Source organism: Candidatus Hydrothermales bacterium, from assembly GCA_039630235.1.
Lineage (GTDB): Bacteria > Hydrothermota > Hydrothermia > Hydrothermales > JAJRUZ01 > JBCNVI01.
Map to the genome: position 1 here is coordinate 1 of JBCNVI010000008.1, position 57,671 is coordinate 57,671.

Annotated in this window: 50 protein-coding genes and 1 tRNA gene (1 of these 51 running past the window's edge); 15 read left to right on the plus strand and 36 right to left on the minus strand. The window is 32.5% G+C overall.

Features of this window, described 5'->3' with window-relative positions:
* The 19 genes from ABDH49_07435 to ABDH49_07525 all read right to left on the minus strand — a co-directional run.
* Positions 1–1,242 (minus strand): hypothetical protein (locus tag ABDH49_07435; protein ID MEN3046791.1); only part of this gene is annotated, 1,242 nt, incomplete at its 3' end.
* A 21-nt stretch (positions 1,243–1,263) separates the two neighbouring features.
* Positions 1,264–2,115, minus strand: coding sequence for a T9SS type A sorting domain-containing protein (locus ABDH49_07440; GenBank protein ID MEN3046792.1), 852 nt, complete (start codon positions 2,113–2,115; stop codon positions 1,264–1,266).
* Positions 2,116–2,148: 33 nt separating this feature from the next.
* A complete protein-coding gene (locus tag ABDH49_07445) occupies positions 2,149–2,307 on the minus strand; it encodes a hypothetical protein (GenBank protein ID MEN3046793.1) in 159 nt (52 codons plus the stop codon).
* A gap of 73 nt (positions 2,308–2,380) precedes the next feature.
* Positions 2,381–4,318, minus strand: coding sequence for a hypothetical protein (locus ABDH49_07450; GenBank protein MEN3046794.1), 1,938 nt, complete (start codon positions 4,316–4,318; stop codon positions 2,381–2,383).
* A 21-nt stretch (positions 4,319–4,339) separates the two neighbouring features.
* Positions 4,340–5,191 (minus strand): T9SS type A sorting domain-containing protein, encoded by an 852-nt coding sequence (locus tag ABDH49_07455; protein ID MEN3046795.1) that lies wholly within the window; start codon positions 5,189–5,191, stop codon positions 4,340–4,342.
* 64 nt (positions 5,192–5,255) lie between these two features.
* Positions 5,256–7,409 (minus strand): glycosyl hydrolase family 18 protein, encoded by a 2,154-nt coding sequence (locus ABDH49_07460; GenBank protein MEN3046796.1) that lies wholly within the window; start codon positions 7,407–7,409, stop codon positions 5,256–5,258.
* A gap of 4 nt (positions 7,410–7,413) precedes the next feature.
* Positions 7,414–8,664 (minus strand): NADH-quinone oxidoreductase subunit NuoF, encoded by a 1,251-nt coding sequence (gene nuoF, locus ABDH49_07465; protein MEN3046797.1) that lies wholly within the window; start codon positions 8,662–8,664, stop codon positions 7,414–7,416.
* A complete protein-coding gene (locus tag ABDH49_07470; GenBank protein ID MEN3046798.1) occupies positions 8,651–9,103 on the minus strand; it encodes an NAD(P)H-dependent oxidoreductase subunit E in 453 nt (150 codons plus the stop codon). The genes nuoF and ABDH49_07470 overlap by 14 nt, the downstream gene beginning before the upstream one ends.
* On the minus strand, positions 9,081–10,193 hold the full coding sequence (locus tag ABDH49_07475) for a PilT/PilU family type 4a pilus ATPase (GenBank protein MEN3046799.1): 1,113 nt from the start codon (positions 10,191–10,193) through the stop codon (positions 9,081–9,083). Before ABDH49_07475 ends, ABDH49_07470 begins: the two co-directional genes overlap by 23 nt.
* Before the next feature lies 1 nt (position 10,194).
* Complete coding sequence (gene accB, locus ABDH49_07480) at positions 10,195–10,686, minus strand: acetyl-CoA carboxylase biotin carboxyl carrier protein (protein MEN3046800.1); 492 nt, start codon at positions 10,684–10,686, stop codon at positions 10,195–10,197.
* Positions 10,683–11,231, minus strand: coding sequence for an elongation factor P (gene efp, locus ABDH49_07485; protein MEN3046801.1), 549 nt, complete (start codon positions 11,229–11,231; stop codon positions 10,683–10,685). Before efp ends, accB begins: the two co-directional genes overlap by 4 nt.
* 58 nt (positions 11,232–11,289) lie before the next feature.
* Positions 11,290–12,396 (minus strand): aminopeptidase P family protein, encoded by a 1,107-nt coding sequence (locus ABDH49_07490; protein MEN3046802.1) that lies wholly within the window; start codon positions 12,394–12,396, stop codon positions 11,290–11,292.
* Complete coding sequence (locus tag ABDH49_07495) at positions 12,335–13,777, minus strand: tetratricopeptide repeat protein (GenBank protein ID MEN3046803.1); 1,443 nt, start codon at positions 13,775–13,777, stop codon at positions 12,335–12,337. Before ABDH49_07495 ends, ABDH49_07490 begins: the two co-directional genes overlap by 62 nt.
* Before the next feature lie 36 nt (positions 13,778–13,813).
* On the minus strand, positions 13,814–15,604 hold the full coding sequence (locus ABDH49_07500; protein ID MEN3046804.1) for an NADH-quinone oxidoreductase subunit L: 1,791 nt from the start codon (positions 15,602–15,604) through the stop codon (positions 13,814–13,816).
* Entirely contained in the window at positions 15,594–15,866 is a 273-nt protein-coding gene (locus tag ABDH49_07505) for an NADH-quinone oxidoreductase subunit K (protein ID MEN3046805.1), read from the minus strand. Before ABDH49_07505 ends, ABDH49_07500 begins: the two co-directional genes overlap by 11 nt.
* Positions 15,856–16,305 carry an NADH-quinone oxidoreductase subunit J gene (locus tag ABDH49_07510; protein MEN3046806.1) on the minus strand — a complete coding sequence of 150 codons (450 nt, stop codon included), beginning with the start codon at positions 16,303–16,305 and terminating at the stop codon, positions 15,856–15,858. The genes ABDH49_07505 and ABDH49_07510 overlap by 11 nt, the downstream gene beginning before the upstream one ends.
* Entirely contained in the window at positions 16,302–16,805 is a 504-nt protein-coding gene (gene nuoI, locus ABDH49_07515; GenBank protein MEN3046807.1) for an NADH-quinone oxidoreductase subunit NuoI, read from the minus strand. Before nuoI ends, ABDH49_07510 begins: the two co-directional genes overlap by 4 nt.
* Positions 16,806–16,880: 75 nt before the next feature.
* The gene (locus ABDH49_07520; GenBank protein ID MEN3046808.1) at positions 16,881–20,600 is read right to left on the minus strand and encodes a C25 family cysteine peptidase; all 3,720 of its coding nucleotides are present in this window, start codon (positions 20,598–20,600) and stop codon (positions 16,881–16,883) included.
* Positions 20,597–20,770, minus strand: a complete 174-nt coding sequence (locus ABDH49_07525; protein ID MEN3046809.1) for a Trm112 family protein — start codon at positions 20,768–20,770, stop codon at positions 20,597–20,599. Before ABDH49_07525 ends, ABDH49_07520 begins: the two co-directional genes overlap by 4 nt.
* 198 nt (positions 20,771–20,968) lie before the next feature.
* On the opposite strand from ABDH49_07525, the gene ABDH49_07530 reads away from it, so the two are divergent.
* The 6 genes from ABDH49_07530 to ABDH49_07555 are packed head-to-tail and all read left to right on the plus strand — an operon-like array spanning position 20,969 to position 28,252.
* Positions 20,969–21,619, plus strand: a complete 651-nt coding sequence (locus ABDH49_07530) for a hypothetical protein (protein MEN3046810.1) — start codon at positions 20,969–20,971, stop codon at positions 21,617–21,619.
* Positions 21,597–22,385: a zinc ribbon domain-containing protein gene (locus ABDH49_07535; protein MEN3046811.1), complete on the plus strand. Its 789-nt coding sequence runs from the start codon at positions 21,597–21,599 to the stop codon at positions 22,383–22,385. The genes ABDH49_07530 and ABDH49_07535 overlap by 23 nt, the downstream gene beginning before the upstream one ends.
* A gap of 9 nt (positions 22,386–22,394) precedes the next feature.
* Positions 22,395–24,038, plus strand: coding sequence for a tetratricopeptide repeat protein (locus tag ABDH49_07540; GenBank protein MEN3046812.1), 1,644 nt, complete (start codon positions 22,395–22,397; stop codon positions 24,036–24,038).
* Positions 24,035–25,036 (plus strand): dephospho-CoA kinase, encoded by a 1,002-nt coding sequence (gene coaE, locus ABDH49_07545; GenBank protein MEN3046813.1) that lies wholly within the window; start codon positions 24,035–24,037, stop codon positions 25,034–25,036. Before ABDH49_07540 ends, coaE begins: the two co-directional genes overlap by 4 nt.
* On the plus strand, positions 25,033–26,274 hold the full coding sequence (locus ABDH49_07550; protein MEN3046814.1) for a SpoIID/LytB domain-containing protein: 1,242 nt from the start codon (positions 25,033–25,035) through the stop codon (positions 26,272–26,274). The genes coaE and ABDH49_07550 overlap by 4 nt, the downstream gene beginning before the upstream one ends.
* Complete coding sequence (locus ABDH49_07555) at positions 26,219–28,252, plus strand: diguanylate cyclase (protein ID MEN3046815.1); 2,034 nt, start codon at positions 26,219–26,221, stop codon at positions 28,250–28,252. The genes ABDH49_07550 and ABDH49_07555 overlap by 56 nt, the downstream gene beginning before the upstream one ends.
* 6 nt (positions 28,253–28,258) lie before the next feature.
* Here ABDH49_07555 and accC read toward each other — a convergent pair whose 3' ends face one another.
* Genes accC through ABDH49_07585 form a run of 6 tightly spaced genes read right to left on the minus strand, consistent with a single transcriptional unit; the run spans position 28,259 to position 36,225 of the window.
* Positions 28,259–29,605: an acetyl-CoA carboxylase biotin carboxylase subunit gene (gene accC / locus ABDH49_07560; protein ID MEN3046816.1), complete on the minus strand. Its 1,347-nt coding sequence runs from the start codon at positions 29,603–29,605 to the stop codon at positions 28,259–28,261.
* Positions 29,602–32,121: a S8 family peptidase gene (locus ABDH49_07565; GenBank protein MEN3046817.1), complete on the minus strand. Its 2,520-nt coding sequence runs from the start codon at positions 32,119–32,121 to the stop codon at positions 29,602–29,604. The genes accC and ABDH49_07565 overlap by 4 nt, the downstream gene beginning before the upstream one ends.
* Positions 32,122–32,124: 3 nt before the next feature.
* Positions 32,125–33,228 (minus strand): hypothetical protein, encoded by a 1,104-nt coding sequence (locus ABDH49_07570; GenBank protein ID MEN3046818.1) that lies wholly within the window; start codon positions 33,226–33,228, stop codon positions 32,125–32,127.
* Positions 33,225–34,217 carry a hypothetical protein gene (locus ABDH49_07575; GenBank protein ID MEN3046819.1) on the minus strand — a complete coding sequence of 331 codons (993 nt, stop codon included), beginning with the start codon at positions 34,215–34,217 and terminating at the stop codon, positions 33,225–33,227. Before ABDH49_07575 ends, ABDH49_07570 begins: the two co-directional genes overlap by 4 nt.
* On the minus strand, positions 34,214–35,653 hold the full coding sequence (locus tag ABDH49_07580) for a SpoIIE family protein phosphatase (protein ID MEN3046820.1): 1,440 nt from the start codon (positions 35,651–35,653) through the stop codon (positions 34,214–34,216). Before ABDH49_07580 ends, ABDH49_07575 begins: the two co-directional genes overlap by 4 nt.
* The gene (locus ABDH49_07585) at positions 35,650–36,225 is read right to left on the minus strand and encodes an STAS domain-containing protein (GenBank protein MEN3046821.1); all 576 of its coding nucleotides are present in this window, start codon (positions 36,223–36,225) and stop codon (positions 35,650–35,652) included. Before ABDH49_07585 ends, ABDH49_07580 begins: the two co-directional genes overlap by 4 nt.
* Positions 36,226–36,275: 50 nt before the next feature.
* Here ABDH49_07585 and ABDH49_07590 point away from each other — a divergent pair, with 50 nt between their 5' ends.
* Complete coding sequence (locus tag ABDH49_07590; GenBank protein ID MEN3046822.1) at positions 36,276–36,827, plus strand: NTPase; 552 nt, start codon at positions 36,276–36,278, stop codon at positions 36,825–36,827.
* Here the strand turns inward: ABDH49_07590 and ABDH49_07595 are convergent.
* The 7 genes from ABDH49_07595 to ABDH49_07625 all read right to left on the minus strand — a co-directional run bounded on the left by ABDH49_07595 (position 36,809) and on the right by ABDH49_07625 (position 43,037).
* A tRNA-Pro gene (locus ABDH49_07595) sits at positions 36,809–36,883 on the minus strand. The two genes, ABDH49_07590 and ABDH49_07595, sit on opposite strands and share 19 nt — an antisense overlap.
* A gap of 3 nt (positions 36,884–36,886) precedes the next feature.
* Positions 36,887–37,645: a CoA-transferase gene (locus tag ABDH49_07600; protein MEN3046823.1), complete on the minus strand. Its 759-nt coding sequence runs from the start codon at positions 37,643–37,645 to the stop codon at positions 36,887–36,889.
* Between the two features lie 2 nt (positions 37,646–37,647).
* Positions 37,648–38,619 carry a CoA-transferase gene (locus ABDH49_07605; protein MEN3046824.1) on the minus strand — a complete coding sequence of 324 codons (972 nt, stop codon included), beginning with the start codon at positions 38,617–38,619 and terminating at the stop codon, positions 37,648–37,650.
* A gap of 30 nt (positions 38,620–38,649) precedes the next feature.
* Positions 38,650–39,576, minus strand: a complete 927-nt coding sequence (locus tag ABDH49_07610) for a 3-methyl-2-oxobutanoate dehydrogenase subunit beta (protein ID MEN3046825.1) — start codon at positions 39,574–39,576, stop codon at positions 38,650–38,652.
* Between the two features lie 15 nt (positions 39,577–39,591).
* Positions 39,592–40,785: a pyruvate ferredoxin oxidoreductase gene (gene porA / locus ABDH49_07615; GenBank protein MEN3046826.1), complete on the minus strand. Its 1,194-nt coding sequence runs from the start codon at positions 40,783–40,785 to the stop codon at positions 39,592–39,594.
* Between the two features lie 17 nt (positions 40,786–40,802).
* Positions 40,803–42,467, minus strand: a complete 1,665-nt coding sequence (locus ABDH49_07620) for an NAD(P)-binding protein (GenBank protein MEN3046827.1) — start codon at positions 42,465–42,467, stop codon at positions 40,803–40,805.
* A 12-nt stretch (positions 42,468–42,479) separates the two neighbouring features.
* Positions 42,480–43,037 (minus strand): 2-oxoacid:acceptor oxidoreductase family protein, encoded by a 558-nt coding sequence (locus ABDH49_07625; GenBank protein MEN3046828.1) that lies wholly within the window; start codon positions 43,035–43,037, stop codon positions 42,480–42,482.
* A 240-nt stretch (positions 43,038–43,277) separates the two neighbouring features.
* On the opposite strand from ABDH49_07625, the gene secD reads away from it, so the two are divergent.
* The 8 genes from secD to ABDH49_07665 are packed head-to-tail and all read left to right on the plus strand — an operon-like array spanning position 43,278 to position 53,936.
* A complete protein-coding gene (secD, locus tag ABDH49_07630; GenBank protein ID MEN3046829.1) occupies positions 43,278–44,780 on the plus strand; it encodes a protein translocase subunit SecD in 1,503 nt (500 codons plus the stop codon).
* 12 nt (positions 44,781–44,792) lie between these two features.
* Positions 44,793–45,674, plus strand: a complete 882-nt coding sequence (gene secF, locus ABDH49_07635; protein MEN3046830.1) for a protein translocase subunit SecF — start codon at positions 44,793–44,795, stop codon at positions 45,672–45,674.
* Between the two features lie 2 nt (positions 45,675–45,676).
* A complete protein-coding gene (locus ABDH49_07640; GenBank protein ID MEN3046831.1) occupies positions 45,677–49,000 on the plus strand; it encodes a hypothetical protein in 3,324 nt (1,107 codons plus the stop codon).
* Between the two features lie 8 nt (positions 49,001–49,008).
* Positions 49,009–50,067 (plus strand): tetratricopeptide repeat protein, encoded by a 1,059-nt coding sequence (locus tag ABDH49_07645; protein MEN3046832.1) that lies wholly within the window; start codon positions 49,009–49,011, stop codon positions 50,065–50,067.
* 6 nt (positions 50,068–50,073) lie between these two features.
* On the plus strand, positions 50,074–50,559 hold the full coding sequence (locus ABDH49_07650; GenBank protein MEN3046833.1) for a chemotaxis protein CheD: 486 nt from the start codon (positions 50,074–50,076) through the stop codon (positions 50,557–50,559).
* The gene (locus ABDH49_07655) at positions 50,546–51,571 is read left to right on the plus strand and encodes a chemotaxis response regulator protein-glutamate methylesterase (GenBank protein MEN3046834.1); all 1,026 of its coding nucleotides are present in this window, start codon (positions 50,546–50,548) and stop codon (positions 51,569–51,571) included. Before ABDH49_07650 ends, ABDH49_07655 begins: the two co-directional genes overlap by 14 nt.
* Positions 51,568–52,428: a DUF58 domain-containing protein gene (locus ABDH49_07660; protein MEN3046835.1), complete on the plus strand. Its 861-nt coding sequence runs from the start codon at positions 51,568–51,570 to the stop codon at positions 52,426–52,428. Before ABDH49_07655 ends, ABDH49_07660 begins: the two co-directional genes overlap by 4 nt.
* Positions 52,425–53,936: a BatA domain-containing protein gene (locus ABDH49_07665; GenBank protein ID MEN3046836.1), complete on the plus strand. Its 1,512-nt coding sequence runs from the start codon at positions 52,425–52,427 to the stop codon at positions 53,934–53,936. The genes ABDH49_07660 and ABDH49_07665 overlap by 4 nt, the downstream gene beginning before the upstream one ends.
* Positions 53,937–53,939: 3 nt before the next feature.
* Here ABDH49_07665 and ABDH49_07670 read toward each other — a convergent pair whose 3' ends face one another.
* The 4 genes in view from ABDH49_07670 to ABDH49_07685 are tightly spaced (at most 22 nt apart) and all read right to left on the minus strand, a layout consistent with a single transcriptional unit that may run on beyond the window.
* Complete coding sequence (locus tag ABDH49_07670; protein ID MEN3046837.1) at positions 53,940–55,268, minus strand: acetyl ornithine aminotransferase family protein; 1,329 nt, start codon at positions 55,266–55,268, stop codon at positions 53,940–53,942.
* 22 nt (positions 55,269–55,290) lie between these two features.
* Complete coding sequence (ricT, locus tag ABDH49_07675) at positions 55,291–56,070, minus strand: regulatory iron-sulfur-containing complex subunit RicT (GenBank protein MEN3046838.1); 780 nt, start codon at positions 56,068–56,070, stop codon at positions 55,291–55,293.
* The gene (gcvT, locus tag ABDH49_07680; protein ID MEN3046839.1) at positions 56,067–57,179 is read right to left on the minus strand and encodes a glycine cleavage system aminomethyltransferase GcvT; all 1,113 of its coding nucleotides are present in this window, start codon (positions 57,177–57,179) and stop codon (positions 56,067–56,069) included. Before gcvT ends, ricT begins: the two co-directional genes overlap by 4 nt.
* A protein-coding gene (locus ABDH49_07685; GenBank protein ID MEN3046840.1) for a hypothetical protein crosses the window boundary here: on the minus strand, positions 57,161–57,671 show its 3' portion. It continues 95 nt past the right edge of the window; the window shows 511 of its 606 coding nt (coding positions 96–606); its start codon lies off the right edge, out of view; the stop codon is at positions 57,161–57,163. The genes gcvT and ABDH49_07685 overlap by 19 nt, the downstream gene beginning before the upstream one ends.

Consider the following 57,671-nt stretch of genomic DNA (forward strand, 5'->3'; position numbering starts at 1 on the left):
GATTCCGTACCCAGTTCCAGCTGCAGAAGAGGGAGAATACCCATAGACTCCAAAACAATATCCAGCGTCACCTGCTCCATAGACTGCTGCACTTATAGCACTTCCTGCGGTACCCGCTTTATTTGTACTTCCACACACACCTGCTCCTGATACATAATAAGCAGTAGTGAAATTATTACCGATCCCTACAACACCAACAGCATCAGTAGCCGCACCAAATCCTAAAACGCCGCCACCAATACCTGCTAAATTCGTAACACCCATTACTCCTTGACCCCACCAATTGGGAATAGTTGTATAGGCATTACCAAGGCCAAGGACACCACGTCCCTGAGCACCTGCTGCTGTGTTCTGTCCTATTCCAAACATGCCAAAATATCTACCATTTCCTGATAAACCAGCATCTTGATTAAGGGGGGGTAAATAAGGTGATGCATTCCAGGAGACAGCAAAACCACCTACAATAGAAGTTGATGTAGTAGGTGTACCGCTATTGACAAACCAGCCACCTCCTTCGTCTCCGGCACTTGTCTCTCCATATACTCCTGATGTTGTTGTTCCACCAAAACCACCTACACCACCACCCGCAGGATTACCAGAATTACCATACACTCCCCAAGCACTAGTCCCTATATATCCCCACATTGGTGTAGTTGTTCCTCCTGATACATATCTTCCAAATACGCCGTAAGTTTGAGCACCCAACTGACCAAATGAACCATCTAAAAATCTTGCACCAATAGTAACATAATCAGCATTTGTCTGGACTGCTACAATTTTTGCGTTTGTTGCATCTTCATAAATCCTTACCTCACCAGCACTCTGATCTCGAGGATATAAATAAGAACCTGCATCAAGCCACTCACAATCTCCTACACCTGCATCATCCTGCGGAACAAAGGCAGAACCTGTCCACTTCAAAACCTGTCCCACCGAAGGTGCAGCATTAACCTGTATGGGCCAACTGTTTATATACAAAAGACCCTGTACCCTTGTATTACCCACTATATCAAGCTTATAAGCAGGCGTACTTGTACCTATACCCACATTGTAAGAAGGTAAAGGCGAAACTGATGTCCATAAATTAACCCCATCCTCAGCCCATCCCCTTCTACCCTCTATAAACACCTTCTGCAAACCCTCCCTCTCACCAGCATCTCCAGGACCCGAGACACTCAGTTGGGCCTGAAATAAAAGCCCAACCAAAACAAAAACACCTAACCTTACTAAATTTAACACCATAAATTAACCTCCTTTTGCTTTCTATTCCACAACAGAAAACTTCCTCATAAAAATTTTTTCCCCCGCCCTATACCTTATAAAATAAACTCCTGAACCTACTTTAGTACCCTTTTCATCCAAAAGATCCCACTCAATACTATAAACACCAGGCTTTAAAACTTTGCTCAATAACCTTTTTATAACCCTACCACTCACATCGAGAACCTCAATTTCAACGTTTGTCTCTTTGCCAACCCCAAATTTAATCCTTGCAAAACCCTTAACTGGATTTGGATAAACACCGTAAAAGAAAAATCTTCCACTTGGCCTTACCTCTCCCTTAAACTTATCAGAAGGGGGCTTTGACTCATAATAACCTAAAAGTGCATTAAAAACAGCTATCAAATAAACATAACCACTCGCATCAGGACCTGAAGTTATAAAACCCGAGAGAGCCTTCTGTGTATTATCAAAATTCTTAAAACTTATACCACTTAACTTAGACCTAATTAAGGGTATAGTATCTTTAAAATTACCAAATCTATCCCTCAAAACAACCTTCGAAGTATAATAACCCTGAGGATTGGGGCCAGAAACAAGAAAACCTGTAAATGTATTTCCAGATGTCCTCCTTGCATTGGATGAAGCAAGACCATGAATCTTAAAACGTAAAATATCACCAGATGTCTGCGTTAAATCCGAGAGAGTTGCATAACACCTCAAAGTCACCCACTCCCCAATCTGCAAGGTCTTAAAAGAATCTATCCTCAACAAAGATGCCGGAAGAAAATCCTGAACCTCAATCCCCCTTAACTTCGCCCTAAAAATAGTATCCTGTATCACCTGCCCCAAAAGTAAATTAAACAAAAAGATTAATATAAAACCCCACTTCATTTTAACTCTCCTTTTTTAAATTATATTATAAAATTAAAAAAAGTCTATTTCAATATACGTCCTAATAATTAAAACAGGAGTAATTCTTCCAGTTACATCTTCAGCAACCCCTACCTTTTCATCTGAAACATAAACAGGAATCTCAATACAAACACCTAAAACAAAAGTATCTCTTACCTTCTTGATCTCCACACAAAAAAACACAAACTCCTTTCTCTAACTCTCGATTTTGTTAACTCTTAGAAGAAATAATCTTACATAACCTTTATCTTGTTTTTATCTCCCTTTCAAGTATCTCAAGTTGAGTCATTAACTTTTTAATTTCCCTCTTTAATTCTACTACTTTCAATTCAGGTAACTCCTTGGCCTTTTCATCTAATTTCTTTCTATCTGGAGTTGCAACATGTTCAATAGTTTTAAGAGGCTCTGGCGCATCAGGAAACCTCAAATTTTCATAACCCTTCCACTTTCCAACAACCATATAGGAAAAAGAAGCGTTAGACTTTCCACCATTAAGCTCTATAACCTCAAACCTATCTCTCATAGTCCTAACATAAACACCGTTACAATCCTCTCTTAGTTGAACAAAAACCTTTATATCATAATCTTTATCTACTGTAATACAATCAAGAAAGAGGGGATCTAAGTATATGGTTGCTCTTCCGTTCTCAAGTCTACCCTCCCCAAAATCAATTATAAAAGCCTCTGGGGACTCAGGAGCAAAAAGTGTCTTTTTACCCCTCCTTGTCTCCATTATAGTAGAAACTGTACCTGCGCCTACTATTTTAAAATTAGTTCCTCCTGCAGTGGTATGAGCTACGTAAGCATACACACCGGCAGCGTTTTCAAAATATCCACCAGCTCTAGCCACTGCGGATGTAGTAGTTGATCGTCCATAAACTCCAAACTGCGAACCTGTGAAGGCACCACCTGAACCTACTGTCAAAGTCCAGAAGGTAGTAAGAGCATTACCAAGCCCTATAACACCTGTTCCAGAAGAATGAGCGTGTTGACCTAAAGCTCCTGCACCATAGGAGGTTGAACTTGAAACATATCCATAAACACCATAGTTAGTTCCTGATCCACCTGTTGCTGAACCATAAACACCGTAATAAGTTTGATTACCAGTTGGATTAACAATCCCTCTCACTCCTACAAAACCTCCTACAAAATAACCTCCAAATCCATTATAATCTGCTGGAACAGAGCGACCATAAACGCCTACCCCGTCACCTGTTCCAGTATAAAAACCACCAACTCCTGCACCGCTTAAATTGTCACTCTCACCGTAGGCTCCATAATAAGATGAACCAAGTATACCCCATCTATTTGTATTAACTCCATTGTAGTTGCTACCAACAACACCATAGGCATCAGAAACACCTATCACACCATCACCTTGACCTGATCCGACAACTAAATTAACATTACTACCTAACCCAACAACTCCTGTACCTGAAGCATGGAGATTAACTCCAAAAACTCCATAATCAGCTGAAGTGTTAGTCTGTCCATATACTCCTGACGTAACAGTACCACCATCTCCAAAAACTCCTGCACCGGTAACATCATTTGAAATACCCCTAACTCCACTATTTGGAGCACCTAAATAACCATATATTGAAGCATTATATTGCCCATAGACACCATAGGAGGATAAACCCAATTCACCAAAAGGACCCAAGCTGTGAGAACCTCTTATAGCTGCATAAATAGCACTTGTCTGTAAAGCAGATATCTTTGCACTTGTTGCATCTTCATAAATCCTCACCTCACCAGCACTCTGATCTCGAGGATATAAATAAGAACCTGCATCAAGCCACTCACAATCTCCTACTCCTGCATCATCCTGCGGAACAAAGGCAGAACCTGTCCACTTCAAAACCTGTCCCACCGAAGGCTCAGCATTAACCTGTATGGGCCAACTGTTTATATACAAAAGACCCTGCACCCTTGTATTCCCAACTATATCAAGCTTATGAGTAGGTGTACTTGTACCAATACCCACATTATAAAGAGGCAAAGGTGAAACCGCTGTCCATAAATTAACCCCGTCTTCATCCCATCCTCTTTCACCTTCTGCAAACACCTTCTGCAAACCCTCCCTTTCATCAACACCTCCAGGACCTGATACACTCACTTGGGCTTGAAATAAAAGCCCAACCAAAACAAAAACACACATCCTCATTAAATTTAACACCATAACTTAACCTCCTTTTGTTTTCTAATCCATAATAGAAAACTTCCTCACAAAAATTCTTTCCCCTGCCCTGTACCTTACAAAATAAACACCTGAACCTACTTTAGTACCCTTTTCATCCAAAAGATTCCACCCAACACTATAAACACCAGGCTTTAAAACCTTGTTCAATAACCTTTTTATAACCCTACCATTCACATCGAGAACCTCAATTTCAACATTTGTCTCTTTGCCAACCCCAAATTTAATCCTTGCAAAACCCTTAACTGGATTTGGATAAACACCGTAAAAGAAAAATCTTCCACTTGGCCTTACCTCTCCCTTAAACTTATCAGAAGGAGGTTTTGATTCATGAGAACTTAAAGCTACATCACAAACAGCTATCAAGTAAACATAGCCATTTGCATCAGGACCTGAAGTTATAAAACCCGATAAAGCCTTATGTGTATTATCAAAACTTTTAAAACCTGCACCAACTAACCTTGACCTAATTAAAGGTATAGTATCCGCAAAATTACCGAGTCTATCCCTCAAAACAATTTTCGAAGTATAATAACCCTGAGGATTAGGTCCAGACACAAGAAAACCGGTAAACATAGTTCCAGATGTACTCCTTGCATTGGATGAACCAATACCACGAATTTTAAAACTTAAAATATCACCAGATGTTTGCGTCAAGTCTAAAAGAGTTGCATAACACCTTAAAGTCAACCACTCTCCAAGCCTCAAAGTCTTAAACGAATCTATCCTCAACAAAGGTGCCGGAAGAAAATCTTGAACCTTAACCCCCTTTAACTTTGTCCTAAAAATAGTATCCTGAATCACCTGCCCCAAAAGGGGCATAAATGAAAAAATTAATATAAAAATCCACCTCATTTTAACTCTCCTTTTTTAAATTATAAAATTAAAAAAAAAGTCTAATTCAAAAATTTTAAAAAATTTAAAATTTTATCACTTTAAGCCTTTTTCCGTTATCCATCCTGATAATTAAAACAGGAGCCCTATTACGGTTTATATCTAAAACTCTTCTTCCAGTCACATCAAAAACTTCAAATCTTTTACCCAAAGTAACTTTAAAATCTTTAATAATATTAGATGAAAATTTAAATTCACCTCCAGCAACCTCTGCTTTTTCATCTGAAACATAAACAGGAGCTTCAACGTAAACATTTAAAACAAAAGTATCTCCAAACTCTTTAATCTTCCTTTCAAAATAAAAACTCTCTGTTACAAACGAAGAAGTGCTTACCTGGGGTGCCCTTAGCTTTACCCTTAAAATAAAGTTTTGAAAAGGCAAAGCATTGTGATCTGAAAATAGTTTTGCTCTCCTTTTGTCTATAAATGTTTGAGGATTATAAAAATAAGAGGAATCCCTTACTGACTTTAAAACAAAAAAGCTATCAAAGGAAACATATCCACTATTTGAAGAAATTATTCTAAGAGTAAAAGTATCTTGAGCAAGAACAACAGGAGGGTAACTTAAACCTAGCACCCTTATAAAAGGCTCATTTGAATCTTCGGGACTTTGAATTATTCTAACATAATTTGAGTGAATCCAACCTTTTTGATATCCTCCAACTTCACCTATAAAAATTCTTAACCAATTTCCAGAAGAAGAATCAGTTACAAAATTTTGTCCCCTTGCAATCTGAGTTATTATAGTATGTGAAGTAGAGGGACCAGTCCTAACATTCAAAAGAGAAGCATTCACTCTTACTACTTTCTCACCAGTTGATCCACAAAGGCACTTTAGATTAATACCATCACCCCCAAAAATATAACCATAATAATTTCCTGTAGCGGCAGGAAAATAAATTTTATAGAAACCATCTTTGTACAAAAAGGAAACAAATTTAGTGTTATAAGTTGCAATAGAAATTACTTTTGAACTAAAATCAGGATTTGCGTAAATGTTAAGTGCCCCAGGCTCATAAACTTTTACTACAAAATGCCTCTTAGGAGTTTCGAACCAAAGATTACTTCTTATAACATTCCATAAATCATCTTCCTCTCTATCATACCCCAAGGCCCAACACCCTAACCCAGAAATACCAGAATCAATAGCAGTCTTAATTTTTAGATCAATAGAAACAGAATCATCATACCAAGTCTGATACCAACCATCACCAGAAAGGTAGTATTTATACCATGGTGTTAAAGAATTTATATCCCATAATCTTCCATAAGTTGAAGCGTTCTGTTTAGCATAGTAAAAGATGATTGCATCACCGTTTCCCCTTGTGGGTGAACCAATCTCGCCAGATTGAGTTGGCCACCTGTAACCATAGTAGGGCATCCCAAGTATAATCTTATCTGGATTAGCTCCATACTGTTTATAACTTTTTATAGATTTAGAAACACAGTAAGGTCCCCACTGTTGAGAGGGAACAAGCGGTGAAACAGGTCCTGCCACATTTGAGCCGCTGTAATGAAAATCATAGGCCATTACAAAAAGACCATCTGAATAATTGGAAAGATAAGATAAATCGTATCCAGGATACCACTCCGGAACAGCAGGAGTAGCTATAAAAAGTTCTTTCCTTCCCTGTGGATGATTGACTAAAGTATAGTAAAGACTTCTAATAAATTTTGAAAAACTATCTCTTACACTGGAAGTCACAAATTCAAAATCAATATTTACTCCGTCTATACTATAATTTGTAACAAAATCTCTGATTTTATTTATGGCATTGTTTCTTGCGTTTTTATTATTTAAAAATTGAGATACATTTGATGATCCAAAAATAACAAAGGTCATATGAACCCTAACGCCTCTTGAGTGGGCGTAATTTATTATTTTGCTAAAGCGAGAAAGATTAGGAACTGACCCCAAATCTCCGGTTGCAGGATCAATACTTGTAGCAAAATAGGAAATATGAGTAATAAGCTCCATCTGAAAGTACTGATAAAGTAAAGTATCGACCCAATAGGGAAGATACCCGTAAAAAGTATGCGTAATCCCGCTCAATCTTTCCTCAATTGGAGAAAACTTAGCATTCACTAAAATTTCATTAAAATCTGCCTGTTTTAGATTTTTGTAATATTCATACTCATGGATACTTAAAAACGAAATAATTAATATTAAGACTTTCATACTTTTATTTTAATATATCTTCAAATTTTTTGAGAAACGCCTCAGAGACTAAAGCACAAGATTCTCCAAGGGGACATGCACAAAGTCCCTTAATTTTACTATTTAATGAACTTATCATTTCGACTCCATCTCTTACCAAAATCTCCTTATTTTTTATTTTCTCCAGAATCCCATATATAGCCCAAGTACCCTCTCTACAGGGGGTACACTTTCCACAAGACTCATCTTTAAAAAAATGCACTATACTCTCCAAAATTTTTAAAAGTTCACCCTTTTTATCCTCTTTATAACCAAACACAATCACTGCACCTGAACCTGTCATTGTACCTTTTTCAGCTAAAGACTCAAAGTCATAAGATATATCAAGCTCATCATAAGTAAGAGGAGGAGCAGATACACCACCAGGAATAACTCCTAATAAGTGATACCCCTCCTTTACTCCATTGCCAAAATCGTTAATAATTTCCTTTAATGTTACTTTTCCATGTTCAACTTCATAAACCCCTTTTTTCTTAACAATTCCACTTAAGGCTATTAACCTTGTACCTGTGCTCTTTGGTATCCCTATTTTTGCGTAATTTTCTCCACCCATCTCAACTATTATTGGTATATTTGCAAGAGTCTCTACATTATTTACTACTGTCGGATAGCCAAAAAGACCAAAAGTTGCAGGATAGGGCGGCTTAAGTCTTGGAAAACCCTTTTTACCCTCCATAGATTCTAAAAGAGCAGTCTCTTCACCACATATGTAAGCGCCTGCCCCCATAAAAATCTTTATTCTATGGGAAAAATCACTTTTTAGTATCTTCTCTCCTAAAAAACCCTTTTCTTGAACCTCACCTATTGCTTTTTCTAATCTATTAAGTAGCCACTTATATTCTTTTCTTAAGTATATGTAGGAGACTTCAGCTCCAATAGCATAAGAGGCAATTATCATGCCCTCAATTAGAAGATAAGGTGCGTAAAGAAGAATGTCCCTATCTTTGAAAGTGCCAGGTTCACCTTCATCTGCGTTGCAAATTAAAAATTTTTTTATTGATCTATCCCGTGGAACAAATGACCACTTTAGTCCTGTATAAAATCCAGCTCCTCCTCTACCTCTCAGCCCACTTTTTTTAACCTCCTCTATAATCTCCTCCGGTGAGATATGGTCTGAAAGAATTTTCCTTAATGATGAAAACCCTCCCTTTTCAATGTAATCATCAATATTATCTGAATATTTTTTTTTAATAAGAAGAAATTCAGACTTTTTCATTAAGTTCCTTTATCTTTTTAACATCTAAATTTTTTACAGGATTAAAATCAAAAAGACCGGCGGGTGCAAAATCACAAAGTCCGATACATTCGCACTCCCTAAAATCAAAATTTAATCTGTCTCTGTTATCTTTCAAATACTCAATTATTTCATCTGCTCCCTCAAGTAAACAGGAAATGCCTCTACATACGTAAAGTATCCTTTTTTCACTTTTATCTAATGTTAGAAAATGATAAAAAGTGAGAGTTTCATAGATTCGGTTTTCATTTATTTTTAATATTTCTGCAATCTCTTTTATCCTCTCTTTTTTTATATAACCCTCTGTATCTTGAATCATATTCAAAACAGGGATGAGAGAAAGTGCTGTATTACCATTGTAATACTCGATAATTTCTAAGATCTTTGATCTTATATTATCACTCGAGCTTAAACTCTTCATCCCAAACTTCTGCAGTTGTTTTTATACCTTTTAGCTTTAATTTAAATTCCTCAGGATTTGTGACATTTTCAAGGGCATCTTCAAAAGTAATAAGTTTTTCTTTATAAAGTTTTAGGATAGATTGATCAAAGGTTTGCATCTTATACTCGTAGTATCCTTCTTCAATTGCTTGAGGTATTTCTAAAGTTCTAGTTTCATCTATTATAAGTTCTTTAATTCTCGGAGTATTTATGAGGATTTCAACAGCTGGAACCCTTCCTTTACCATCTGCTCTTGGTATTAATCTTTGAGAAATCACAGCAACAAGGGTTGAAGCAAGCATTATCCTTATATGTTGATGTTGATGAGGAGGATAAAAAGATATAATCCTATTTATAGTTTCGGTTGCATTCAAAGTATGAAGTGTAGACATTACAAGATGACCTGTATCTGCAGCCTTTATTGCAGTATCCATAGTAGCTTTATCTCTTATCTCCCCAATGAGAATAACATCAGGATCTTGCCTTAATACATACTTAAGTGCAGAAGCAAAAGAAAAAGTATCACTACCTACCTCCCTTTGCGAAATAATTGATTTTTCATCCTTAAATAAAAATTCAATCGGATCCTCTATTGTTATTATATGCCTTGATCTATTTAAATTTATATAATTTACCATAGCCGCAAGAGTAGTAGACTTACCACTACCTGTTGTTCCTGTGACAAGTATTAGGCCTCTGGGACTCATACATATTTCCTTTAAAACTGGAGGCAAATTAAGCTCCTCAAAAGTTTTTATGTTAGTTGGTATTGCCCTCATTACGATCGAAATACTTCCTCTTTGAATGAAACAGTTAACTCTAAACCTACCTAAACCTGGTACACCTATGGCAAAATCAATTTCCTTTCTTGAAATAAATCTTTTTTGTTGTTCCTCAGTCATTAATACCTTTGCTATTTCGGTCAAATCCTTAGGAGTTAGAGGTTCTGTGTTTAACCTGACAAGCTTTCCATGTATCCTGTAAATTGGGGGCAAACCTGCCTTTAAATGTAAGTCAGATGCCTCCTCCTCAATCATTTTTTTCAATAAAAATTTTAAATCTACAGCCATTTTAAACTAATTCTATCTTAAATAACTTTTGACCATATTCAACTGGTTCACCGTTTTTCACTAATATTTCTCTCACAATTCCTTCAACGTCTGATTCTATTTCGTTCATTATTTTCATAGCCTCAATAATACATAAAACTTGACCTGGTCTTACTTTTGATCCCACCTCAACATAGGGTTCAGCGTCAGGAGCAGGTGCCCTATAAAATGTACCAACAAGAGGTGCAACTACATAATAAAACTTATCTTCTTTCTCCTCCGGTTCTTTTTTTACTTCCTCTACTTTCTTTATTTCCTCTATTTTTCTGACTTCTCTTTCAATAGTCACACCCTCCTCTTGTAACCTTTCTATCCTGTGTTTACTAGGTGCCTCCCTTTCTTTTTTTATCAAATGAATCTTAAAAAAGGGTTTTTTTATCTCTATTTCTGTTAAACCGCTTTTTTCCATCAATTCAATCAATCTTTCAATTTTTTTTATATCCTTATCTTTCATGCTCTTTCGATATATTCTCCAGTTCTTGTATCTACTTTAATTTTTTCTCCCTCTTTTATATAAAGCGGAACCTTAACAACAAGACCTGTTTCTAACTTTGCAGGTTTTGAACCACCAGAAGCAGTGTCACCCCTTACTCCAGGATCAGTCTCAACAACCTCTAAAACAACAGCTGTTGGCAAAACTATTCCAACAGCCTTTTCATCTATAAACTGCACCTTAACATCCTGTCCCTCCTTTAAATATAAAAGATAATCCTTTATTTTCTCTTTAGATAAAATTATTTCTTCACATTTCTCAGAATCATAAAAAATATAATTTTCCCCGTCTGTATAGGAGAAAGTTGCCTCTCTTTCTCTTAATTCTACTTCTTCAAAGTGATCAGATTCTCTTAATGTTTTCTCGAGAACTTGACCAGTTTCTATATTCTTTAGCTTAGTCTTTATGTAAGCATGACCTCTACCAAGCATTACATGCTGAAAATCTATCACTTCATAAAATTTTCCTTCTAACTTTATCACCATTCCACGCCTTAAATCTGGCATTTTTAATCACTTCTTAAAATATTATTTTAGGGTTTGAACCTTTTAAGATTTTAATATTTTAAATTTTTAATAGCTTCTTTGTAAACTTTGTTAAGACGTTTACTTTTCCCATTTTATCTATGTAGACTAAATCCTCAATTCTAACTCCACCCTTTTTTTCTAAATAGATCCCAGGTTCTATTGTGAACACAAATCCCCTTTCGATAACCTCATTTCCTCTCTGAGATACAGAGGGCTTCTCATGAATTTCAATACCGACACCATGACCGAGTCCATGGCCAAACTTTTCTCCGAACCCTTTCCTTGTAATATAATCCCTTGCTAAGCTATCCACATCTTTAGCTTTCATACCTATTTTTATTTTATCTTCAACCATCAAAACTGAATCTAATACAACTTTATAAATTTCTTTAAACCAGTCAGGTGGATTTTCACCAACCCAAAAGGTTCTTGTCATATCTGAACAGTAGCCTTTATAAATACTTCCTATATCTATAAGAAGGGGGACTCCCTTTTTTATTACCACGTTTCTAGGTTTTGCGTGAGGTAAAGCCGAGTTTGAACCAGATGCTACAATTGGAGGAAAGGCAAGTCCCAGTCCCTTCTTTTTTATCATATATTCAATTTCAATTGCTAAATCTTTCTCTTTTGTTTTGCCAGGTCTTAAAATATCAAGAGCCCTCCTTAAAACTTTTTCACAAAACCTTTGAGCCTTTATAATTTTTTTCACCTCATCCTCAGTTTTATATAACCTCAAATTTAAAACTGGTGATTCAATTACCTTAACCTTAATTTTTTTCTTTTTGAAACTGTTATATAGATCAAAAGTAAATGATTCCCTCTCACAGAGCACACTTTTTTTTCTCTCATCTAAAAGCTCATATATTTCATCAAATTTTTTTATAATAACAATTTCAAAATCCTTACTTACTTCCTTTTTAGACTGTAATTTGTAGCGAAAATCAGTTATGAAATAATTTTTTCTTTCTGTCAAAAGAACATAACCTGATGAACCTGTAAAACCAGTTAAATAAAAGACATTTGGCAAACTGTTAATAAAAAGAGCATCTGCCTCATTTAATTCTATTACTCTCTTTAGATATTTAACTCGATCTTTTGAGAAAATTAATCCACTCGATAAAACTTCTAAAGTTTTTTTCTTCAACTTTTTCATCCTCAACAGTCTCCTTTGTTGTTTGCTCTTTAACAGTTTCTTCCACTTTTGCTTCTTCAAAATCTTCAAAGAGCCTCTTAATCTCCTCCGGAATCTCTATAGCTTCCCTTTTTTTCTCCATCTCTTCAATTTCTTCTTTTTTCTCAATTTCTTCTATTTTGATATCAACTTTTTCCTCTCTCTCAGTTAGTTCAGCAAAATCAATTTTTTCAGTAGACTTCTCAATAAAAATCTCCTCTATACTTTCAGAGGGTCTCTCAGGTTCCTTTAAAATTTCGCCTAAAGATAGGGGCTCTCTTTCTTCTATGATTAACTCTTCTTCCTTTTTTTCTTCCTCAATTTTTATGTCCTCTTCAATTTTTATGTCCTCCATAAACTGTGAAGGATGGCCACTCAGTTTAACCTCTTTCTCTTCAAGAATCTCTTTTATATCCCTAACTTCATCAGACTTTACTATATCTTCAAAATCCTCCTTTAAAGAAGTAACTTCTTCTCCTGCAATCCTATCTTCACTAAAAGCGCTTTCTGAAAATATCTTATCCTCTATTTCACCAAACAAACCTTCTTCTAGTAAAGTACTTTCAGTTTTTTTCTCTTCAAACTCTCCTAAAAACTCATTTTCATAGGAAATATCACTATCAATTAAGCTTTCTTCTTCAATCTTTATTTCAGGTTCCTCTTTCTTTAAATCAGTAAGACTTACATATCTCTCTTCGCTTTCTTTATTGAGCTCGCTCTCTACAAACTTAAACTTTTCAAACTTTATTTCTTCTTCCTTTTCACCCTCTATTTCTCTCAAAATTTCTTTTGCCTCTTCCAAGATCTCAGACGATTCAACTTGAATTGAAGCTAACTCTTTATCTTCAAGCAAATCTAAAAGTGGCTCATCAAAAGACGAAAGAAATTCAGGAGTTTTTTGTTCTATTTCAATTAACTTTTCCTCTTCTAACTTTAACTTACTTATCTTCTCTTCCAATTCTCTTATTTTATCTTCAACTTCTGAAGTTAGTGGATCAAGATCATAAAGCCTTTTATAAGCCCAGAGAGCTTCTTCTTCCTTACCTAATTTTTCACAGGTTTCAGCTAAAAGCCTTAATCCAACTATGTGGTTTTCATCCAATTCAACAAGCTTTTTTAAGCTTTCTCTTGCCAACTCTAATTCGTTTCTCTCAAGATGGATTTTTGCTCTTATGTAGTAAGCAACAGGATAATTAGGATTAAATTTTAAGCCCTCCTCAAGAACCCTTAGAGCTTCATCGTACATTTTTCTTTTCCTATAGGCATCAGCTAAATTTGCAAAGGTCTTAGATTGCTTTCCCTCCCTCTCCCACTTTTGATAAAGTTCTTCAATCTCCCTAAATTCTCCTTTCATACTTAAATTTTAAATTTTAGAGAAAAAAAAGTCAACCTATAAAGCATAATATAAAACGAGGAAAAAAAGTAGAATTAAAAGAGTAATGTAAAAAGAGGGTTTTCTAACAAAAAACTTATACATAAGTTTTCCTTTTAAATAGGTAAGTTTAGCTAAACCCTCTACTAAAATGATGTCAATAAAACCACGATCAAAAAGCTTAGATATGTAGTTAGAAATTAAAACAAAAAAATTGTAAAGAGCTCTGGAAACAAAAAAGTCATAATAAAAACCTGATTTTAATAAACTTGCTAATTTTTTAAACCTTTCAGGACTATATTGGATTTTATTTAAATATATCTGAAATGAAAAATAACCACCTAAAACTGATAAAAATAAAGGCAAAAATTGATAGATGATTGGATTTTTAATGTGAATTTCACTTTCTAAAACGCTAAAATAAAATTTTTCAAATATGGGGAGTCCTGTCAAAATTACGAAAAAAGACAAAAGAAAGAGGGATATGTTCATGAGTGAATCAATTTTTCCGTATTCTTTCTTTTCTTCTTCTCCTTCAAAGGTTAGGGCGTATCCCCTCATTATATAAAAAGAAGTTATAAATGCACCAAGACAAGCTAGTAAAAATAAATAAAAATTACTAAAGGAGGCATTTATCAAAAGTTCTTTACTTATAAAACCACCAGTCAAGGGAAAACCAATCAAAGCCAATGCCCCTAGTAAAAAACTATAGGAAGTAAAAGGATGAACCTTTCTTATTCCTCTTGTTTCATATATATCTATTTTTTTGTGTATAAGATGCATAACATTGCCTGAGGATAAAAATAAAAGCGCCTTAAAGAAAGCATGAGTTAAAAGATGAAGGAAGGCAAGATATTTAAAACCTATTCCTATACCAAAAAACATATAACCAATCTGTGATATGGTAGAGTAAGCTAATATTTTTTTAAGATCTCTTTCAAAGCAAGCTATAAGTCCAGATAAGAGAAAACTTACTACAGAAATAAAAATTATTATGTTCAAAATGTCTGGATAAAGAGTAAATAAGGGAAATATTCTTATAAAAAGCCATACACCGGCTGTTACCATGGTAGCTGCATGAATTAAAGCTGAAACAGGAGTAGGACCTTCCATTGCATCAGGTAGCCATATATAAAAGGGAAACTGAGCCGATTTACCGCAAGCCGCTATAATCGCGAAAAATAAAAGATAGGGTAAGAGGGGATGCCTTGTTGCCCCCTCTAAAGGCGCTATATCAAAGGTGTTAAAAATTTTATAATAAATCAAAAGAAAGAGTATAAAGCCAAAATCAGCAAGTCTTGTAATTAAAAAAGCTTTAGTTCCTGCTCTTGCTGCATCAAGTCTCCAAGATTCATAGGAAATTAATAGGTAAGAACAGACACCAACACCCTCCCAACCTATAAACATTAAGAGAAAATTTCCTGAATAAACAATAACTAACATGAAAAATACAAAAAGATTTAAAAAGGCAAAATACCTGTAAGGTGATTCATCTTTTTCCATATAACTAGAAGAGTATAGATGAATAATAGATGAGACAAGAGTTACCATAAGTCCCATTAGAAAACTTATTCTGTCAAGAGTTAAAGAAAAGTAAACTTCAATATCCGAAAAGATTATGAAGGGAATATATATAAACTCCTTCTTATCTATATCAGTTAGAAAAAAATGAGATAAAAAGGAGAGAAAAACAAAGAAAGTAGCCAAAAGACCTGCTTTTTTTGAGTCCCTTATTCCTAAAACTGCTTGAATTACTGAGCCAATGAGGGGAAGAAGTATTATAGCTAAAAGCACTAAACTAGATATCATAGTTGTCACTTTCTCTTTCTTTTGTTAATATTAAAAGGATAGAAAGACCAATGACTGTCTCTGCCGCAACTACAGCAAGCACATAAATGAAAAAATTAGAATATTCAAATCCCTTTTCTTTTATATTCATTGCAAATAAAATTAAAAGAGAATTAAAGGCAATTTCCATAGCAATTAAAAAATAAACAAAACTCCTCTTAAGTAGAATTATTAGTAGAGAAATAAAAAAGGTGAGAATTACTGAGAAAATCTCAATGTTCATCTTTAATTAAAATATAAGAACCAATAATTGCGATGAGAAGCAAAATTGAAACAAGCTCAAAACCTATAAAATCTTTTATGATAATTTCACTAAACTTTTTATCATCAAAGTAAGTTTCACTCTTTCCAAAAAGTGAGGAAAGTCTTAAAGAAAAAAATACTAAAAGATAGGTTAGAAGAACATAAAGAACAATCTTTGCCTTACTCTCTTTAAATTCTTCTTTTATTCTTAAGAGGGGTAAAAGAAATACGAAAATGACAAGAATCGAACCAAGATAAAGTAAAAGCACTAAAAGTCCAAAAAAGTTAAGTTTTAAGTAAAAGTATAAAAGAGAGGTGACGAAAATATTGAGAAAAAAGAAGAAAAGTAAATGGGTGTACTTTCTTGAAATTAGTATAAAGAAAGCTGTAATTGGTAACAATAAGAATATGATCTTCATACAAAGGGGGTTTCTTCTTTAGGTAACACAACGGGTGTTCCCTTTGGATCTCCCTTTCTTTCAAAGGAAAGCCAAGCACGTTTTGAGAGAGTCTGAGCAGGGTCAAGTAATCTATCTTTTGTTAAAACTATTTCTCTTCTTGAGTAGCCAGCAAGTTCAAAAAATTTATCCATAACAAGAGCCTCAGTAGGACAAGCTTCAACACAGAAACCACAGAGTATACACCTTCCATAATCTATCTCGTATACTTTAGCGTATCTTTCAGAGTGAGAAACAGGATTTTCTGGATCGTTTTCAGCAGCTTCAATATAAATTGCGTCTGTGGGGCAAGCGCCTGCACAGAGCATACAACCTATACATCTTTCAAGACCATTTTCCCACCTTTGAAGTCTATGAACCCACCTTGCCCTATAAGGAAGAGTCTTTCTTTTTTCAGGATAGGTGATAGTAACTTTCCTTTTAAAAAAATACTTCAAAGTCAAAAAAAGAGCTTTTAACATCCCTTATTATAAGAAAAAAAAGTGTCTCTTTTCATAGTTCTCTCCATCTAAATGGCCTTTTCTCTGCAAGAGATTCTACCTATATATAATTAACTTACCCCTTTCCTTTACTTTTTCACCAGTTCTTAAATCTCTTCCCTCTATAATAAAAAAATATAGACCGTTGGAAATTCTTTTGTCTATTTTCCATTTAATGGAATTGAATCCTTCATTAAAGAAAATCTCAGGAGTCTCAAAAATTTTAATACCTCTCATAGTAAAAATTTTAACTTTAAAAAGACCAGCTTTATTACTTTTAAAACCTATAAATAAAAAATCTGAGGCAGGATTTGGATAAGGTAATACATCTCTAATTTTTAAATAAAGCGTATCCTCCTCTTCTATAAATATATTTTTTATAAAAAAGGCTCTGTTATGAAAAAGATCGTAAGCTGAAACGCTTAAAAAATTTTTTCCAGGAGAAATATTTTTTACTTTATAATTAATGAATCCTTCATTGAAACTATTAGGCTTATAGTAAAAATAATCGTTAAGAGGCTCTCTTAAAGAACCTATCTGAAGCAATATTGTATCAGTTGCAATATTGATTCCGTTTTCATCCTTTAAAGAAATAAATAAATTAAAGTCTTTAGGTAACGTATCATTTTCCTTTAACTCTCTTCCATTTACCGAAACATATATTTGGGGAGGATTAAAATCAACTGTTTCGTTTTTTGAAAATAAAGCAGGAATTGAATCTTTGAAACAAATTTCTACTTTCGTAGTTTGATTTAAAACACTTATCCTTAAAAATTTTGATTTTGAAAAGGGAATCTTAAAATTAAAAGTTGCCCTTAAGTCTTTTACATTTGATAATCCCTTAAATAGGATATCACCTTTTCTAAAAAGTGGGTATAAATAGCTCCGAACACGCAGTGTTTCAACTTTAGCAGAACCCTCTATTTTCATTAAAGCTATGTCAGAATTTTGAGTAAATTTTACTTTTACAGAGTCAAGGGTTGAAAAGAATTTGTATAAAGAGTCGGAAAAGTATGAATAATAAAGTGTGTCTGGAATATATAGAAAACTATCTATTTTTATGGGAGTGAAGTAAAACGTTGAAGGATCACCAAGAAAAACATAGTCTAAATTGCCAAGAATAGCTGGGTACAAAGCTGAGCCAAAACTTTTTAACTTGTTATAAAAAAGATTTTTTAGAAAGTTATCAATAACATATTCGTTTTCACTAGGAAAGGTAAGGTAAGTAGAACCTAAGGCACCTATTCCGTTTTTAATTAGCCACTTTTCTCCAATAGCTCCAGCAGGTCTATCAAAATTTACAGTTTTACATGAACCAAGGAGAATAAAAGATGGCTTTTTGTTATAATAAAAAAGATCAATATCGTCAATTTTTACAAGTTCTTCATGTGCCAACTGATTTGGGTTTCCGTGAATGAAAAAAAATATAAAGCCTATCCCCCTTTCAACATATTTTAAAAGATCTTTGGTTGCAGCAGGTTTCCTATCGTAAACATAGGGATAATCTATCATATAAAGGGTGTTCTTATCTAAATAATTGGGTAAACCTTTTAAAACTCTTGTAACTTGAGAGGTATGATTTATTCCATCAAAGCGACCCCCTGATCCTGTTGTATCATCTGCAACTCCTAAAATACTAACTTTAAAGGTATTATCCTTTCCCCTTGATTCGTAATGAATTATTCTATCTATGAATTCGTAAATTTCAGAAAGATTTTTTGCAGGGATTCTTCCGATTATCATGTCAGGATCAAAGGCACCACCGTCAAATTCAACAAAGAAGTTATCATAGGTAAAGGGAGGATTATTTATATCTACACCATAGCCCCACTCATAGGGCGGCACTAAATTCATCTCTCCCTTGCCTTCATAATTTTTATAGTCATAAGTTCCTTTACCTGCGAGAAGAACGTATATTGGACGTGGATTATAGTTTAAAAAAGAAAATTTTAAATAATTTCTCAAAGCTACAGGATCTCTGACTCCAAAGCCAAACTCATCAAATATATCCTCTATGTTTACATAATGAATCAGCGGATCTTCTATTTTTAAAGTGTCAAAATAGAAGTTATTCTTTCTATGAATTATAAAATTAGAAAAAACATCTTTAAACTGCTTAGGCCCAATTATAAGCATATGAGCACCAGTTATCTTTCTTAATTCTTTTTTAGAGATTCTTTCGATCTCTGGACGGATCAGATTCTCTGAATACATAATCATAAAGGTGTCATTTTCTAATCCTCCATTAAATACAATAGAGTCTTCACTATGGAAAAAGTTTACCAAATTAAAATATGATGAGGTATTTAAGATCTTAAAGAGTTTACCTTTTCTCCTAAAGTTTCCCTTTACAACTACATTTTTAGCTTTTAAGGGATCTAGATAAAAAGAAAAAGTATCACTAAAATTGATAAGTTTTGAATTATAAATAACTTCAAAAAAATCGACATTTATAAAACCTTGCACCTTTATTTTAAAAACTGGATAAAAACTTAGGGGGTATTTAAGTTTTATCATTTCTTCGTAAGGGAAACTTAAGGAGGAGTAATTTTTACTGTAAATCAGGTTTTTATTCATGAAAATACTTAGGGAATAATTTGGTTGACCTAAATCTTCTCTTTCTCTAACTATGAAATTAAGGTTAATTAATGCAGTTTCTTGTAGTGGGTTTTTAAAATTTAAAAGATCAAAAACAAAAGAGTCGTTTTTAACTACTTCTCCTACCCATCTTAGACCTGCCTTTGCAAGATTAACTATGTTTTTTTCATGCCTTGTTATCTTTATACCTTCGTTTGACCTATTGTCAGAATTAGGGGCTCCACTAACTGAATTGACAAATAAACCAGTATCTCCTCCAAAAGAAATAAAAAAAAGTGAATAATCGGTATAGGGATTAAAGTAAAAGTAGGGTCCTTTACCCTCAATTCTATACCCCGTAGCCGTGAAGGCAGGAAAAACTAAACTATCACCTTGATCAAAAGTGTTTATTTTTCCTCTATCTATAAGCAAAAGAGGCACCTTTTGGGGAACAACCTCATAGGAATCTGGCGAAGAATGTAAAGCTTTTAATCTTCTAAAAAGAGCAATTTTTTTAATATCAAACTGGGAGGGATCTATATTTAAAACTCTTTTTATATCCTCGTAGGTTAAAAGATATAGCCCATTTTTAGGTACAGTAATTTTTATCCAAAAAGCTCTATCATCAAAGAAGAAATTCTTTTTAAAATCTGAGGGGAAAAACTCTCTTTCTGTATTTTTTATTAAATTCCTTTGATAAAAAGAAGAGAAAATTTTATCTTCCTGAATTTCCTTAAAATTTAAATTTCTAAAGCTTTTTTCTTTTAGAGTTATCTCAACTTCTTTTATGACTTGGATTCCTTTCTCGTTTATTTGGACTGGGAAGAAAATAAGAGAAAGAATTGGCTTAAGTCTTAAAAAAGAAGACCCTTTATTAATTAATAAATTATTAGGAAAAGGTTTGCTGAAATCCCTTTTAGTGTCGAAGTAGGAAAGTCCGTCATCTTTTACTTCGGGTACTCTTTCAACATCAAAGTTTCCCTTAATAGTTTCACTTTTTAAAATTTTATAGCCAACCTCATAATCAAAATTAGGATCAATTTCAACAGGAATAAAAAAGGAGGGTAAATCAGGAAGACCTTTTTCAAATTTAAAAACTCTCTGTCCGCTAAATCTTATTAAATTATTAAGAGTTTCAGCCTTTACACTAAATTTGTAAGTAAATTTTATCTCTAGGAAGAGTAAAAAAATAAGAATCATTCTTCAAAGGGAATAGCTTCTTCAATAACAAGAATGGGAATATCATCTTCAATTTTATACTTTAACTTACAGTTAAAGCACAAAAGTACATTCTCTTTTTCTTTATAGACAAGATCTCCCTTACACTTAGGACAAGCTATAATATCTAACAACTCTTTATCTAAAGCCATATAAAACCTCCTTTTTATATTTCTTGCCTAAAGATATTAAATTGTAAGAAAATTTAAAAATGCAATACAATAAGTATTATGTTTTATCTATCTGATTATCAGGTTTTTTTTAAAAACATTGCAGAATTTAAGAAGGAGAGGTTTTTCTTTTTTACTTATGATGAATTTTTTCTTGTTCTAAGGGCGATTGAGTTGTTAATGAAAATAAATAGTATCACTCAAAAAAGAGCTTTTATCGGAAAAGAGTTTAACATGAAGGAGGTTATACAAGAAGAAAAAAGTATATCCTTTTTCAAAAGAGAAAGATATATAAATATTATTTATAGTTCAGAAGATACAAAATTAAGAAAAGAATATTTTGAATCAGATATAAGGGATCTCTTTGTATTTACATTTAGTGATAAAAGGGCCTTTGAAAAAAATAAGGTTTTCAAAGAATTAGAAAAGGGAGTTTATGTTCATTTTCCAAAAGTTGAGCATGCTATTGCCCTTAAATGGTTTTCAAGGGAATTAAAACAAAGAGGTATAAATATAAATGAAACAGCTCTTCAAAGTATAGTTCTAGATAGTGAAGCTAGACTTACAAAGCTAAATAATTATGTGAAACTTTTTGAACTTGGAACACCTATTGAAAACTTTCTACCTGGGACTGAAAAGGATTTAAGAGAATTAGATTATCAATCTATTATCAATATAGTAGTTTCGCTTGTCAGAAAAAAGTTAATTTCCCCAGAAATATTGTGGAAAGTTTATGATCCTTTGCTTTATAATAGAAGAATAAACTATGACTATGAATTAGAAATGAAGCAAATTTTAAGGAGGATTTATGAAAAAAGAAATAAATATTGATGAAATAAAGAATCTTGAGGCTAAACGGAAGGAGTTTCAAGAAAAACTACTTAAGCTTAAAGAAAAGGAAAAAGAAACAAAGCCTCATATTTTTAGAAAGGTCTTCTCAGAATATCAAGAAAAATTGAGGAAAGTAGAAGAGGAATTAGAAAAAAGAAAAGATATACTTAAAGAATACTTAGAAGATCTTTATAATAAAAGAAAAGAAATTGAAAAGGAAAAAATAAAGATAGAAGATGAAATTGAAGAGATCAAACTTAGATATTCTATTGGAGAGTATGACGATACGACTTACAAGAAAATAATGGATAGTAAGAATGTTGAACTTAAAAGGATAAAAGAAAAATTTAACCAGATAGACAAAGAAATTAATGAACTACGCTTTCTGACCGAAAAGGCTGAACCTAAAAAAGTTACTGAAAAAGAATACGAAACTTTAGAGGAATTAAAGGAAGAGAAATTTGAAGAACTTACTGAAGTTGTTGAAATAGGAGAAAAGGGTCGTGAAACAAAAGCTAAATCCAGCGCTGAAATAGAAGAAGAGCTTATAGAAATAGAGGGTCTTTTAGAGGAAGTTACTGAAGTAGGTGAGGAAAAAAGCTTGGAAGAGGTAAGCTTTAATGAAAAGCTTCTTGAGGATTTAGGGAAAGAAAGTAAAGCAGTGGAGAGAGGTGAGGTTATCTGTAAGAAATGTGGTCATAAAAATTCTCCTGATTCTTGGTTTTGTGAAAACTGTGGTGCAGAATTAATAATTGAACTAGAGTAAACTCTAATAATGAAATTTTTCTTACTCTTTTTTCTTTTTTATTTTGCATGTTTTTTTTATAGTAAAGATAAAGAAAACACAATTTTTCTTTACATATTGTATTATAAGACCAGTGAAGAAGGGAATTTTAATAAGGCAAAGGAATATCTTGAAAAACTTTTAGAAATTAAAAAAGAAAGGGAATTATATATAGAGTATATTTTTCTGCTTTATAAAATGAAAGAGTATAGTAAATTGAAAAGAGTTTTTTTGGATTTTCAGAAAAAATTTAGTGTTGACTCAACAGTTGTATACCCCTTTTTATCAGCCTGTGTATTTACCGGTGATTATAAAAATTTTAAAAAGTTTGAAAAAATTTTTAGAGATAAATTCAAAAAAGATAAAAGTCTTTTGTATTTAACTTTTAGTTTGTATCAATCTATTGGTGAATATAACGAGGCACTCTCAATTTTAGATGAGCTTATTAAAATTGATTCTAACAATCTAGCAAGATATCTTTTAGATAAAGCAAGGACTTTGTCACTTAAAAAAGAATTTAAAAGGGCTCTTGAAATCATAGAAATACTTGAAAAAAAGGAAACAATCCCAGAGGTTTTGTTAGAAAAGGCAATTTGCTACGAAGGATTAAATAATACTAAAGAAGCTTTAAAAGTCTATAGAAAACTTATAGATTATCCTGGAATTGAAAGCAAGAATTTATTAAAAAGGATTATAAATTTGGCTATTTCTAATGGAGACTATGAGTTAACAGACTCACTCTTAAAAGATAGAATCGAAGATTATTTTTATGACATTGATCTCATCGAACAGTACGGGTTTATAAAATATATTAAAAATGAGCTTAAAGAAAGTGTTAAGTTTTTTTCACTCGCTTTAACATATAATCCAAATAGTGATTTAGCACACTATTATTTATCAAGAATATTTTATAAAGAAAAGCATATGGAAAAGGCTTTTTATCATATAAAAAAAGCAATAGAAATAAATCCAAAAAGCTCTGAATACTATATTTATTATGCTTTTTTGCTTATTACTGAAGGAAAATTAGATGAAGCTCAAAGTGTGCTAAGGGAAATAAAAGATAAAAATACACCTTCTTACTTTTATTTAAGTGGATTTCTCGAGAGAAAAAAAGGGAAATTAAAAAGGGCAATATATCTTTATGAGAAGGCTTTAAAACTAGATTCACTTGATGCAAATAAGTGGTTTGAGGCTGGTGCTATATACGCAGATTTGAATGAAATAAAAAAGGCATCAAGAGCTTTTAAAAAATCAGTTCAACTTGATACAACCTTCTCGGAGGCCTATAATTACTGGGGTTATATGCTTGCAGAAAGGGGTTTAAAACTTGATACAGCAAAAATCCTTATAGAAAAGGCGCTAAAATATGAACCAGAAAATGGGTATTATCTTGACTCTATGGGCTGGGTATACTACATGATGGGTAAATACGATACTGCTTATATATATTTAAAAAAGGCAGCAGAATATGTACCTAATGATCCTGTTATAATCGAACATCTGGGTGATGTCTATTTTAAGTTAAACCAAATAGAAAAAGCACTAACTTATTGGCAAAAAGCCTTAAAACTTTCACCGAATAACAAAAATCTGAAGAAAAAAATTAAAAAGTATAAAGGAAAAAGGGGGTGAAAGTAATAATAGGTGTTACCGGTAACATCTCTTCAGGTAAGAGTGAGTTCTGTAAGATACTAGAAAAAAATGGAGCCTTTTGGATAGATGCTGACAAAATTGGACATAAAATAATTGATGAAAAAAAAGAAGAAATTAAAAAAATATTTGGGGCCTACCTTGAAAGGAAAGAGATCGCAGAAATCATCTTTAAAGATATTAAAATAAAAAATAAATATGAAAGATGGATTCATAGTGAAATAAAAAGGGAAGTAAAAAAGATTATTGAGGAGGGGAAAGAGGGATATTATGCTGTAGAGGGTGCACTTATCTATGAGGCAAAGGCTGATAGAATCATGGACTATGTAATTTACCTTAAAGCCAGTGAAAATGTTCTATTTGAAAGAGCAAAAAAGAAAGGATACAATTTAGATCTTTTCAAAAGGATACTTTATTTCCAAAATTTACTAAAAAACAAAGAAGAGAAAGCAGATTTTGTGGTAGAAAATGAAGGTGATATAAATAATTTAGAGAAAAGGGCAATAGAAATTTATGATCAAATTAAAAAGAAAAAACCTAAATTTATCTGTGATTCAACTTGTTTAAGAGAGTTAAGATGGTTAAGATTACTTGGATTTGATACTACAAACTCTAACAACATTAGAAGTATTGTTAAGGGCATCTATGAGGAAAAAAGATTTTTATTAACGAGAAAAAAGAGAGTGAATTTATTCCCCACTTGGAAAATTTTCAAGGTTCCTGAAGGAAAATTTAAAATAAGAATTAGAAGAATTATAGATTTTTTTGATTTAAAAGACAAAATTGATATTTTTTCACGATGTACAATATGTAACGGTGACATAGAAGAAATAAATAAGAGAGAAGTTAAAGGGAAAGTTCCATATTATACATATAAAACGCAGAAAAATTTTTATATATGCAAAAAATGCGATAAGATATACTGGATGGGGTCTCATTATTTCTTTTTTGAAAAACATTTTAAAGAAATTATAAATTGATAGGAATTTTATTAATTTTGGTTTTATTATCCTGCGCTAAGAGTGAAATAAAGAAATACTCGCAAGTAGAAAAAACCGAGATAAAAAAGATTTACAAGAAAAAAACTCAAAAGACTAAAGAAAAAAAATTAAAAGAACCCCAGTTGAGAGTTTTAATTTACGAGGATGAAAATCCTATATATATTTCAGGAACTGCCACCTTTTTTGCAATCGATCAATATGGAAGAAAATATAAATTTTATGCTAATGATATATTAAAATTTACAAGAGAAGGAAACGAATCCATCGTATATTTAAATGGAAAAAATCTTAACATCACTTTACCTATTGTTTTTTACGTTAAGGGAGAAGGCTATATCAAGGTTCAGGGAAAAAGATTTAGAGGTGAGATTGAAATTGATCCCTACTTAAGAGTTATAAACAGAGTGAAAGTTGAAGATTATCTAAAATCTGTTGTTCCACTTGAAATAGGAAATCTCTATCTCTCTAGTTTTGAAGCCCTAAAGGCGCAAGCAGTTTGCGCAAGAAGCTACGCCTTGAGAAAATACCTAGAAAAAGAAGGGGACTTTTTTCATCTTTACTCTGATACAAAGGATCAAGTTTATGGAGGTAAGGAAAAGGAAAACGAGATAACGAACCTTGCAATAGAAATGACAAAAGGTGAAGTGCTCGTTTATAAAAATGAAGTAGTTTTAGCATTATACCATTCAACATGCGGAGGGAAAACTGCTAATTATGATGAAGTATTTCCGACTATAGAACCTATAAGTTACTTAAAATCTGTTAATTGTAATTTTCAGGGTAAAAATCTCTGTGAAAACTCTCCTTACTTTAGGTGGAAAAGAGAGTTTAAGAGAAATGAATTTATCGAGAATCTCTCAATTAATTTAACTTCTTTAACTGGTATATCCTTTTTGCCTAGTGATATTATTGATTTTAAAATTTTAAAAAGTCCAACGTCTGAAAGAATTTCGGAATTAGAAATTAAAACAAAAAGAGGAAAATTTAACTTTAAAGGTTTTGAAATCCGAAAGGTAGTTGGAAGAGGCAACCCCTTACCTTCAAATTTTTTTGATTTTAAAGATGAAGGTGATAAGTTTATAATATTAGGCAGAGGGTTTGGGCATGGAGTAGGTCTTTGTCAGTATGGAGCTTTATCACTTGCAAAAAAAGGGGTAAAATATGAGCATATCCTCAAATTTTACTTTAAAAATACAAAAATTAAAAAGATTTATTAGTGAAAGAAAATTAGATTCTTTCTTAATTTTTCTATCATTTTTACTTCTTTCATCGTCTCTTTATACATCAAAGTTCGAAATCGCTATTTCTCCTATTGTTTCAATATTAATCCTTTTTATTTTGATTTTTTTTGTAATTTTAAACTTTTTAAATATCAGTTTTGGTTTAAAAGAAATAACTTTAAAACTTCTTATATTTTCTGCTTTTAATTTTCTCTCCTTTCTTTACAAAACATACTTTAACCTCCTTTCTTTTCTTTTTATTTTAATCTTTTTTGGTTCACCCTTTTTAATACTATTTTTTTCTTTTTTTCCAATTTTAATAACTATTGAAGAAAACGTTTTTTATTCTTTTGCCTTTTTTCTATATTCACTGTTTCTGTTTATTCTTTTATATCGAGAAAAAAGGAGAAACTTACTTTTAAAAGAAGAGATTGAGAAGGTTTCTTCAAAGTTAAGACTCTTTGAAATAGAAAAAGTCCCATCTGAGAAGCTTATAAAGGAACTAAAAAAAGAGGTTTATCCTGAAAAACCGGTTCCACTTTTCAAATTCGCCCTAAATCATTTAAAGGAGGTTTACAGTGAAATTATTCTTCCAAACTCTTTAGCCTTTTTGTTTTATGATCCGCTTGCACAGGGTTTTAGAATAGAAACTTCCTATTCAAAAAAGAAGTTTTTTAAAAACAAAGGAATAATACCCCTATATTCTCCACTTATAAAATTAGCGACAGAAAAAAATGAAAGAATTTATTTCCCTGAATTTTCTGGCTCTGGTTATGATATAGGTCTTTATGAATCTAACATAAAACTTGGATCTATTTGTATTGTTCCAATTTTTTCTGAGGGAGATCTTTACGGCTTTATTTATGCAGATAAAGAAGAAATAAAGGGATTTTCTGAAAATGATCTAAAATTTTTAGATTTTCTATCAAAAGAGACAAACCTTTTTTTAAAATTTTTCATTTTGTTAAAGAATGAAAACCAACTTGCATCAAGGTTTAGAGCCCTTTTTGAACTAGCAAAGGATACAGCAGGTAAATTGCGTTTAAAAGAGGTAGCAGAAAAAATAATATACGTTTCAGAAATTTTAAAGAAAAGTGATGTAATATGTCTTCTTGAAAAAAGATCGGATGAAATAAGATGTATCGCGATCAATCAGGAAAAAGATTGGATTAAAACAGGATCAAAATTTATTCACTCAGAAGACTCAATAATATCATTACTTTTCAAAAGCGGCTTCCCAGTTTTTACTGGAAGAATAAAAAGTTCTATTCCTGTTATAGGAAAGATAAATCCTGATATAAAATCAATACTAGCCTTTCCCATAAAGATTGAAGGAAAAGCAAGGTATGCTCTTGCTCTTTTTTCAAGACATTTAGACTATTTTGATGAAAAAGATAAAGAGATATTTGAGTTTTTAATCCAACAAGCACAGATTTCAATAGAAAAGGCTCTTTTATTTGAAAAAACTTTGGATCTCGCTATAAGAGACTCTTTAACAGGACTTTATAATCATAAAACTTTTCAAGAAAAGCTTTTAGACTCCATTAAGAGAAACATTCCTTTCAGTTTAATTTTAATAGATGTTGATCTATTTAAAAAAATAAATGATACCTATGGACATCCTTTTGGCGATAAAGTTCTTATGAAAATAGCTGAGATTTTAAAGGAAGAGACCGAAAAAATTGGGATACCCGCAAGGTATGGAGGAGAAGAGTTTGCGCTAATAATTGAGGGTTCGAAAGAATATGCAAGATATAAAGGAGAAGAAATAAGAAAAAGAATAGAAAAAGAAGAGTTTTACACTGATGAGGGAGAGAGAGTTTATATTACCGTAAGCATGGGTATTGCCTCTTTTCCTTTAGATACAAAGGAAAGAGGAAGTTTGATAGAAAAGGCAGATAGAGCACTTTACATAGCAAAAAGGAGCGGAAGAAACAGAGTAATTTCCTGGGGTCAAGAGGAAATTTCCCCTTAAAGACCTTTATCTTTTAAGAAATCTTTCAAGAAAGTTTGTATCAAAATTACCTTCGATAAAATCCTTATCCTCTACAATTTTCTTGTGAAGTGGAATAGTTGTGTGAATTCCATCAATAATTGTCTCTTCAAGTGCTCTTTTTAATCTTTTTATCGCTGCTTCCCTTGTTCTCTCATAAACAATTAACTTTGCAATTAAAGAATCATAGTAAGGTTTAACTTCATATCCGGCATATATAAAAGAATCTACCCTCACACCAGGGCCTCCTGGAAAATGTAGCGTTTTTACAACTCCTGGAGACGGCATAAAGCCCTTATCAGGATTTTCTGCATTTATCCTTACCTCAATTGCATGCCCCCTTTTTTCTATATCACTTTGATTTAGCTCTAATTTTCCCTTTTCTTCCAGTTCTATTTGTGTTTTTATTAAATCAATCCCAGTAATAAATTCTGTAACCGGATGTTCAACCTGTATTCTTGTATTCATTTCTATAAAATATAAATTTTTGTTTTCGTCCATAAGAAATTCTAAAGTTCCGGCAGATTTGTACCTAATAGCTTCAGCTCCTCTTCTTGCATATTCCAAAAGCTTTTCTCTAGTTTTTTCATCTATTGAGGGAGACGGAGCCTCTTCTAAAATTTTTTGATGTCTTCTTTGTATAGTGCACTCTCTTTCAAATAGTGTCAGTACTTTGCCCTTTCCGTCTCCTATTACTTGCACCTCAATGTGTCTCGGTTTTTCTATAAATTTCTCGATATAGAGTCTACCATCTCCAAAAGCAGCTTGAGCTTCTGCTTGTGCTGTTTTAAAACTTATCTCAAAATCCTTTTCACTTCTTACTACTCTCATACCTTTTCCACCACCTCCGGCACTAGCTTTTAGGATCACAGGAAAGCCAATGTCTCTTGCTATCTCCAAGGCTTCATCTAAACTTTCAACAATACCGTCAGAACCTGGTATTACAGGAACTCCAGCTTCCTTCATTATCTTTCTTGCCATAGCCTTATCTCCCATCTTTGAAATATGTTCAGGTTCTGGACCAATAAAAATAAAACCAGATGACTTAACTATCTCTGAAAACTCGGCATTTTCCGACAAAAAGCCATAACCTGGATGAATCGCATCACATCCTGTAATTTCAGCGGCTGATATAATCCTTGGAATATTTAAATAACTCTGTGAAGATGGAGCAGGCCCTATACAAATTGACTGATCCGCCAAAAAAACATGCAAGGAATCCTTATCTACCTCCGAATAAACAGCAACTGACTCAATCCCTAGCTCTTTACAAGCATAAATTATTCTAACAGCAATTTCACCCCTATTTGCAATCAGTATTCTTTTTATTTTCATCTCTCCACAATTAATTTAATGTAATCTTTTGATTCTGATGTTTCAAAAGTTATTATGTAAAAACCAGGAAAAATTTTTTCCTTAACATCTAATTTTAAGTTAATAACTTCCTTATATCTACCTAAGGGCAAAAAAGTACTTTTTTCATAAACCTTTTTTCCTGAAGGAGTAAAAATTTTTATAGAAACAGGAGTTAAACTCTCGTTAATAATATAATCAATATTTAAAATATCACCTTTTGTTGGATTTGGATAAACAGAAATTATTCTAGACTTTTCTCCTTCTCTTTGGGGTAACTCAGTTTCTTCAAAATTTAAAGCTTTAAGTGCATCTGGGATACCGTATCCATAAATGTTATCAGGAGAAAGGTACTTTGAAGAGGACATTATTATAGAAAGATATAATTTTCTTGCGTCCCAACTGGGATGAGCTGAAAGAATAGAAGCAGCAAAGCCAGCCATAAGTGCAGTTGAGACTGAAGTTCCTTGGGCTTGAGAGTATGAATAAATAGAATCTCCTGTTTGGGTTATTTCCTTATATAAAGTAACTGATGTATAAGGAGCAACCACATCAGGTTTTATTCTCCCATCTGAAGTTGGACCAAAGGCTGAACCATTCCATATTTTACCGTCAAGCTTTACTCCACCAACAGTTATAACAGAGTCAGCATCGCCAGGTGCTACAATAGTCGTGTCAGCTTTTGTTGTGTCCTTGTGAGATACATTTCCAGCCGCAGTAAAGACTAAAATTCCCTTAGAAAGAGCCTTAGAAGCAGCCCTCGAAGAAATAGCAGTTTTTCCATTCATATCTTTCTTTTCGTACCAATCAGAATAACCCAAAGATGAGGAAACAATATTTGCACCTAATCTATGGGAGAGTTCAAGGGCTTCAACCCAAAAGTCCTCCTCAACTATATTTTCAAAGTTATAGCCTTCAACAGTTTTTGTTCTTTCTGTTTTAAAAAGCAAAAATTCAGCACCAGGTGCTGTTCCTATAAGTTCACCGGGAGTATAGCCACCTATTAGTCCGAGCATTCTCGTTCCATGATAGGCACCTGAAAGGGGATCTGTAAAGTCAGTTAATGGATCAAGGTTAACTTTTTTATCTCCCCTTCTTCTAAAAACCGTAAAATTATTGAAACAGTTTAGATCATCAACAAAGTACTCAAGAATAGAATCTATGGTTCCTCTATAATAGTGATAAATAAAGCCATTTTTCGTATAGTAAATTTTATTCTGAAAGTAAACTGGACTTTTTATAAAAAAACCTGCATCTATGATTTTTTTTGTATAAAGATTAAAGTAACTATCAAACTTTAATTCGTAGAGAGTGTCTCTTTTACTCCCAGATACAAGGAGAACTTGTGTTGTATCCTCTTTGAATCTAATAAAATGAGGTTGACCGGGTGAGAGGATCGTATCTTTTATAACCCTATAGAGTGTATCTAGAATCATAAGTCCTGATATGGGTCTTAAGATCCCCATTTCATATAAAACAAAAATTAAATTATTCTTCTCATTTACTTTTAAAGAAAAGGCTTTTACATTGCGAGAAAATAACACGTTCCTATTTAAGTCTATTATTTTGATAGATAAAGTATCAGAATATACTATGTTTATTTTGTCATTAAAAATAAAAATTTCAAGATCAAAGATAAAGGGAGCGTGAGTTAAAATTTTAAAAGAATCTTTGTGGAGATCTTTATTTAAAAATGAAACAGCAATAGCCTCACTACCGGGAAATAAGATCATCTTATAGGCCAAGTAAACTTTTCCTTTGTAATAAACTGCAGAGGGCAAAAGAGAGATAGTATCAGGGCTTAAAGGAGTTAATCTGTCTCTATATGAAAAGTTATTGTTTAAAAAAATATTTCCGTATATTCTCCAGAGATTTTTGCTATTATCTCTCTCATTTAAAAAGTTATAAAAAATAAATAGTGTATCTTTGTTACCTGTTAGAGAGGTTTTGCCTATATAACCAATTGCCCTTACCTTTGGAATCCCATATTTTAAGTTATTAGCATTAAGGAACATTGAATCTCCACTGTTAAAGTCATAAGTAAACTTTACTCTCTTTCCTTCCCTTATGTGAACTAAGGCAGGATGATTGAGATCAAAACCAGTATCAAATATTGAAATCTTTACATTCTGACCTATAAAGCCTCTTTTATGAACCTCATCGATTTTTAAAAATTTTATAACTTCATAGGAGCTTCCGTAATCTGACGGCGAAAAAGAAGAGGGTTTAAATTGCTTGTAAAATTTTTTACCTCTGTTAACAACATGGTACTCACTTATTAATTTTTTAAGTTCTTTAAATCTTAAAAGGAAAGACGGGAAGTAGCAGGACATAAAGTTTTCCCATTCGGAGATGGCTCTTACCCTAGCTCCCTGATTTTCGAGTATATTAGAGATTCTTGTTATATTATTTGACTTTAACCATAAGTTGAGATAACCTTTTTCCCTGATTATTCCCTCAATTTCTGAGTTTAAAAAAGAAATTAGAAGAAAAATCATATCTTATAACCTCCCTATAGTTTTAAGGAAGAGCGCAAAGCCCTCACTTTCATTTTTTAAAAGTTCTAAGGCCTTTTTTGCAGCTTCGTAATTAGGATTGATTGAAAGAGCATTTTCTAACTCGATCTGAGCTTCCTCAAAAAGTGTTTTTATTTTATAGAAAAAGGCAAGTGCTAAATTAAATCTAACATCAGCGTATTCGGGGTGTTCATCTCTTATTTCTTTTAATTTTAAAATATAGTCATCCACTATCATTTTTGACCTTTCCCTATCAGCGTATCTTGTAAGAACAATAAACTCTTCAAGGATTTCATGTACATCATAGGGTTTTAAAATATTAAAGAATTCCTCAAAAAGTCTTTTTGCTTCCATAATTTCACCATTTTCAAGTAAAGTTAAACCATTTTTAAATTTTTCATTTTTAAACCTTGGATCAAGAATCTCGGCACTTTTAAAAGAAAGCACAATAGTTTTAAAAGGTATTGTTGACCCTGAATTCAGAACAAGATCAAGTAGGGAAAGACCCATTTCAAAGTGAGCTTCAGCATAAGAGGGATTTTTCTCGAGTGCCTTTTTAAGATAGGAGATACTCCTTGTGAATTCCTTTTTTAGTCTAAAAACTCTTCCTGCCCAAAGAAAATAATTAGGATAGTCTCTATCTTGTAACGCTTTTTCGAAAAAAAAGCTTGACTTTTCATAATCCCTTAAGTAGAAGTAAACTTGTCCTAAAACAAAATTTAAGGGACCATAATTTTCGTTCAATTTTATCTTATCTTCAAGTAGTTCCCTTGCTTCTTCAACAAGTCCTATTTTTAACATTTTTTCAGCCAGTTTTACATACATATCTAAAGGTTCCTCTTTCATTCTCTCTTTTATAGAAAGCCATGTTTTAATCTCATTTAATAGATGTTCATGAAAATTCTTTACTATTTCAAAAATTTTTTTCTCCTCTAAAACCTTATCTATCTCAATCCTTTTTACTAAAACTATTTTACCCTCTCTTGTTACCTTTGAAAATAACTCTCCTTGGGCAGATAAGTAGCTTGTTTCAACATAGTAGACCTTATCTCCAATTTCTAGGTGAGAAGAGGTTCCAAACCCTTTCATTCTGTTATTTTTTTCAGTTTCTCTAATCTCTCCTTTGCCCTCTCATAGAGTTTTTTTGTATCTTTATAAGAGGGATTGCTCTTTATAATTACTTCCCAAGATTTTATTGCTTCTTCTAATAGTTCCATCTTATAAAACTCTATGCCCTTTTTGTAATAAAATTCAAGTTCTTCTTCAGTCAGAGAGGGAACTTCCTCTTTTTTTTCCTCCTCTTTCTTTCTTATTGGCCTTTTTACTACTTCCTTCTCGGGTGAGGTCTCTTTCTTTTCAACATAAACTGGCACTTTTTTTGTTCTAACGATTTCCTTTATTAAAATTCTTTTTTTAAAATCAAGTACATATCCAAAATAAAATTTTTCACCAAATAGACCTAACAAAAATTTCATATCGCCTTTTTTAAAGCTAATACCTAAGGAATAAAGTTTCTTCCTAAAAACTTGGATTCCAGAATAAAATTTTAAATTTTCAAAAAAGAAATTTTTTAAATTTAAGATATATGTAAGACCAAGTCTTAAACCAATAGAGTCACTTGTAAAAACTGGCTCAGTGTTTAAAGTAAAACCTCTATGATGAAGAGAAAAACCAAGTTGTGCATGTAAATGGGTAGTATTTGTCTTTAAATTTTGTATTCCTTCAGCGTAAAAACCAAAAGACAAAAAGTTATTAGGAGCATGCAGTAGAGCTTGACCTATACCAAAACCATCTAAGGCTTTATTAACAAAAATTATTTTTGTTCTTATAGAAAAGGAAACTTTTTCTGCATAAGTTCCACCTGAGAAAGAAATATAATTTCTTGAGTCTGATTCAAAAGCAAAATTCCTATAAACTATTGAGAAAAATTTCATCTCAGTTGGGATTTCATAAAAAAAGCCAAGTTTTTCCTCTGGCTTTGTAAAGGCAGAGGTAACCAAACGATCAAGAAAATCAACAGGATAAGAAACTCCCGTTAATCCCTTTAGTAAAGGTAGAGCGTATAAAAATATTATCATTTCTTTCTTATAATCAAAAAAGTTATATCATCTTCAGGTTCTGATTTACCCATAAACTCTTTAACTTTCTCAACCATTTTAATCTTAATTTCCTCTGCACTCTTTCCTTTTTTAACAATTTCATCAAATAAATTGAAGATACCATCTTCACCTAGTATTTCACCCTTTTCATTTTTGATATCATTAAGTCCATCTGTATAAAGAAAGAAAATATCGTCTTTTTCCAATTTGCCTTGGCCCTTTTGCACCATACTAGGGTATTCTTCTTGTGAAACAAAAGAAAAACCAATTGGAACTCCATTTGTTTTGAATTTTTTAACAAGACCTGTACTTGAGGTGTATAGCAGCGGGGGGTTGTGTCCACAGGAAGAGTAGATATAGTTTCCGTTGTCTTCTAGATATAGTAAAAAAAGAGTTAAGAACATATCATCTGGCATTTTGTCTTTTAGGAAGGAGTGAATATTTGCAGCGAAGGCTAAGGGACTTCTTGAAGTTTTATAGTTTGAGTATATAAAAGCCTTTGTTAAGGCCATAATAAGAGATGAAGAAGCTCCTTTTCCTGAAACGTCTCCTATTACACAGAGAGTATGAGTAATAGTCTTTAAAACATCAACGTAATCGCCACCTACGTAGAATGCTGGCTCGTAATAGTAGGAAATTTCATATTCTCTTAAATTAGGTAATTTCTCTGGTAGAAGCATCTTTTGAATTTCTCTTGCAAGCTCTGCATCTCTTTTTAGTCTTTCTTTTTCTATCAAATTTTTTCTGTACTCTATAAGCTTAACTCTCATCTCTTCAGCCACCTTGACTATTTTACCAAACTCATCTTTTGAAGGATACTTTATTTCTTTCTCTAAGTCTCCCTCACCGATTCTTTTGAGAGCATGAATAATATAGTTAAGTGGTCTTAGCGAGATATAGGAAAAAAGAAAGATTGATATTAAACCTAAAAAAAGAAATAGGAAAAAAATTATGGACGCCACTTTTCTAAAGTCCTTTTTTGCTTTCTCAAGTATTTCAGCTGAAAGAGCTAAGTAAACTTTTCCTATATTCACTTTTCCCATAGAAACTTCCTTTTCAAAAAGAAAAAAATTTTGTTTTGCCTTATGAATTCTTAAAATGTCCTCTATATTTTTATTTACTTCTTCATAATCAGGTGAGCCTTTAATTTTGTTATACTTATCAACAATATAGACAAAAATAAGAGATTCTTCTTTTTGAAGTGAATAGGTTAAACGGCTAAGTTCAGCAAGATTTTCATCAATTAAAGGCTCCTTTGCAACCATTGCTAAGGAGGTTGCTAAGGAATTACCCCTTTTATTTAACTCAGCAATAATATAACTTTCTCCCCTCTTAGTTAAAAAATCATAAATTAGATAAGAGAAAAAAATGAAAATTAGGGAAAAAAGAATACTTATTTTAATTTTAAAACTCATTTTAAGAGTTTTTCCTTTAATTTCATGTAAGCAAAGATCAATCTATCTTCTCTTGTTAAAAGTTTCTTTTCTCTTAGTAAGCTCTTAAACTTCTCCAGAGAAATATTTTTATCTATTTTTTCATACATTTTAAAAAGTTCTTCTGGTTCAAGTAAGGGATTCTCGACAACTTTTTCTTCCAGCCATTTCTCTAGCTTGAATGAAGGTTCTTTTTTCTTTTCTATCTCTACCTCTTCTGGAAACTCAGGTATCGATAGGTCTTCTTTATATTCAATAAACCTATAAAGTTCCATTATATCAAATATATTTTTTATTTCGGGTTTCATACCTGTTACTATTACATTTTTATTTTCTTTTTTTGAATAAACACAAAACCTCAAAAGAGCACCATAGCCTGCACTTGAAACATAATCAACATCTTTGTAATTAATAACTATTGTGCCCTCTGACTTACTTTTCACATTTTCTAATACTTCTTTAAAATCATTTACTGTTCTTGTATCTATTTTTCCCCTTAAATTTATATATATAACATCATCTTTTTTAAAAACTTTAGCTTCAAAAAGCTTCATAAAAATATTATAAATGAATTTTTACTCCTTTTTCTCATAAATTTTTTATTATGAAAATCCTTATTACGGGAAAGCCAAGAGCTGGAAAAACTACTTTGATAAAAAGGATATATGAAGAACTTAAGGGTAAAGTAGCTATAAATGGTTTTTTCACCTCTGAAATAAAAGAAAAAAATGAAAGAAAGGGTTTTTTTATAGAAAATCTTGAAGGTAAAAGAAAAATTTTTGCTCACATAGATTTTAAAACAAACTTTAAAGTGGGTAGATACGGTGTAGATATAAGCTCTCTCGAGGAGATAGGAGTTCCAGAAATTATAAAAGCTATAGAAAATAAAACTTTACTTTTAATTGATGAAATAGGAAAAATGGAACTTTTTTCAGAAAAATTTAAGAGCGCTGTTGAAAAAGCCCTTGACTCTCAAATAAATATAATTGCCACTATCTCTATATCACCTCACCCCTTTATTAAAAAAATAAAAGAAAGAAAAGATGTGAAAATTTATGAAATAACTGAGGAAAAAAGAGAATATATTTTCAATAAACTTAAAGATCTTTGTTTAAAAGAACTAATAAAAAGTGACTATCGGGGAGAGGGGATTTGAACCCCTGTCCTCCTGGTCCCGAACCAGGCGCGCTTCCCAGGCTGCGCTACTCCCCGCCTTTATATGTAATACCTTTGAGGATCCACCTCCTCCCTTAAAACCCTTAGCTCCTCCTCAGTTGGCTCCTGTGTTATCTCCAAAGGCTCCTTAACTAAAAGTTCAAAACCAGTATTCCCTATAACATCCTTTAGAGAAACCCCCGGATGAAGAGAAATAACCCTCATCCTCTTTGTTTCCTCGTCAAAATCACAAACAGCAAGATCAGTTACTACCCTATAAGGCCCTGTACCTTCAGGCAAACCAGCCTCTTCTCTTTTTCCCTTACCTGTAAGATATCCGGGGGTTGTAATAAAATCAACTTTTTCTACGAACCTTTTTTTCTCATGCTTCATAATAATGATAGTTCTCCAGCACAAAGAACCTACATCATTTCCACCACCGCTACCAGGTAATCTGACTTTTGGTTTTTCATATGTACCTATTACTGTTGTATTAAGATTTCCATAGGGATCTATCTGTGCCCCTCCTAAAAAGCCATAGTCTATAAAGCCTCTTTGAGCCGTTTCCATTATATCACATATACCTGTAGCGGCAAGAGCTCTGTAAAAAGTTCTTCCCTCACCCACTGCTCTTGGCAACTTTTTTAATATGGCTCCTATTCCACCAAACTCAAATATGGGAATAAGATTAGGAGCATAAAGCTTTTGAGCAAGAGAGGCTGCAAGCATTGGTATACCTGTTCCTATAAAGCAGGTAGAATAATCCTCCATTAACCTCGCCGCCACACAAATCATAAGTTCAGTTTTTGAATATCTCATCTTTACCTCTCCATCCTCTCATATTTTAATTTTAAAAGTTTTTCTATTCCAATCTTCTCAAGATATTCTTGATGATTTTTTACAGATAAAACATACTCTTCCATATATTTTCTTGTGCCCTCAACTGTTTGGGCCATTTCTAAAAACATCTTTAAATGCTCCTCATCTCTTTCATATAGATAGACCATCTCACCAGGATGGGATCCAAAGGGTGCATACACAACAGCATCAGTAAGAAAATAAGGAATTATTGTTCTTTCTGGATAGCGTCTTATCTCATCAGTTGAAACTATTTCTTCAGTGCTTATTATAAGTCTTTTTGAAGCTCTTGCCATTTCAAATGCAAAACCAGAAATACCCTCAATTACAGCGTTTCCATACTTATCACACTTATGAACATGAATTATACCTACATCAAGTATTAAAGCAGGTAAAAGACAAAGTTTTAACCCTGTATAGGGGCATTTTGCAACCTTTGCAGATGAATACTTAAAGGTATCTGAACCAAGCATACTCCTTACTGGAATAAAGGGAATGCCCATAGCTGCAGCTTTAAATCTCCATGACATTGCTCCGTTTGACCACTCCGCAATCTTAACTTTTCCACTTTCAGCAGCCCTTCTGAAAATTGGGGAAAGACCTAAAACCTCATAACCAATATAGGTAACATCCATAGCCTCAACAAGATCTAAGGCTAAGAGGTAATCAATCTCAAGAAGACCTTGGCCAGCAAGTCTTAATCTTTTCTTTCCCTGTCTTGCAATTTCTCTTATAACTGAAAGGGGGGCTCTTACAGTACCATAAAGTTCAACCCCTATATAGTCACCATCATGTACAAACTCCTTAACTGCTTCCTTCTCATCCATTACCTTGTCAACAAGTCCTCTCCTCTTTTTTTCTCTTACAAATTTTCTAAACTCTTCTACATCAGGTTTCTGTATTAACTCTACTTGCCCCTCCTCAATTATTTCCATTTTTACCAAAACTTTTTTAGGGCCTTGAACCTACTTATATAATCCCCTTTCTATGTTATCGATTGTTCCATTTGACCTTCTGTGTTCTTCAAGTAATTTATCAAAATTATAATCCACCATTTTCTGTATCTCATTTATATCGTTTTCTGTTAGGTGTTTAAATCTTCCTTGGAGAATAAGATAATCCTTTACTGGTAGTCCCTTTGGCATGTAATTTATTCTTAAAAATTCCCCATCTTCGATTTCATAAAGAGGAAAGACTTTAGCTTCGACTGCAAGTCTTGCAATCTTAACTGTCAATTCTGAGTCCATTCTCCATCCAGGAGGACACGGACACAAAACGTGTATGAATCTTGTTCCCCTTATTTCTTTTGCCTTTTTAACTTTTTTATAAAGATCAAGGGGAAAAGCTATACTTGCTGTAGCTATGTATGGTATTTTATGTGCCTTCATTATTTCTACAATATTTTTCTTTGGTCTTTGGTTAGGGCTCTCATAAGGTGTAGTAGCAGTCCATGCTTTATAAGGTGTTGCCCCTGATCTTTGAATCCCAGTATTCATATAGGCTTCATTATCATAACAGACATAAATAATATCTTCGTTTCTTTCTGCAACTCCGGAAAGAGCCTGTAGTCCTATATCAAAGGTGCCGCCATCACCAGCAAAAGCTAAAACATTTACATCCTCCTTACCTCTTGCATTCATACCAGCCCTTATTCCACAGGCGGCAGCTGCTGCTGTTTCAAAGGCAGTGTGAAAAAGAGGAACTCTCAAAGAGTGATAGGGATACGGTCCATCAATAATAGTCCAACAACAAGCAGGTACCGTAACAATTGTATTTTTTCCCAATGCCCTTAAAATATGTCTCAGAGCGATCACCGCTCCACATCCCTGACAAGATAAAATCCCAGGATCTAAGAGTTCCTCTTGCAAAAGATCCTCCCACTCAAAGGCCATTTTTTAACCTCCCTTTTATAAACTTATGTTTTCCTCTCTCAAACCAAAAAATACTATATCCTCTTCACCCTTTCTTTTTTCAGCATCTTCAATCATTTCATAAATATCTTTCGGTGTAACGTCCCTTCCCCCTAGTCCTACTATATAGCCGAGGACTTTTGGTCTTCTTTTTAGGGTATAAAGGCAAGATCTTATTTCATTGAAAAAAACACCTCCCAATCCAAAAGAAATATTTCTGTCCACTACAATGACTTTCTTTCTATCACCTAAGATTTCCCTTAATTTGTTGAAAGGAAAAGGTCTTAAGACTCTCATTCTCAGTACACCGATCTTTTTATTTTTTTCTTTTCTTATTTCATTGACAGTGTATTTAAAGGTTGAGGAGGGAGCCCCTGAGACAACTATAACGGTATCAGCATCATCCATCATAAATTCTTCTAAAATTCCCCATCTTCTACCAGTTATACTTTCATATTCCAAAGAGGCATTTTCAATTTCTAAGAGGGCTTTTTCCATTGCCTTTTGTATTTTATACCTCAGCTCCATATATGGACCTGAAGGAGAAACAACAGCTCCTATAGCTACAGGTTTTTGAGGATCAAGTGCCCACGGTAAATTAAGTGGTGGTAAAAAGTTATCAATCTCTTCCTGATCAGGAATTTCAACTGGTTCTGCGGTGTGAGACAAGATAAACGCATCAAGAACAATCATCGTTGGAAGAAAAACTTTTTCAGAAACTTTATATGCTAAGATGATAGAGTCAAGGACTTCTTGGTTTGATTCACAATAAATTTGCATCCATCCAGTATCTCTCTGTGAAATAGTGTCATTTTGATCAGACCAAATTGACCATGGTGCGGCAACGGCCCTGTTTATAACTGCCATCACAATTGGAAGTCTATCTCCAGCAGCCCAATGCAAAAGTTCATGCATTAAAAGTAATCCCTGTGAAGAAGTAGCAGTAAATACTCTTGCACCTGAAATACTCGCACCAATACAAACTGCCATAGCTGAGTGTTCTGACTCAACGTTTACAAAAGTTGCATTGAGTTCCTTTTTTCCACACATTTCTGAAAGTAACTCAACAACAGGAGTCTGAGGAGTAATAGGATAGGCTGATATAACTTGAACCCTTGATAACTTTACTCCATAAGAAACAGCGTGGTTGCCATATAAAACCTTTTTTTCTCTTACTTTAAGCTTTTCCATATTACCCCCCAATAAATTTAGACCATACTTATTATTCCCCTGGGACATTCACTTGCACAAACACCACAGCCTTTGCAAAAATCGTAATCTATCACAGGTTGAGAGTCTTTCCATAAAACCGCCATATCAGGACAGAAAACAAAGCAGTTTCCACAAGAATTACAGTAACCACAGGAAAAACATCTTTTCGCCTCTTTCAGCGCTAGTTCTTCTGGAAGAGTTTTAATCTCTTCTTCGAAGGAATTAATTCTTTCTTCCACAGTTAACTCTGGAGGATGGACAGCTTGTTCTTTTCTAAAGTATTCGGTTTTTATCAACATAAAGGATACAGTCTTAGGAACGCTCTCTTTTATGGTTATATCTTCTCCCCTTAAGTATCTGTTTATACTTTCGGCTGCTTTTTGGGCCCAAGATTCTGCCTCTACAACGGTTGAAGGTCCCTGGATGAAGTCTCCGCCGGCAAAAACGCCTTTCACTTTAGTGGCTGCAGTTTTTTTATCTGCGTAGGGCCATCCATCTTCTCCAAGGTATTCAGGGGGTAAAAGCTTCCTATCAGATTCTTCTCCAATTGCTTTTATAACAAAATCGTATTCATCTTCGTATTCAGAACCTTCTATAGGTACAGGTCTTCTTCTACCAGAAGAGTCTGGTTCTCCAAGTTGCATTCTTTGTATTGTTAAAACGGTTTTGCCGTTTTTTTCCTTTGCCTTAATTGGAAGGACAAGCAATTTAAAGGGAATTCCGTCTTTTTTAGCCTTTTCTTTTTCTTCTTCCAGAGCAGGCATTTCAGCTTCAGTTCTTCTATATAGAATTTCTGGTTTTGCATTTATTCTCTTTAATGTTCTCACCACATCCATAGCAACGTTACCTCCTCCTATGCAGGCCACTCTTTTTTCCCTAAATTTTGAGAGATCCTTACCCATATTAAACTCTTTGAGAAAGTGAACACCAGAGAGAAAGAGTTCTTCTCCTTCAATTTTCATTTTCTTTTCGATCCATGCTCCTGTTGCAATAAACACAGCGTCAAAGTTTCTTCTAAGTTCTTCTAAATCAAGATCTTTTGATAGTTCCCTGTTTGTTTCTATCTTTACACCCATATTTAAAAGCATATCAAATTCTTTATCAAGAATATCTTTAGGCAATCTATAAGGTGGTATTCCGTATCTTAGAACTCCTCCAGGTAGAGACTCTCTCTCGTATATTGTCACTTTATGTCCATATCTTCTTAAGTAGTAGGCAGCAGCCATTCCGGCAGGACCTGAACCAACTATAGCAATAGCCTTACCTGTGTCAGGAGGTAAATTTTTAACTTTGTATCCCCTTTTTAAAATATAGTCACCTACAAACCTTTCAATTTCTCTTATAGAAATTCTCTCATCAAATCTTTTTCTGTTACAACCTATTTGACAGAAGGCAGGACAAACTCTACCTGTAATTGCAGGGAATGGATTTTTTTCAAGGAGAATGTCAGCGGCTTTGTCAAGGTCTTTTTCAATAACATAGTAAAAATACTGTGGAATCTTAGTACCTATTGGGCATGCCTTAGCACAAGGAGCAGCTTTATCTTCTATAATTGGTTTTAAATTTCTCCAAGTTCCTGTCTTTAAAACTCTTGTTGAACCAATTGATAAAGCAATTTCAGGTAATTCATCAATATTTTTGTAAAAGATTCTTTCGTTCATTTAAACCTCCTTTTATATTCCTTTACAAGACAAAAAGGCTTCCTCGGCAGCTTTTATATTCTCTTCTGACTTATCTCCAAACTCCTCCTCGATTGCAGCTTTTAGTTCTTCCATTCCAAAAATCCCAGTAGCTCTTGCAAGGGCTCCAAGTATTGCTGTATTTACAATAGGTTGAGTCTTTGAACCGAGTTTATTTTTGATTGCTATTGAAGTCGCATCTACGGTAAAAACTTTAAAATTAGGGCCAAAATTATGTTCATGAGGTTCTTTGTTAGAATTTATAATAATTTTACCGCCCTCTTTTAGTCCTTCGACAACGTTAATCATTTCAAGTAAAGATGGATCTAGTATAACTACGATATCGGGGTTATATATATTGCAGCGTAAATAAAGTTTCTCTTCAGGGCTAAAAATTCTTAAAAAGGCAGCAACAGGGGCTCCTCTTCTTTCAACTCCGAACTGAGGAAAAGCAAGGGGATAAAAGCCCCTTTTAAAGGCTGCCATAGCAGAAACCTTTGAAGCTACAACAGTTCCTTGCCCACCTCTTCCATGAAATCTAATTTCAATCATTAAAGAGTGCCCTCCTTTTTGAAATAAAAAAACAGGGGAGTAGAACCTTTTACCCCCTACATAATTATAATTACATTTTTTTTTATTTTCAACACTTAGAGTTAAAATAAAATTTTAAATTCTTAATTTGAAGAACTTCCTGTCTTTTCATTATAATTTTAACGATTTTGAAGATTGATGTAATTTCTGAATTTATCAAAAAATAAAGGGTTCTATTCCCAAAATATAAAATTTTTAAAGGTGAAAACATTAAGGTGGAAATTTTTAGTGATTCTTTTAGTTATTTTATTTTCCTTTATATCCCTATTACCAACTATTCAGTACTATTCAATACCTAAAAAAGAACTTGAGAAAAAACCCAGAGAGGAGATAAGAAAACTACTTAACAGAGCACTCTCATTAGGACTTGACCTAGTTGGAGGTATGTATCTCGTTTTAAAGGTGAAAGCCGAGGAAAAAGAAAAAGTAAAAGATGCAAGAGATAGGGTTTTAGAAATAATAAGAAACAGAGTAGATCAATGGGGTGTTTATGAACCTGTAATTCAGCCTGTTGGCGAAGATAGAATAATGGTTCAACTTCCAGGAGTCATGGAAAGAGAGAGAGCAAGAGAAATAATAGGGAAAACTGCTGTCCTAACTTTCCATTTAGTTGAAGATTTAGAAAAAACTAAAAAAGTGCTTGAAAAATTAAACGAATCCATAAAACTACTTTTATTTTTATATAGGGGCGATATTGTGTTTGAGGAAATTTATTTTGACAGTATAAGAAAAATTTTAAAGAAAGAGGATATTAATAACTTATTGCCACCTGATAAAATTATTTTGTTTGGAAAATCCTTTGAGGCAGGGGGAAAAAGGCTAAGATCAATCTTTCTTTTAAATAGGGAACCTGATGTTAGGGGTGAACATATAAAAGATGCTGTACATTCAGTTTATCAGGGAGATGATCCAGTTTTGCAAAACACACCTGTTGTAAACCTCTCTTTTGATAGAAAAGGAACAATAGATTTTGCAAAAGTTACAGGAGAAAATGTTGGAAGGAGACTTGCAATAGTTCTTGACTCTGTTGTTCAGTCTGCACCAAGAATAGCCCAGAAAATACCTACAGGAAATGCACAGATAACAGGTATTGAAACAATGGAGGAAGCAAGAGATTTAGCGGTAATACTAAGAGCCGGAGCCTTACCAGCCCCGGTTGAAATCGAGGAGGAAAGATCTGTGGGACCCTTACTTGGAAAGGATTCAATAAGAAGAGGAATACAGAGTGCAATCTTAGGAGGAATCTTAGTTATGATCTTTATGGCAATTTATTATGTTACGGGAGGCTTTATCTCAAATTTCGCCCTAATTTTAAACCTAATAATAATACTTGCTCTTTTATCGTTTTTTAGGGGTACTTTAACCTTGCCTGGAATAGCGGGTCTTGTTTTAACAATTGGAATGGCGGTGGATGCTAATGTTTTAATCTTTGAAAGAATAAGAGAGGAGCTTAGGCTTGGTAAATCCTTTAAAGCAGCAGTAGAGGCAGGTTATCAGAGAGCCTTTGTTACAATACTTGATGCAAATCTAACTACAATAATTGCAGCTTTAGTTTTAATATGGTTTGGAACAGGTCCTATTAGGGGATTTGGGCTTGTTCTTACATTAGGAATATCTGCTTCATTTTTCACTGCAATTTTTGTTACAAGAGCAATATTTGATTACTTTTTAATAGTTAGAAAAGTTAAAAAACTTGCGATATAAGGAGGAGCTTGAATGGAATTTTTCAAAACACCTAACATTGATTTTTTATCTAAAAGAAGAGTTTTTTTTGTTCTTTCATCCCTTTTAATTTTATCTTCACTTATTCTCCTTTTTGTTAAGGGTCCAACCTATGGGATTGATTTTACAGGAGGAACCCTACTTCATATTCATACTGACAAGGATATAACTACCTCTACCTTAAGAGGTGCCCTTGCCAAAGTAAATCTTGCTAAATCTGAAATTCAAGAAATAAGTTTAAAAGAACATATAATTAAATATTCTGAGGACATAGATCCAGACTCTGTTGTAAATTTTTTGAATAAAAGTTTAAATCTTAATATCAAAGTAGAAAGAGCTGAAAAAGTGGGACCAAGAATAGGGAAGGAATTAAGACTTAAGGCAATTTATGCAGTTTTGATAGGTATGGTACTTATGCTCATTTATATAGCTATAAGATTTAACCTATCTTTTGGAATCGCCTCCATACTTGCTCTGTTTCACGATGTGATAATTACATTGGGTGTATTTATCTTATTATCAAAGGAAATTACAACATCTATAATAGCAGCCTTTTTAACAATAGTGGGGTATTCAATAAACGATTCAATAGTAATTTCGGACAGAATAAGGGAGAATCTAAAAAAAAGACAAGGTAAGTTTATAGATATAGCAAATAGGAGTATTAATGAAACCCTTTCAAGGACGATAATAACAGCTGGAACAACCCTATTAGTATTAATTGTACTTTTATTTTTAGGGGGGCCACTCCTTTTTGATTTTGCCCTTACTTTAATCATAGGAATTGCCGTAGGAACCTATTCATCAATTTTCATAGTAGCTGCCCTTGTAGTAGAATATGAAGAGATAAGATCTAAGAAGTTAAGGAAAAAATAAGGATGTTCCCGATTTTTGCCTTAGATCCAAAAAAAACTTTTGAGGAAGCAAAAAAGTTAAGAGATGAGGGTAAATGGGAAAGGGCCTATTCTCTTTGTAAAAGAGCTTTAAAAACTTCTCCAAAAGATCCTGATCTTCTTGAAATAAGTGCTGAACTATCTACTTTGCTAAAAAATTATCAAGAGGCTTTTGGTCACTTTGTAATGTTAAAAAATTTCCCAGATAGAAAAAAAAGAATTTTGGAACTATTTATTCAATATTTTGGTGGAGACGAAAAAGATAAAATTCTTTTAAGAGAACAAGTTATTTTAGAGTTAATTTCTGAAGGAAGTTTCGAAAAATTAGAAAATCTTTTTCCTCTTATTCCAGAGAGAGAGAAAAAACATTTTTTTGAAAAACATTTAGGAAAAGAAGAGCTTTCCTCACAGCTTTTTGTCTATTTCATTTTGTTTTTTTCTAAAAATTATATTGAAGCATCACTTAAATTTGTTGATATATATAGAAAATACAAAGAGCAGAGCAATTTTTTAAGAAAAGAAATAATAAGATTACAAAATGTGGGATTTACTCGTAAATATGCGAGTTTTATTAATTTTTTAATATCCTATTCGCAGGGAAATGAGACTGAGGCATTAGAATACATAGAGGATCTTCTTGAAGATGGAAGCTTTTCCCGATACATTTATAGTGAATTTGAGAAAAGACCTCCAGAAAATCCTCAGTTAAAACTTTTATTCTCTGAGCTTCTCATATCAAAAGGAGAGAGAAAAAAAGGGCTTTTAGTTTTAAAAAGCATTCTTTCACAAAAAGAGGCTATAGATCTTAACTATGCAAGTGAAATTATTAAAGAAGTAAAAAAAGAAGATTTAGATGAGGAAGAAGCAGCGATTTATTCAGAAATACTAAGAGAACTTGGAAAAACAGAGGAAGCAGCAGAGTTTTTAAAAAGGGGAATAAAAACTATAGATGGTATTAAAACACTCAGAGAATCTCTCCTAAGGTCTTTTTCACCGAGAGCTTTCAGAATTTTATTAGAGATTGATGAGGAAAAAATTGATGAAAATTTAAATTTTCTTTACAAAAATAGTCCAGATTATCTAAACGATAGAGAAGTTTTAAATGTTTTAAAGGATTTCTGTGAAGAAAAAAGGATAAGATCGAGCTTTTTTCTTTTTTCATTAGCATCTTCTTTGATAAGAAACGGAGAATATAAAAGTGGAATAACGATTTTCAGATACCTTTTGAGAAAAGAATTTGAAAGTCAGCTTATTTTAAGAGAATTCCTAAGAAAAAAAGAGGATTTACGTAATCTTAGAGAAGGATTAATTCTATTAGCAGAAATATACATGATGGAGAAAAACGAAAAAATTTTTAGCATAGTGAAAGAACTCATAGAGAAATTTCGGGATTCTGCAGATTATGCTCTTCTTATTCTTGACGAGCTCGGAGAAAGATATATAGAATGGAATGACAGAATAATTGATTTTTTAAATAGAGAGAAAGAAAAGTTTTCAAAAAAGTATTTAGTTGTAGAGGGGCTTTCTTTTATAAGAAGTTCAAGATTGAAGGACGGGGTTTTTAAACTATATGAAGCCTATAAGGAGGGCAATAAATTTGTATATGGAATTGTTGAAAAATTTTATAAGGAAGAAATTCCAGAATTTAATTTTTTAAGGGGAATTTTGCTCCTTGAACTTGAAAAATTTGACGAATCCTATAAATATCTTAAAAATATAATTAAAGAAAAAAGTTTTCTGAAAGAAATTGCTAAGACCTTAACAGAAAAGATTAAAAAGAAAAAAAATTCTTACCTAATTTTTCTTTACCTTAATTTACTTTTAACTTGGAATAAACTTGAAGAGGCGGAAAAATTTTTATCGCTTTTGAAAAGTGAAGCAAAAGATGAAAAGATGTTGGGAGATATTATTTCATTTGAGTCAATCGTACTTTACCATAAAGGAGAAATTAATAAGGCAAAAGAACTGATTAAAACCCTTTTAAGGGAAAAAAGAAAATTTGATCCAATTTTTTTATATGAATTTTTGAAAGAGAAAGAAGAACAAGATAAATCACCATTTATTTACCAAACCCTTGGATCTCTTGCAATTTTACTTAATAAACCTCTTGAAGCAACAAGATACTACTTTTTACTTGCGATAAATTCTCCTCAGCTTATAAGTAAAATAAAGGACATATATTTAACCGTTGAAACAAAATTTCCTTACTTTCCTGAGATTGATTTATATAAGTTAGCCCTAAGAGTACTAGAGGGAAAGGAAAACAAAATCTCGCTTTTGAAATTTCTTGAAGAAAACCCGGAACTAAAAGAAGAGTTTAAGTTCTTCTTAAAGATTTTCCCTGAAACACAAACTGATCCTTATCTACTTTTCCTTCTCGCTAAACTAAAATATGAAGATGGTTTAACTTTTGAAGAGGAAATTATTAAAAGTTACGAAATTGCCCTTAAGGAAAGACTTTATGAGCTAATCGAAAGCTTAAGAGAATACTCTTATGAGAAAATTAAAAGGGACGAAGCAGAAAAAGAACTTTTATTTTATATATTAAAGAGGGACAGAAAAGAATTTACTAAATTCTTTAGACTTCTTAAAGATAAGGGGTTTATTCAAAAATACGAGTTAGAGTCTTTAGAAATAATGAGAGATGCCTTTGTTAAAGGAGAAAGGGAAAAAGAGTTTTTACTTACTTACGCAGACTTTTTAGCTGATAGAAACGACAAAAGTTCAATTTATTTATATAACGAAATTTTAGATAGATATCCAGAAGAAATTGAGAAAAGAAAAAGTAAATGGGAGAAATTTATACCAGAGGGGATAAACATTTCTTTAAATTTAGCGATTAAATTTAAAGATACAAATAGACTAAAAGAGGAGATTAAAAAAATTTTAACTTTTAATCTTTTGGGAACCTTTTATGGCATAATTAAAGAAATAGTTAAAATTTTTGATTATGAGAAAGAGCTTTTTGAAACTTTAAGAATTTGTGCAGAAAAGGTGAAAGATATTGAAACTGAAATCTATCTTTTAAAAGAACTATCTTATAAAGAAAAGAAAATTGAATACTTTAAGGCCTTGATAGAAAGGCTTTTAGAATTAAAAAGTAAAGAAATATCTAGTATTTGGAAAGATTTTATATACTGTATAGTAGAAAACAAAAAGTTCGATATTCTCAATGAGTTATGGGAGAAACATTTTAAAAAAGAATACACTCAAGTTAACTACATGGAGAATATTTTTCTTAGAGATCCAAGAAGATTTTTTAAAGAAAAAGTAAAAAGAAACTTTCCATTACCTATAAAGGAACCTTAAAATTAAGAATGGAAAAAAAGGAGAGAATTTGTCCTTTTCTATCAAACACGGTATGGGTAAAAAGTGAAGATGGAACTGAAAATTACATTTTGAAAAAAGTGCCCTGTCAGAAAGATGAATGCTTCTTATATAGAGAAAATAGATGCGGTATAGTAGGGGACTATGATTTCTCTAAAATAAAAGAAGGAATCTTAGAGTACATATTTAATTTTAACGAAAATATAAAGGCAGTATATGACCTTTTAAAAGAAGTATCAGAGAAAAGTATATTTAAAATTGAGAATATGGATATTAGGATTCTAGAATTTAAAAGTTCCTTAGAAGAATCGATAAAAACTAGTCTAGAGGAAAGAAAACTATTTTTTGAAGAGTTAAAAAGAGAAAGAAATGAATTTATTAAAAATTTTGAGACAGCGTTGGAAAAAATTCTCTCTTCAGAAAAGGAAAAAATAGAGAATTTAATAAACGATTTTGAGAATAAAATTAAAAGACTCTTTGAAAATTTTGATAGAGAAAGGGAGGTGCTTAGTGATCTTATTTTAAAATTAAAAGAACTTAGCGAATCTTTCACTGTGTATAAGAAAGAGATAGAAGAGGTTATAAAAAGAGAACGAGAATTGAGAAAATTTGAAAATGCAAAATTTTTATATCTTAAAGGTGAATTTGATGAGGCCGAAAAAATACTAAGAGAGATTTTAAAAACATCAGAACTAGACGATACTGAGTTACTTTTAGGCTTAACTCTTATTGGGAAAAAAAATTTTGAAGAAGCTGAAATATTCTTAAAGAAATATATGGAAAAACACCCAGAAGTTCCTGAGGTTTTATCAGGATTGGGTAGAATTCTACTTGAAAGAGGTGAGTATGAAAATGCACTAGTTTTACTTGAGAAAGCAAAGGACAAAGCTCCCCAATCAGAAGATATTCTTTATATTTATGGCTTAGCGCTTACAAGAATCGGAGATTTAGAGGAAGCAAAAAGAGTTTTTGAGAGAGTAATTGAAATAAATCCTTATTTTGAGCCTGCAAGAGAAGCTATCAGGAAGTATATAGACCCGCTTTACTAAAAAAAAGTGGAAATTGAAATTTTTGTTGGAATAGGTGAGGGAAGAGTTTTAAAAGGAGATGGAATTCTCAAGGCGATAGGTATAGGTTCGTGTATAGTAATTATTCTCTTTGATGAACAGAATAAAATTGGTGGATTAGTCCATGCAATGTTACCATCGCCAAAAAGGCCAGAAGATAATGTTCCTACTTATAGGTATGTCACAAGAGCAATACCGCAGATGCTAAAGGAAATGGAACATATGGGAGCAAAAAAGGAAAACATTGAAGCTTACATAGTTGGAGGAGCTACAATATTTGAATCTCCGATACTGTCTTCTCCTTGGTCAATTGGCTCAAGAAACGTACTTGAAGCAAGAAATATTCTCACAAGACTTATGATAAAAATTGTCAAAGAAGAAGTAGGAGGATCTGAGGGTAGGTCGGTTTTTTTTAACGTAAAAGAAGGTAAAATCATAGTAAAAAAAAGAGAAAAGGAAATTGTCCTCAGATAAAATTAAAGTTCTTATCGTAGACGACTCTTATTTAATGAGAGTACTTTTAAATGATCTTTTATCAAGCTATAAAGACATTGAAGTTGTTGGAACAGCAAAAAACGGAGAGGAAGCATTAAAACTTGTAAAGAAACTAAAACCCGATGTGGTTACCCTAGATTATGAAATGCCTGGTTTAAATGGACTCGAAGTTCTTGAGAGAATTATGCGCGATAATCCTACCCCGTGCATAATGCTTTCAGCCTACACAAAAGAGGGTGCAGAAATAACTTTAAAGGCACTTTCAAAGGGAGCTTTTGATTTTATACCAAAACCCTCAGGTTCAATCTCTCTTGATATTGAAAAAATAAAAACTGAACTTTATGAGAAGATCAAACTAGCAAAAGAAGTTAACATAGAAGTTTTAAAATATAAGTATAGAAAAATAGAGTTAAGAAAAAAAGTTGGTGAAAAGAAAATAGAGGCCATTGGTATAGTCTCTTCAACTGGTGGACCCCCAGTAATTGAATTTATATTTAAAAGTATTCCAAATTTAGACATTCCTATATTTATTGTACAACATATGCCCAAAAGTTTCATTCCCCTATTTGCTGAGAGACTAAAAAAATTAACAGGTAAAAAAATTGTTGAAGCTAAGGATAAGGAAATTGTTAGGGGTGGTTACATTTATATAGCCCCAGGTGGAATCCACATGGCTTTAAGAAAAATAGAAGACAAAGTAATGATTAATCTAGTGGATGAGGAGCCAAAATGGGGAGTAAAACCTAGTGGGGATTATATTCTTTCATCAATTGCTGAGATTTATGGAGAAAACTCTCTTGCAATAATTTTGACCGGTATGGGTAAAGACGGATCTGAAGGTGCCAAAAAAATAAAAAGTAAAGGAGGTATTATTATTTCACAAAACAGGGAAACCTCAGTTATATACGGAATGCCAGCAGCTGTTAAGGATATTTCAGATTTTATTCTATCACCTGAAGAGATAGTCAAGAAGATCCAGGAGCTTGCATGAGAGAAGAATTAAAAAGAGTTGAAGGATTAAAAAAACTTAGACTTAAGATAAAGGCAATTTTAGAGGGAACCTTACTTGGAACTCATAAGAGTCCACTACATGGCTTTTCATCAGAATTTGTAGAACATAGAGGTTACTCCCCAGGTGATGATATAAGGATGATTGATTGGAAGGTTTTTGCTAGAAAAGAAAGATTTTATACAAAAAAATTTTCTGAGGAAACAAATTCAAATATTTACTTTTTACTTGACTCTTCAAAATCAATGGATTTTGGAAATCCATCTAAATTTGAATACGCAAAGGTTTTAATTGGCTCTTTGTCCTTTATATTTTATCTACAAAGAGACTCGCCCTCCCTATATGTTTTTTCAGATAATCAAAAATTATTCATACCACCATCTACAAAAAGGGCAAATCTTGAAAAGATTTTAGATACTCTTGAAGATTTAAAACCCGGGGGCAAAACAGAGTCAAAGGATTTTTTTCTCTATCTATCTCAGATAATTAAAAAGAAAAGCATAACATTTTTATTTACGGATTATTATCATAAACCGAATGATTTTATTATGGGTTTAAAATTTTTAAGATCAAAGGGTAATAAAGTTTATTCAGTAAGACTTATATGTAATGAAGATTATAATTTACCCAAAAATCCACCTTTTATACTTATTGATCTTGAAACCCATAAAGAGATAGCGGTTAATGAAAAAAATTTGTGGGATGAATTTAAGAAAAAACTGACTGAATTCGATAAAAATCTCTATGAAACAATTGTAAAATCAGGTATTAAAAATTTGGTAATTAATATCAATGAATCTTATGAAAAAAATCTTATAATGATTCTAAGATCTCTATGATTTTTTTAAAACCTCTTTTTCTTTTAGCTCTACCTTTGGCTTTAATTCCCGTAATAATTCATCTTATTTTTCCTCACAAAAAACTAAAACTTTTTTATCCATGGACTGAAATTTTTGAAAGGGAAAAAGAGATAAAAAAGAGAAAAAGATTAAAAGACACTCTTATCCTTGTTACAAGGGTGCTTGCTATTTTTTTTATAATTCTATCATTTTCAGAACCAACTATAAAATCAAAGTATGGACACTTTAACCATCTTATTTATTTTGAACATCCCTTTTGGACAAGAAAATTAAAAAATTTTAATGTTAAAAAAATTCCCTTTTCTAAATTTGACTCACTTACTAGTGACAATAGTTTAAAAAGTCTATTTATTCTAGGTCCTATACCTGACACTTTTAAAGAAAAAATTCTAGATATTGATAAAAAGATTTACGTGATAGGATCTCAAGAGATAAAAAATTTAAAAATTACAGACATAAAAAAAATCTCAGAAGAAATTATTATTACGGTTCAATCAGATTTCGATACAAAGAGTATACCAATTGAAATTTTCCATGAAAAAAACTTAATACTAAGAGAAGAAAAAAACATAGTTAGGGGAAAAAATACGTTTAGATATAAAATAAGCGACAAATTAAATCCCTTACTTATAAGATTAGATATAAAAGATGGTTATCCTGATGATAACGAAAGATTTTTCTATAACGAAAAGGAAAAGGGAGTTAATTTTGAAATCTATGGAAAAAACAAATTTATAACGGCTCTATCTGAAGTAATAAAAAAAGGAGAAGATAAAATCTATTTAGTAACAGACTTAAAAAATTTTAAAAATATTGAAAAATTGACAGAAAGAAAAAGATATTTTATTTTATTTCCCGATACCCTAACTGAAGAATTAAAGCTTTTGTTAACAAAGAAGGGATTTAAAATTAATGGTTATCTTAATAACGCTTATTCAAATGATGGAAAATTAAATTTCAGAAAAATTCTTTTAATTTCTGGTGAAAAAAACTTTAAAACTGATAATTTTAATTATAATATTTTTTCCATATGCGAGAATATTGCTCTTGCAAGTTTTTATCCATCCGAAGAAAATACAAATTTTATCTATTTCCCAGATTTCGTAAGGCTATTTATAGAAGTTATTCAATTTTTTCTTTCAAATAAAATTGTAATTCATGAGAGCACTGTAATTGAATTAAATTTAAAAGAAAAATTTTTCTCACTTTATAACTATAAGGGAGAAAAAATTTACGACCTTAAGACAGAAAAAAATTTTATTTTAAAACCTCTCACAAGAGGAATTTACTTTTTAAAAAATGAAAAAGAAATTATTATAGAAGTAAATCCAAAAATTTTACCCAACATACTAAAACTTGAAAATATAAAGCCTAATCTTATTTTTATAAAAAATGAAAGTGAGCTTTATTCGATAAATTTAAGGAAAACTTTACTTCTTCTTTCCTTTATTATGATAACTTTTGAAATTATACTTTGTCTTCTTTAGATTTTACTTTTCCTCCAACACCCTTTTTATCACCTTCTTTAGTATTTCAAGTCCTATAAACATCTCTTCTTCTTTTATTATTAAGGGAGGACAAATTCTAATTACATTCTCACCTGCAGGTAAAATTAATAAACCCTCTTTAAAACATTCTTGGATTATTTTATCCCTTTTTTCCTTATCCTTGTTTAAACTTTTTTTATCAGACACAATCTCAATTCCTATCATCAATCCTTTTCCTCTTACATCACCTACAATTTCAAATTCGTCCTTCCACTTCATAATTTCATTTAAAGCCTTTTCTCCTAAGGTTTTCACGTGATCCAAGAGACCATTTTCAAGTTTTTTTATTACTTTCAAAGCTACCTCACAGGATACTGGATTTCCCCCAAAAGTAGAGGCGTGAGTACCAGGAGGCCAGTTCATAATGCCACTTTTTGCAATAGTGGCTCCAAGAGGAAAACCTGCAGCAATCCCTTTAGCAAGAGTTATAATGTCCGGAATAACATCGTAGTGCTCTATTGCAAAAAATTTGCCTGTTCTTCCCATTCCACTCTGTACCTCGTCAACAATCAATAGGATATCGTACTTATCAAGTAATCTCTTTAATTCTATAAAATAACCAGGGGGAGCTGGAATATATCCACCTTCACCTTGAATTGGCTCAATAATAAAGGCCGCTACTTCTTCAGGATCTACCAGTCTTGAAAATATATTTTCTTCAATAAATTTTATACAGGCAAAGTTACAGTTAGGATAATTAAGATTTACAGGACATCTAAAGCAGTAAGGATAGGGGGCATGCATAGTGCCGTAAAAAAGTGTAAAAAATCTTTTTCTATGAATGGTTTTACTAGCTGTAGCCGAAAGTGCGCCCATTGTTCTTCCGTGAAAACCTCCATAAAAAGCTACAATATAGGGCCTGTTTGTATGGTACCTTGCGAGTTTAATTGCTGCCTCTACCGATTCTGCCCCTGAATTGGAGAAAAATATCTTTCTATTTTTTGCCCCCGGAGCTATCTCAGCAAGTTTCTCAGCAAGTTTTATTTCTGAAGGATAATAAAAATCTGTGCCAGAATAGTGGATAAGTTTTTTTATTTGATTAACCGCACATTCTATAACCTCAGGATGTGAATGTCCAAGCGTCAAAACAGCAACTCCTGCATTAAAATCTAAAAATTTGTTACCGTCAACATCATAGACATAAACTCCCTCGCCTTTTTCTACTACAAGAGGATATACTCTTGTATAAGAGGGCGAAATATACTTTTTATCTTTACTCAACCACCTTTTAGCTTTTCTTCCCGGTAAAGGACCGTTTATTTTGGGTTCCATTTTTTCCCTCCTGTTTTAAATTCTATTCGACTTTAACCCATTCCTCCGAACCATCCTCATAACAAAGCTTGCACTCTCTCTTAAAGACATTTATATCTAAAACTTTACCTTTGCCTTTATTTGTAACCACAACATTACCCACTTCCGGTAATCCTTTCGATAATTCCTCATAAACGGCAAGTTCAAAACGCAAACAACACAAAAGTCTTTCACAAATCCCAGTTAAATTTTCAGGAGCAGTAAATATATACTGTTTTCTCGCCATATCAATGGTTATCGAAGGTATCTCTTTAAGCCAAGTTTCACAACAAATTATCCTTCCACAGAAGCCTAAGCCCCCTAATTCTCGTGCATAGTCCCTTGTTCCTTTTTGTCTAAATTCAGTTTGTAGATGTAACTTTCTAGCAATTATAGGAGCTACTTTTGACAAATCATATCTTTTATCTGCAGTAAAAGTAAATCTTATAAGTCCCTTTTCTTTATCAAGCTCAACATCAACAATTCTTATATCATCAATTCCATGGTTATACAAAACTTCATAGGCTATATTTTTAAAAAGTTTTATTAACTCTCCCTCATCACAGGGTGTAATTTTTTTTATAGTAAATTTGGATGGTCTATTTGATATCCCCCTTACTTTAACTATTAAGGGCTTTTCTTCATTTTCCACTTCAATAATAGCAAATTTTAAATTTTTATCTATTTCCTGATCCTCTGGGATTTTAAATCTCGCAAGTGGTCCCCCTATTATAGATACCTCCAGTGACCTTATACTTTTATCACCCCTAACAAAAAATTTCATTTTCTAAGGGAGGTATTTTTTATAAATGGCAAAGTCTCTTTTTTATATTCTATCTCTTTTTCCCTTATTTTCAGGGTGAAACTATCAAGTTTTAAATACTCGTATTTTACATAAGCTAAGGCAATACTTTTATCTAATAAATACGAATAACCACCTGAAGTAACATAACCAATTTTCTCATTCTTATAAAATACTTCTACCCCTGTTCTCGGAATAGCCCTTTTCTCATCTGACGCAAGACCTATAAGCTTTTTTTCTATTTTCCCTCCCAGTTGTTCTGATAACACTTCTTTCCCCAGAATTTTTTCCTTGTCGATTTTAACAAATTTTTCTAACCCAGCTTCAACAGGAGTTACCTCTTCCGTTAGTTCGTTGCCGTAAAGGGGGTATCCCATTTCAAGCCTTAAAATGTCTCTTGCACCAAGTCCAGCCAGCTTCAGGTTAAACTTTGATCCTCTTCTAAATAGATCATTCATGAAATCTAGGGCAATTTTTTTATCACCATATATTTCAAAACCATCTTCACCTGTATAACCAGTTCTTGAAACAATTAGTCTATTCCCCATATAGTCTAATTCAATAAAAGTATAATATTTAACACCAGAAAAGGACCTATCAAAAAACTCTTCCATAAATGGCTGGGATCTTGGACCTTGGATCGCCACCTGGAAAATTTCATCAGATTTATCTTCTATATAGACATCCTTAAAGCTTTTACTCATTTCTATCATATACCCAAGATCTTTGAATCTATTAACAGCATTCACAACACAAAGATACTTATCCTCCAATTTGTAAATTAAAAGATCATCGACACAAGTCCCCTTTTCTGTCAGTAAAATAGAGTACTGCACTTTTCCATATGTAAGTTTTGATGGATCGTTAGAACTAATAAAAGATAAAAAGGAAAGAGCATCACTCCCTCCTACATAAATTTCTCCCATATGAGAAACATCAAAGATTGATACACTCCTTCTTGTATGAAGTGACTCCTTTATAATACCCTCATACTGAAGTGGCATTTCATACCCCGCGAAGTTAATCATCTTTGCATTATGTTCTATATGAAATTGATATAAGGGTGTCCTCTTTATTTTTTTCTCCTCCATATTTTATTTCCCTTTTTTATTATTAAAGGAAGATTCTTAGGCTCAAGAACCATTATTAAAGAATCCTCCTTTTTTTCAAACAAACCTTTAAAATTTTTTATCTCTATATTTTCTATCTTGACCTTCATCCCATCTTCTAAAGCACTTGTTTTTAATCTTCTTTCATAATAAAAAAACAATGTATCATTTCCAAGAACATAAAAATCTTTAAAAATAAAACTTTTAAATTCTCCTTTTATTGGAAATATGTCTAAAAAAAATACTATAAATTCATCAATCTGCAAATCCTCTAAACCATATTCAACTTTTCTTAACTCATATAAAATATTCTTATCCTTTCTTAGTAACTTAATCTCATCAAGAAAAATAAATTTCTTAAATTCACCTTCTGAAGTTATTGTATCCTTAACTAGGTAAACAAATCCACTTTCTCCACTCTCACTTATATACTCAGCATTGGCATAAAAATTATAATATTCAGAATAAAAGTCT

Coding starts and splice junctions, on each gene's coding strand:
- ABDH49_07440 (MEN3046792.1), bottom strand. CDS start 2,115: ATGAAGTGGGGTTTTATATTAATCTTTTTGTTTAATTTACTTTTGGGG.
- ABDH49_07450 (MEN3046794.1), bottom strand. CDS start 4,318: ATGGTGTTAAATTTAATGAGGATGTGTGTTTTTGTTTTGGTTGGGCTT.
- ABDH49_07455 (MEN3046795.1), bottom strand. CDS start 5,191: ATGAGGTGGATTTTTATATTAATTTTTTCATTTATGCCCCTTTTGGGG.
- ABDH49_07460 (MEN3046796.1), bottom strand. CDS start 7,409: ATGAAAGTCTTAATATTAATTATTTCGTTTTTAAGTATCCATGAGTAT.
- nuoF (MEN3046797.1), bottom strand. CDS start 8,664: ATGAAAAAGTCTGAATTTCTTCTTATTAAAAAAAAATATTCAGATAAT.
- ABDH49_07470 (MEN3046798.1), bottom strand. CDS start 9,103: ATGAAGAGTTTAAGCTCGAGTGATAATATAAGATCAAAGATCTTAGAA.
- ABDH49_07475 (MEN3046799.1), bottom strand. CDS start 10,193: ATGGCTGTAGATTTAAAATTTTTATTGAAAAAAATGATTGAGGAGGAG.
- accB (MEN3046800.1), bottom strand. CDS start 10,686: ATGAAAGATAAGGATATAAAAAAAATTGAAAGATTGATTGAATTGATG.
- efp (MEN3046801.1), bottom strand. CDS start 11,231: ATGCCAGATTTAAGGCGTGGAATGGTGATAAAGTTAGAAGGAAAATTT.
- ABDH49_07495 (MEN3046803.1), bottom strand. CDS start 13,777: ATGAAAGGAGAATTTAGGGAGATTGAAGAACTTTATCAAAAGTGGGAG.
- ABDH49_07500 (MEN3046804.1), bottom strand. CDS start 15,604: ATGATATCTAGTTTAGTGCTTTTAGCTATAATACTTCTTCCCCTCATT.
- ABDH49_07505 (MEN3046805.1), bottom strand. CDS start 15,866: ATGAACATTGAGATTTTCTCAGTAATTCTCACCTTTTTTATTTCTCTA.
- ABDH49_07510 (MEN3046806.1), bottom strand. CDS start 16,305: ATGAAGATCATATTCTTATTGTTACCAATTACAGCTTTCTTTATACTA.
- nuoI (MEN3046807.1), bottom strand. CDS start 16,805: ATGTTAAAAGCTCTTTTTTTGACTTTGAAGTATTTTTTTAAAAGGAAA.
- ABDH49_07520 (MEN3046808.1), bottom strand. CDS start 20,600: ATGATTCTTATTTTTTTACTCTTCCTAGAGATAAAATTTACTTACAAA.
- ABDH49_07525 (MEN3046809.1), bottom strand. CDS start 20,770: ATGGCTTTAGATAAAGAGTTGTTAGATATTATAGCTTGTCCTAAGTGT.
- ABDH49_07530 (MEN3046810.1), top strand. CDS start 20,969: ATGAAAATAAATAGTATCACTCAAAAAAGAGCTTTTATCGGAAAAGAG.
- ABDH49_07535 (MEN3046811.1), top strand. CDS start 21,597: ATGAAAAAAGAAATAAATATTGATGAAATAAAGAATCTTGAGGCTAAA.
- ABDH49_07540 (MEN3046812.1), top strand. CDS start 22,395: ATGAAATTTTTCTTACTCTTTTTTCTTTTTTATTTTGCATGTTTTTTT.
- ABDH49_07555 (MEN3046815.1), top strand. CDS start 26,219: ATGAGCATATCCTCAAATTTTACTTTAAAAATACAAAAATTAAAAAGA.
- accC (MEN3046816.1), bottom strand. CDS start 29,605: ATGAAAATAAAAAGAATACTGATTGCAAATAGGGGTGAAATTGCTGTT.
- ABDH49_07565 (MEN3046817.1), bottom strand. CDS start 32,121: ATGATTTTTCTTCTAATTTCTTTTTTAAACTCAGAAATTGAGGGAATA.
- ABDH49_07570 (MEN3046818.1), bottom strand. CDS start 33,228: ATGAAAGGGTTTGGAACCTCTTCTCACCTAGAAATTGGAGATAAGGTC.
- ABDH49_07575 (MEN3046819.1), bottom strand. CDS start 34,217: ATGATAATATTTTTATACGCTCTACCTTTACTAAAGGGATTAACGGGA.
- ABDH49_07580 (MEN3046820.1), bottom strand. CDS start 35,653: ATGAGTTTTAAAATTAAAATAAGTATTCTTTTTTCCCTAATTTTCATT.
- ABDH49_07585 (MEN3046821.1), bottom strand. CDS start 36,225: ATGAAGCTTTTTGAAGCTAAAGTTTTTAAAAAAGATGATGTTATATAT.
- ABDH49_07590 (MEN3046822.1), top strand. CDS start 36,276: ATGAAAATCCTTATTACGGGAAAGCCAAGAGCTGGAAAAACTACTTTG.
- ABDH49_07600 (MEN3046823.1), bottom strand. CDS start 37,645: ATGAGATATTCAAAAACTGAACTTATGATTTGTGTGGCGGCGAGGTTA.
- ABDH49_07605 (MEN3046824.1), bottom strand. CDS start 38,619: ATGGAAATAATTGAGGAGGGGCAAGTAGAGTTAATACAGAAACCTGAT.
- ABDH49_07610 (MEN3046825.1), bottom strand. CDS start 39,576: ATGGCCTTTGAGTGGGAGGATCTTTTGCAAGAGGAACTCTTAGATCCT.
- porA (MEN3046826.1), bottom strand. CDS start 40,785: ATGGAAAAGCTTAAAGTAAGAGAAAAAAAGGTTTTATATGGCAACCAC.
- ABDH49_07620 (MEN3046827.1), bottom strand. CDS start 42,467: ATGAACGAAAGAATCTTTTACAAAAATATTGATGAATTACCTGAAATT.
- ABDH49_07625 (MEN3046828.1), bottom strand. CDS start 43,037: ATGATTGAAATTAGATTTCATGGAAGAGGTGGGCAAGGAACTGTTGTA.
- secF (MEN3046830.1), top strand. CDS start 44,793: ATGGAATTTTTCAAAACACCTAACATTGATTTTTTATCTAAAAGAAGA.
- ABDH49_07640 (MEN3046831.1), top strand. CDS start 45,677: ATGTTCCCGATTTTTGCCTTAGATCCAAAAAAAACTTTTGAGGAAGCA.
- ABDH49_07645 (MEN3046832.1), top strand. CDS start 49,009: ATGGAAAAAAAGGAGAGAATTTGTCCTTTTCTATCAAACACGGTATGG.
- ABDH49_07660 (MEN3046835.1), top strand. CDS start 51,568: ATGAGAGAAGAATTAAAAAGAGTTGAAGGATTAAAAAAACTTAGACTT.
- ABDH49_07665 (MEN3046836.1), top strand. CDS start 52,425: ATGATTTTTTTAAAACCTCTTTTTCTTTTAGCTCTACCTTTGGCTTTA.
- ABDH49_07670 (MEN3046837.1), bottom strand. CDS start 55,268: ATGGAACCCAAAATAAACGGTCCTTTACCGGGAAGAAAAGCTAAAAGG.
- ricT (MEN3046838.1), bottom strand. CDS start 56,070: ATGAAATTTTTTGTTAGGGGTGATAAAAGTATAAGGTCACTGGAGGTA.
- gcvT (MEN3046839.1), bottom strand. CDS start 57,179: ATGGAGGAGAAAAAAATAAAGAGGACACCCTTATATCAATTTCATATA.